The following is a 56,569-nucleotide window of genomic DNA, read 5'->3' as shown; positions in this document are numbered from 1 at the left end:
CCAGATCAGGTCCATCCGCGGATCAACTCCTCGGTGGTGGCGCTCACCGTACCGCCATCGAGCGTCGAACGGTGGTTGAACTGAATGTCGGTGAGCTCTTCCAGGATCGGCGCGGCGGGCGCGGCGGCACTGTCCGCGATCGCGTCGACCTGCATGTACTGGGCCTGCACTCCGGTCGCGGCGTGCAGGAAGGCGCGCAGTTCGGCACTCAGCGCCGAACCGGCGTCTGCCGCGGTGAGATCTCCGGCCCGGTAACGGTTTCCGATGTGCCGTACCGCGCGGGCCGACCGTCGGCGCAGCAGTTCGGCCCGGGCGGCTCCGAGGACGGGCAGCTCCCGCACCGATCGCCGCCGCGATGTCAGCACGAAAACCGCTCCGTACCAGGCGCACAGCAGCAGGGTCAGGCCGATCGCGATCCACAGCCACACCGATGAGTAGGGCGTCGGGCCGATCACATCCTGCAGCAGGTCATCCGGCACGGGCGTACACCCCAGTCATCGCGGTCAACGCCGCCCTGATCCGCACGCTCCCGGTCACCCGGGCATGAGGTATTCGCTGCACGGTCAGGAATTCGGAAAGTTGTTCGCGCCGTTGCGCTTCTGCCCGCCGATAGGCCTCGATGACATCTTGGTCCAGCCCGGTCAGGATGGGGCGCCCGTCGGCGACCTCGTAGCTGCGGCCGGCGTCGCGGCCTCCGCTCACCGCAGGCATGTCACTGACCAGGGCCCACAACACGTCGTGACGGGCGGTCAATGAACCAAGGACCTCGGCCAAGCGCTCACTCATCTCGGGTTCGTCGGAAACGACGAAGATCAGCAGCCGGTGACGGTAGTGGCGGGCCACCCACTCGAGCTGAACCAGGATGTCGCTCGGGCCGGGATGGTCGGTGGCGTGGTGGTGGAACCGGTGCAGCATGCTCTCGATGTGGGTCTCGCCGCGGCGCAGCCGGATGTCTACATTGCCGCGATGGTCGCCGAGCACCATCGCGATCTCGTCGGATCGGGGCAGCGTCATCAATCCGATCGCACCGATGAGGTGTTGGGCCACAATCCTTTTCACCTCGCCCGATGGTGCCATCGCGCAGCTGTTGCGCCCGGCGTCCGCGACCACCAGGACCTTGTGGTGCTTCTCGGAGACGAACCGCTTGATCAGGGTGTGCCCAGAGCGTGCGGTTGCCTTCCAGTCGATGTCGCGCACGTCATCACCGGGCACGTAGGGGCGCAGCTCGTCGAATTCCAGGCTGCGGGTGTGCACCAGCGCGTAACGGCCGCCTTCGAGCAGCCCGCCGATGTCGCGGCCGGCGTACGCCTTGGCGGAGTCCAGGTATCTGCCCATCGCGGCCTCACGGGACCTGCACCGCGCGCAGCACCGCATCGACGACAACGTCGGGGGTGATCCGGGCGGTGGCGGCTTCGAAGCCGAGGATCAGCCGGTGCCGCAGCACGCGATGGGCGAGCCGGGCGATGTCGTCGGGCACCACATGGTCGCGGCCACGCAGTACCGCCAGGGCGCGCGCCGTCCCGCAGAACGCGAGGGTGGCCCGCGGGCTGGCCCCGTACTCGATCACCCGGGCCAGATTGGCCGGCAGGTGGTGCCCGGGTTCGCGGGTGACGGCGACGAGCCGGCTGGCGTACTCGACCAGTGCGCGGTCCAGATACACCGCGCGCACGATGTCCTGGGCGCGATGCACGTCGTCGATGGTGACGACCGGGGCGGCACGGTGGCCCCGGTCATAGAGGCCGGCGTCCATCCGGGCGGCGATCTCGACCTCGTCCTCGATCGAGGGGTAGCCCACGATCTCCTTGAGCATGAACCGGTCGGTCTGGGCCTCCGACAGCGGATAGGTGCCTTCCTGATCGACGGGGTTCTGGGTGGCGATGACGAGAAAGGGTTCGGGGATGGGATATTCGACGCCGGCGATGGTGGTCTGGCGTTCCTCCATCGCCTCCAGCATCGCGCTCTGGGTCTTGGCGCTGGAGCGGTTGATCTCGTCGAGCAGCACGATGTTGGCGTGCACGGGGCCCAGCTGGGTGGCGAACGTGTTGCGGGCCGCCTCGTAGATCTGGGTGCCGATGATGTCGCTGGGCAGCAGGTCGGGCGTGCATTGGATACGCCGGAAGCTGCCGTCGATGGACTCGGCCACCACCCGTGCCGCCGTGGTCTTGGCCAGCCCGGGGACACTTTCGAGGAGCAGGTGCCCGCCGGCGAGGAGCGCGACCAACATGGATTCGCGCAGATGGTCCTGGCCGACCACCCGGGTGGCGAATGCCGAGCTCACCGCGGCCGCGATGCGCTGGGCTTCGGCGGCGTCGCGTTGGTCAACCTGCAATCGCGGTGCCGTCATGGATCCTCTCCGGTCGGTCGTCCCCCTTCCCCAGACCCAGTCGATGTACCCAGACTTCGCCGATCTCATGCCCCGCTGTCTGGGCCCGGCGTCGCAGGCACCCGACGCGGCCACCAGAACCAGCGTCCCAGCAGCACGGCGATCGGCGGGACCACAAAGGTTCGCACCACCAGGGTGTCGATCATCAGCCCGATGCCGATGGTGGAGCCAACCTGGGCGATCGTCACCACACTGGCGCCGAGCATCGCGAACATGGTCAGCCCGAACACGATCCCCGCGACGGTGACGACGCTGCCGGTTCCGGCGAATGCCCGGATCGTCGCGGTGCGCACTCCGGCCCGGGCCTCGTCGCGCAATCGCATCGCCAGCAGCAGGTTGTAATCCGCGCCGACGGCGACCAGGGCGATGAACGCCAGTGCGGGCACCGCCCAGTGCAGCGGTTGGCCGACCAGAAACTGCCAGATGGCGGCGCTGGCCCCGAGCGCCGATGCGTAGGAGATCGTGACGGTGGCCAGCACCACGATCCCGGCGACCGGGCTGCGCAGCATGCCGGCCACGATCACGAAGATCAAGATGAGCGTGACGATCACGAGCAGGGCGAAGTCGTGTTGCACATACTCGATGAGTTCCGCGGTCGCCGTTCCGACTCCCGTGAGGTCGACGACGCCGCTGACCGCCAGCGGGGTGTCCTTCAGTGCCTCGGCGGCGGCGACGCGGATCTCGGCAGACCGGTCCGCACCGTCACGCCCCCAGGATTCGCCGTCGCCGTAGACCAGAAGCCGGGTGGCGTGGCCGTCGGGCGAGAACATCATGTCCATCACCCGGCGGTACTCCGGATCGTCGAAAGTCCGTGGAGGCAGGTAGAACCCCCCTTCGGAGCTGCCGTCGAAGTCGGTGCTCAGCTGCGACAGGTAACCGGTCATCTGCTGCATCTGCGGCCCGACACTGCCCAGGCTGGAGCGCAAGGTGAAGGTGAGACCGCGTAGCTGGGTCAGCGCCGTGCGCATCGTCGCCACGCCCTTGGCCGCCCCACCGAGTGAGCTGGTGGCGCTGGCCGCGCCCTCCTCGAGCGCGCCCGCCCCGCCGGCGAGGGTGCCCGTCGCGCTGACCGCGTCATCGAGGGGTGTGACGATTTTCTGTACTGCCGCGCAGATCGGGTTGGCCGCACAGTCGGGGTTGCTGTTGACGAATTGGCGCAACGGATCGGCATAGCCGGACACCGACTGCAGGTTGGCCTGCAATCCCGACATACCCGTCCCGATGCCCTGTGAGCCGGCCCCGACCCGGTTCAGGCCGTCGACGGCGCCGCTCAAGCCGCGTTGCATACCGTCGAGTGCGCCGTCGAGTTGGCCGATGGTGGCCGTGACAGTGTCCACGGAGTTCATCCCGTCGAGCGCGGATTGCGCTGTGCCGTCGAGTTGTTCACCGATCTGGCCGGCTTGGTAGGTCAGCGTGCCCTGACGCACCGGGGTCCCGGCGGGGCGGCTGGCCGATTGCACGGTGCGCACCCCGCGCACCTCAAGGACCTTCCTGGTGACGCGCTCGATCGTGATCAGGCCGGCCGGGGTCCGCAGGTCCCGGTCGGCCTGGATCGAGACGATCTCGGGCAACAGCCGGTTGTCCGGGAATCGGCCGTGGACGGCCTGGTATCCGCGACTGGAGTCGGTGCTCGCCGGTTGTGCGGACAACTCCGCGAAGCTGATCTTGGCGCCGAGCAGCGGCACCGTACAGACGATCAGCACGCCCGCGGCCACTACCAGGATCGGCCCCGGCCAGCGGGCAACGGCAGTGCCGATCTTGCGCCACCGGCGGCTGATCCGTGCCGCCCGCGGCTCGACCCAACCGCGCCTGCTGAACAAGCCGATCAGAGCTGGCGCTAACGTCAGCGCACCCAGCATCGCCGCGAGAACGCCTATCCCACTGGGTATCCCGGCACTGCGCAGGAAATTCACCTTGGCGAAGGTCAGACAGAACAGCGCGGTGGCGATGGTCGCGGACGACCCGGCGATCACCGGCGCAACCCGGCGGTAGGCGTCGGCCAAGGCATCCGGCGGCGCCATGCCCGCCCGCCGGTTCTCGTGGTAGCGGCCGAGCAGGAAGATGCCGTAGTCGGTCCCGGCGCCCAGCACCATCGCCGACATCAATGCGACCGAGAACACCGATACCTCGATCACGCCGTGCTCGCCGAGCAGCGCGACCAACGGACGCGCGACCGCCAGGGACAGCCCCACCGAGGCCAGCGGGACGGCGGCCGCGATCGGCGATCGGTACACGAAGAGCAGAAGTGCGGCGATCATCCCGACCGTGAGCACCGTGATGCGCGCCAATTGTGCGTCCAGCGCATCGAATTCATCGACCAGGCTGGGCCCCGGTCCGGTGACGTGCGTGCGCAATCCCTCCGGCGCGCCGGCCGCGTCCACCGCTGCGCGCAGCGCGGCCACGGCATCGGTGGCGGTGCTGCTGCCCAGTTGACCGGAGAGCCGGGCCATCAGATAGGACGCCTTGTGGTCCTGGCTTTCGAAGACGGCGGCAGCCGCGGGGTCATCCCACAAATCCATGACCGATTCGACGCCGGGGGTGTTCTCGCGCAGCCGGTCGGCCAGCGCTCGGTAGTACCCGCGGTCGGAGTCCCCCAGTGTCCGGTCGGCTTCGAGCACGACGTAGGCGATGTTGTTGCTGTCGGAGTCCCCGAACAGGGTCCCCATCCGCTGTGCGGCCTCTGTCGCACCGGAGTCGGTCGGGAAGAAGGCCCGGGACTGTTCCTTCACAACGTGTTCGAGCTGGGGTACCGCGATGTTGCCGACGCCGGCCAGCAGCATCCATGCCGCCATCACCAGGACCGCGTACCTGCTCGCCCATCGCGCAATGCTCTCCAACACCGCTCCCCACCCCATCTATAACAATGTTATTGGCAGGTATAACATTGTTATGGCAACATGTCCAGGACGATGGGCACCATGGAAATTCGCGAGCGCCTGATCGAGGAGAGCCTGCAGGTCCTCGAGGAGAGCGGGCCTGAGGCACTCAGTGCGCGCATGCTGGCCAAGCGGATCGGCGCCTCGACGATGGCGGTCTACACCCACTTCGACGGCATGCCCGGCCTCTACGAGGCGCTCGTGCGGGAGTCATTTGTCCAGTTCGGGGGACACCTGCACCGGCGCCCGGACACCGACGATCCGGTGGCCGACCTACTCGCCTCCGGCCTCGCCTACCGCGAGTACGCACTGACCTACCCGCAGCGCTACCGGCTGATGTTCGGGATCACCTCGCCGTCCATCACGCTGCCGGTCGGCCGCGATCTCACCGTCGACGGCAACCCGGCTGCCCTCTCCGAGATCAACTCGGTCTTCGCACAGATCCCGGCATTCGTGGAGCGTTGCATGACCGCAGGCGCGATCGACGAGGGTGATCCGGTGGCCGTGGCCGCGCAGATCTGGACGATGATGCATGGCTACGTCCTGGCCGAGATCATCGGTGTCTTCGGCACCGGCGGCGTGGGAGTCTCGCGGGTGCTCGCACCCCACATCACCAATCTCCTGGTCGGCCTCGGCGGTGACCGCGAACGGATCCAGCTGTCGTTTCAGCGACTGGATCCGCCTGCGACACCACCGCGCCCGGCACCACCCCCGACCGCCACCGTCCGGCGCGGGCGCCGGACCCGCAACCCTTAGTCAGCCCACCCGCCGGGTCCGCTCCAAACAGGCACCGCTGTGGTGACAATGGTGTGGTGGCGCAGAGCTGGGAAGGCTTCGACGGATTGATCGAGCTCATCGATTACCCGATGTTCGTCGTGACGGCACAAGGCGAGGACGGGCCGGCGGGTTGTCTGGTCGGCTTCACCACTCAGGCCAGCATCGACCCGCCCCGGTTCCTGGCCGGAATCTCAAAGGCGAACCACACTTTCGCCGTCGCGGAAACCGCCACCCACTTGGGGGTGCACCTGCTCTCGCACGACGACCTCGACCTGGCCCGCTGGTTCGGCGGCCAGACCGGTGACGAGGTCGACAAGTTCGCCGAGTGCACGTGGCACGCCGGCCCGGCCGGAATACCAATCCTCGATGCCTCACCGGCCTGGTTTGTCGGCGCGGTCATCGACCGGTTCGACCTCGGCGACCATGTCGGCTACCTGTTGAATCCGGTTGACGGCGAAGCGCCCGGCGAGCCGCGGCCATGGGTCAGCCTCAGTGACGTGGCCGACCTCAAGCCTGGACACGACGCCTGAGCGTCACTTCCAGGCGAAAACCGGCTGCTCGAGTTCGTCGACCGGATCCGTGCGACCCTCCAGGGCCAGCCACCGCAACTGCAGCAGCACCGCGCCGGTCGGTGCGTGGATCAGGTCGTTGCCCAGCGGGATCTGCACCACCGGGCGCGGGCTCTCCGGGATCGTGACGAACCGCGGCGAATCCGCGCGCTGCAGCTGGTGCAGGCCCACGCGGTACGCCGCCACCACCTCGTCGGGAGACGGCCGTAGATCCAACCGGCCGCCGCCCCAGATCACCACCGGGGTGATGACGTAACCGGAGCGCGTCGGGTAGTCGTCGAGCAGTCCCAGCACCGATGAGTCCGACAGGCTCACCCCGACCTCTTCGTCCAGTTCCCGCAACGCGGCCTCGACCGCATTTTCACCCGGGTCCAGCCGACCGCCGGGCAGCGCCCACTGCGCGGCGTGCGACGACAACCGAGATGTCCTGCGGCACAACAGAAAAGCCGCCCCGCCCGATACGTCCACCATGCGGCCGTCCAGCCCGGGTTCCGGCATCGGCCGGCCGTCGATCCATTCGTCGACCGGGGCCGGGTCCACCCGGTCCTCACCGAGTTCGGAATCGACCAGCACCACCGCGACCGCCGCATGCCGCTTCGTCGGGTCGGTCACGGCGCGGCGCTCGTGCCCCGCCAGATGGGCCCCGATGCGTTCCCGCAGGGCTTCGTCATAGGCGATCGTCACCGCTCGACCATATGCGGGTACGCCGAAGACCCGACGCCGAGGTGACGCCCGCTACGGGTCCGGCTTGCGGGTCTGCTGATACAGCGCGAGCTTCCAGGCTCCGTCGACCCGGTGGTAGACGCTGGATATGGCGCCGACGAAGGCAGGCTCATCCCCGTCGCGATAGGCCGTACCGGTGTAGACCAGGGCGGCGGTGTCGTCGTCGAGCACGATGAGCCGCACCCCGCTGATCTCATAGGCACGCCACGGCGGCGACTCCGAGAGTGCGCTGACGACCGTGTTGCGGTCCATCACCATGCCGTTGGCGAGCACCATCACCGCATCGGGCAACATCAGATCGCCGTAGAAATCGGCGCCGGTCGACTCGCACAGCGAGTCCCACCCGGCACGTTCGATGTGCAGGAGTTCGTCGGAAACTTGGCTGGTCACTGCTCGGTGATACCCGTTACTCGGACCCGGTATGCCTGGGCAACACTGTTAAAACAGTGGTAGAAGTGACGTGTGGGTGTCCGTCAGGTATCGGCCATCGCGGGCATCGCAGCGGTGGCTGCGACCGCCGCGCTGGGCACGATCGCGACGCCCATCGCGATGCCCTCGGCCGCGGCCACTCCGGACTGTCCCGACATCGAGGTCGTCTTCGCCCGTGGCACCGATGAACCCGCCGGTATCGGCAACGTCGGCAAGGCGTTCGTCGACACGCTGCGCCCCATGGTCAAAGGCTCGACGGTCGGTACCTACGCGGTGGAGTACCCGGCATCCTGGGATTTCTGGAAAGCCGCTGCCGGAGCCACCGACATGAGCAAGCGCATCCAGGCCACCGCGTCACGGTGTCCCAAGACCAAGATCGTGATGGGCGGCTACTCGCAGGGCGCCGCCGTCGTCGACGTCGTGGCCACCTCGCCGGTCGCCGGCCTCGGCTACAGCGCGCCGCTGCCTGCCGCCGTCGTCCCGCGCGTCGCGTCGGTTGTTGTCTTCGGGAACCCGTCGGCGCGCCTCGGTCAGCCGTTGACCCGGATGAGCCCGGACTTCGGCGCCAGGACCGCGGACCTGTGCAACACCAACGACCCGATCTGTTCACTCGGCCGGGACTGGAATGCGCACATCACCTATCCGAGATCGGGCCTGATCAAGCTCGCCGCGCAATGGGTCACCCGTCACGTCCTGCCGCCGCCTCCAGCGCCGACTGCTCGGCGCTGAGCCAGTTCCCTGGTTCACCCGACGGCGATCGAGCCGGTCTCGAGCTCGCGCAACGCAGTTCGTAAACCTCGCCGCTTACCGGAGTGCGGATCCACACCGAAGCTCTCCCGCATGCCGGCCCGCACCCGAAACTTGAGCTCTGAATGGGTCTCCGGGGCATCGTCGGAGGTGGCCTTCAGCAACTTGTCGGGCAAAGCCAGCTTCAGGATGGTCCAGAACGACTGAAAGTACTGGCGTGGGAGGGAACCCGTTGTGTACGGCAGGTCGTACTTCTCGCACAGCGCCCGCACCTTTCGGCTGATCTCGGCGTAACGGTTGCTGGGCAGGTCCGGAAACAGGTGGTGCTCGATCTGATAGCACAGGTTGCCGCTCATGAACGCCATCAGCGGCCCGGCGTGGAAATTCGCCGAGGCTAGCATCTGCCGCAGATACCACTCCGCATGCGTCTCGTCCGCGAACTCTTCCTGGGTGAATTTCTCTGCGCCGTCGGGGAAGTGCCCGCAGAAGATCACCATGTAGGCCCAATAGTTGCGGATCAGATTGGCGATCACGTTGGCTCGCAGAGTGTGCTTCCAATTCGGTCCCGACAACGCCGGGTAGACCAGATAGTCCTTGCCCACCTGCTTGCCCACCTTCTTGCCGATCACCCTCAGGTCCCTGCGCACCTCGGCCATGGACTTCTCGCCTCTGCGGAACCTCGTCGTCTCCAGGCCATGGGCGGCCACGCCCCATTCGAACAAGGTGCCGAGCAGCAGGTTGTAGACCGGGTTGCCGATCATCCACCGCTCCCACCGTTGATCCCGGGTCAAACGCATGATGCCGTAGCCGATGTCGTCATCGAGCCCGACGACATTGGTGTACTTGTGATGAATGAAGTTGTGAGATTTCTTCCAGTGCACACTCGGTGCTGTGGTGTCCCACTCCCATTCGGTGGAGTGGATCTCCGGATCGTTCATCCAGTCCCATTGGCCGTGGATGATGTTGTGCCCGAGTTCCATGTTCTCGATGATCTTCGCGCTCGCCAGCATGGCGATGCCGGCGTATCTCGCGATTCGATTTCCACTGGCGAACAACGCGATTCGACCACCGGCAGCCAAGCCACGTTGAAGTTGGATCGCCCGCCGGATATAGCGGGCGTCCCGCTCTCCCCGGGATTCCTCGATCTCGACTCGGATCGCGTCGAGTTCGGCGGCGAGCGCCTCGACGTCCTCGGCGGTGAGATGCGCGTATTGCTTGATGTCGGCGATGGCCATGTCTCTCCTCGGCGGATCTCCTAGACGTTCAAAGTGCAATCCCCTGCGGCGGTCGAGATGCAGGTGTTGATGCGATCGCCCGCGCCGTGCTCCGCACCGGAGCGGAAGTCACGGACGTGCCCGGACTCCAGAGGCAGCACGCAGGTTTGGCAGATACCCATCCGGCAGCCGAACGGCATCTGTATCCCGACCTTCTCGCCGGCCTCCAGAAGGGAGGTGGCACCGTCGATCTCGACGGACTTGTCCGAGAAGGCAAAGGTGACCGTGCCGCCCTCTCCACCCTTGTCGGTTCGGGCGATGACGAAACGCTCGGTATGCAGATTCTCGGTACGCCCGGCGTCGTTCCAGATGGCTTCGATGGTGTCGAGCATCGCCGGCGGGCCGCACGCCCAGGTGGGGCGCTGTCTCCAGTCGGGAACGATGTCGTCGAGCGCCGCACCGAAGTCGAGGTGGCCCTGCTCATCGGTCAACTGCAAGTGCATGCGGTACCCGTGCAGCTCCTGGTCGAGGCCCTGCAGCTCGTCGTGAAAGATGACTCGGTCGGCACAAGGTGCGGAATGGATGTGCACGACGTCAGGGTCGTATCCACGGTGTTTCAGTGTTCGGAGCATCGCCATGATCGGGGTGACGCCGCTTCCGGCCGAGACCAGCAGGAGCCGGTCCGGCGGCGGATCGGGCAACGCAAATTCTCCCTGGGGAGAAGCCAGCCGAACGATCGTGCCTGGTTTCACACCGCCGACCAGGTGGCTCGACAAGAATCCCTCGGGAGTGGCCTTGACGGTGATCGAGATCAGGTCCGCCTGCCTCCGCGGGACTGATGTCAGCGAGTAGGAACGCCAGTGCCACCGTCCGTCGACGTGCAGACCGATGCCCACGTACTGGCCCGGCCGGTAATCGCCGGAGAACCCCCAGCCCGGTTTGATCGTGACCGTGGCCGAATCCTCGGTTTCCTTGCGGACCTCGACCACCTGCCCGCGTAGCTCACGCGCCGACCACAACGGATTGAGCAGCTTGAGATAGTCGTCGGGTAGCAGCGGCGTGGTGGCCCGCGCGAGCAATCCGCGCAGCACATTGACCTTAGGGGTGGAGGCGGTCTCGACGTCGCTCGCCGGCTTCTCACTCCAGCGGCTCAGCCGCCGCAACGTACGGGTCTTGGTGAACATACCTACGCTGACTACCCAGGCGGGTTTGAGTTCACACGTCGGATTTGGGCTCGACGCTCACCTGCCCCACGCTGACCGGGAAGAGCCGGTGAGCGCCAGGGAGTCCCTTCAGTTCCACCTCGCGGGCCGCGCCCAGCACGACGCCGTCGAGATGTTCGACCGCGTGCCCGACCGGCTCGCTGACCAGGATCTCGCCACCGTCGGCCTGTCCGGCGACCCGCGCCGCCATCGCCACATCGAGCCCGAACAGATCAGCGCCGCGGCGCACCGACGTGCCCATGTGTACGCCGATCCGCACCCGGATCGCCTGCCACCGCTGGGCGTTCTCCGCGAGCGCGCGCTGCACATCGGTCGCGAACCGCACCGCGTTCTCCGGGTCGGCGAACGCGATCATGAAACCGTCGCCCTGCGTCTTGACGACATGACCCCCGTGCTGGTCGACGCGGGCCTGGACCAGCTTGTTGTGCTTCTCCAGCAGCTTCACCCAGGCCCGGTCACCCATCGCCGCGTTGTATTCGGTAGAGCCTTCGATGTCGGAGAAGACGATGACGACACGTCCGTCAGCGGTCAGCCGGGCCAGGTCCGGGCGTTCCACCTGGGCCCAGCCGGCGAGATCCTCGATCGAGTTGCGGACCGTTGCGCCCAGCCCTTTGTTGATCAGCATGTCCGCGGTCTGAAACACCGTCTTGATGGCCAATGGCGCCACACCCCGACGACGCCGCTTACGGCGGTCCTCGTCCTCGAGCTTCATGCGCTCGATCTCACGCTGGGTGTTCGCCAGCTGCCGCCGGCTCACGAGGAACAACACCAGGAACGTGACGAACGCCGCGAACAGCACGACGACAACCACCAACAGGACGGATTCAAGGGTGGTCGGCATCGGCACCCGCTGATTATCGCCGCATGTCACATTCCGTCGAGTCGAGGTGTCTTGAGAGGTGCAGTCACCTTCAACCCAGGAGTGCACCATGGATGCTCGTTTGAACCTGTTCGAGAATCGAACCGCCGCCAAGATGCTCAAGCACGTCACCGCGGCGGGCAAGGCGATCACGGACTCGGCGCTCCCCGACACCACACAGCAATTGGTGGCACTGCGCGCCAGCCAGATCAACGGCTGCGCCTTCTGCACCGACATGCACACCAAGGACGCAGTGCTCGCCGGGGAGACCCAGCAGCGCCTCCACCTGGTCGCCGCGTGGCGGGAGGCAACGGTGTTCACCGAAGCCGAACGCGCGGCCCTGGAACTGACCGAACAGGGCACCCGGATCGCCGACGCGGCGGGCGGGGTCAGCGATGAGGTCTGGGCGAATGCCGTCAAGCACTACGACGAGAATCAACTGGCCGCGCTCGTGTGCCTGATCGCCTTCATGAACACCGTCAACCGCCTGAACGTGATCGTTCAGATGCCTGCCGGCGACTACCAGCCGGGCCAGTTCCGGTAACGGCGCGACCGGGACGATCGTCGGCAGGGGTGAACTGGCACGCTGGTTACCAACATGACCACTCCCCTGCTCGACGACCCGAGCGACCTGTCGGCGCTGCGCGCCAAGAGCGACGACGCCGACACCCTGTTCACCGACTTCGCCGGCTGGGCCGAGGCCAACGGCACCACGCTCTACCCCGCACAGGAGGAGGCGCTGATCGAACTGGTCAGCGGGGCGAACGTGATCCTCGCGACGCCGACCGGCTCGGGCAAGTCTCTGGTGGCCACCGGGGCGATCTTTGCGGCACTCGCCGCGGACCGTGTCAGTTTCTACACCGCCCCGATCAAGGCGCTGGTGAGCGAGAAGTTCTTCGCGCTGTGTGACGTGTTCGGGGCCGACAACGTCGGCATGCTCACCGGGGACGCCTCGGTGAACGCCGACGCCCCGATCATCGCGTGCACCGCCGAGATCCTGGCCAACCTGGCGCTACGCGAAGGAGCCGAGGCCGACATCGGCCTGGTGGTGATGGACGAGTTCCACTTCTACGGCGACCCGGACCGCGGCTGGGCGTGGCAGGTGCCCCTGCTCGAACTCCCCAGGGCCCAGTTCCTGCTGATGTCGGCGACGCTGGGCGACGTCGAATTCCTGCGCAAGGACCTGACCCGGCGCACCGGGCGAGAGACCGCACTGGTGGCCGGCGCCGAGCGTCCGGTGCCGTTGTTCTACTCGTATGCCACCACGGCGATGCACGAGACCATCGCCGAGTTGCTCGCCACCTTGCAGGCGCCGATCTACGTCGTGCACTTCACCCAGGCCTCGGCACTGGAACGCGCCCAGGCGTTGATGAGCGTCAACGTCTGCACCAAGGAGGAGAAGGCCGCGATCGCCGACATGATCGGCGGCTTCCGTTTCTCGACCACCTTCGGGACCACACTGTCGAGACTGGTGCGGCACGGCATCGGCGTCCACCACGCCGGCATGCTGCCCAAGTACCGGCGGCTGGTGGAACAACTGGCCCAGGCCGGTCTGCTCAAAGTGATCTGCGGCACCGACACCCTCGGGGTCGGCATCAACGTCCCGATCCGCACCGTCGTGTTCTCCGCCCTGTCCAAATACGACGGCACCCGGACGCGCTTGCTCAACGCCCGCGAGTTCCACCAGATCGCCGGGCGGGCCGGGCGCGCGGGATACGACACGGCAGGCACCGTCGTCGTGCAGGCACCCGACCACGAGGTGGAGAACCTCAAGCAGTTCGCCAAGGTGGCCGACGATCCCAAGAAGCGCCGGAAGCTGGTGCGGCGCAAGGCACCCGAAGGCATGGTGCCGTGGGGCGAGAACACCATGACGCGGCTGATCGACGCCGCACCCGAGGCATTGACCAGCAACATGCGGGTTTCCACGGCGATGATCCTCGATGTCGTGGACCGTCCCGGCGATCCGTTCGCCGCGATGCGTCGCCTGCTCACCGACAATCACGAACCGCGCAAGCGTCAGCTCAAGCACATCCGGGAGGCGGTCGGGATCGCCCGCTCGCTGCTGCAGGCCGGAGTGATCGAGCGCCTCGACACACCCGAAACCGATGGGCGCCGGTACCGGCTGACCGTCGACCTGCCGGACAACTTCGCGCTCAACCAGCCGCTGTCGACGTTCGCCCTGGCTGCGGTCGATGTGCTGGATGCCGAATCGGAAACCTATGCCCTGGACGTGGTTTCGGTGATCGAGGCCACGCTGGAAGATCCTCGCCAGATCCTGGCCGCGCAGCTGAACAAGGCCAGGGGCGAGGCAGTCGCCCAGATGAAGGCCGACGGTATCGAGTACGACGAGCGCATCGAGCTGCTCGACGAGGTCACCTATCCCAAGCCACTGGCCGAACTGCTGGGACACACCTACGAGGTGTACCGGCAGACCAACCCGTGGGCGGCCGACGGGCACCTGTCCCCCAAATCGGTGGTGCGCGAAATGTGGGAGCGGGCCCTGACGTTCCGCGAGTACGTCAGCGTCTACGGGCTGACCCGCTCCGAAGGCGCCGTGCTGCGCTACCTGTCCGACGCGTTCAAGGCGCTGCGCTCGGGTGTACCGACGGCCGCCCGCACCGAGGCGCTGGCCGACATCGTCGAGTGGCTCGGCGAGTTGGTGCGCCAGGTCGATTCCAGCCTGCTCGATGAATGGGAACAGCTGACCAGCCCGGACCAGCCGCACGATGTCCCGGTGGCGGTACCGGCCCGGCCACGCCCACTGACGGGCAACGAACGGGCGTTCACCGCGATGGTGCGCAATGCGTTGTTCCGACGGGTGGAGTTGTTCGCCCGAGCCCGCTGGGACGAGCTCGGCGCGTTGGACGCCTCGTCCGGGTGGACAGCCCAGCGTTGGGCCGACGTCGGCGACGAATACTTCGACGAGCATGCCGAAGTCGGCACCGGAGCCGACGCGCGTGGGCCGGCGTTGCTGATCTTCGACCGGCAGCCGCAGGTGTGGCGCGTGCGACAAATCCTCGAAGACCCGGCCGGAGATCACGATTGGGGCTTCGACGTGGAAGTGGACCTGGCCGCCAGCGACGAAGAGGGCGCCGCCGTGCTGCGTATCGTGGATGCGGGCCGGATGGGGTGAGCGATTGCTGACCCCGATGTCATCGCGCGCAATCGCCGGCCGAACCCAACCACGGATAAGCGAGGTAACTGTGGGGAACGTGCCGACTGACGAGCACGACACCGAAGTACAGGCCGAACAGACCTATGTCGACGGGCTCTACACCCGCCTGGACGCCGAGCGTGCCCGGGTACGTGACCGGTACCGCGTCGCGCTGCGCGAGCACGGCGGCTCCGCGGTGGAACGCGACGCCGAAGTACTGGCGCTGGCCAAGGAAGGCAACCGGCTCGACGTGGCCGACAACGGCCTGTGCTTCGGCCGGCTGGAAACCCTTGCCGGGGAACATCTCTACGTCGGGCGCCTGGGCATCTTCGACCGCGAGGACGACTACGAACCGCTGCTCCTGGACTGGCGGGCACCATTGGCCCGGCCGTTCTACACCGCGACCGGGGCCAACCCGGAGAACATGCGCAATCGGCGCCAGTTCCGCACGCTGGGGCGCCGCGTGCTCGATTTCACCGACGAGATGCTGGGCCGGCCCACCGAGGGTGCCGAAGGAGATGCGGCCCTGCTGGCCGCGGTGAACGCGCCGCGCGGCGAGGGCATGCGCGACATCGTCGCCACGATCCAGGCCGAACAGGACGAGGTCATCCGCAGCGAGCACACCGGCGTACTCGTGGTCGAGGGTGGCCCGGGCACCGGTAAGACGGTGGTGGCGCTGCACCGGGTGGCCTACCTGCTCTACACGCACCGCGAGCGGATCGAACGTCACGGCGTGCTGGTGGTCGGGCCCAACGAGGCGTTCCTGCACCACATCGGCCGGGTGCTGCCCTCGCTGGGTGAGTCCGATGCGGTATTCATGACGCCCGGGGACCTGGTGCCCGGTCTCCGGGTCACCGCCGAAGATGCGCCAGAGGTGGCCGCCATCAAGGGATCGCTCACGATCCTCGACGTGCTGGCCGCCGCGGTGGCCGACCGCCAGGGGGTCCCCGACGAGCCGATCCTGATCGAGCTGCCCGACGTCACCGTGCGCATCGACGCCGAAACCGCACAGTGGGCGATCGAGGAAGCCCGCGAAACCGGGCTCCCGCACAACGAGGCCCGCCCGACGTTCCGCGACATCGTCACCTACGTCCTCACCGAGCGTGCCGTCGCCCGCATCGGCAAGGGCTGGCTGAGCCGTGAGGACAAGGCGGCGTGGGAGGAACTGCGGGCCAGCGTGGTCAGCGAGCTCGACGACAACGCCGCGTTCTCCGCGGCGCTCGACCGGTTGTGGCCGATTCTCACCCCCGAGACCCTGCTGGCCCCGCTGTATTCGTCGGCGGATCGGCTCAAGGCGGCCGGCGCCGACCCCCGGTTGTTCCGTTCCGACGGCGACGCCTGGACCGTCTCGGACGTGCCCCTGCTCGACGAACTGGTCGACCTGCTGGGCCGCGACAAGGCGGGTAAGGAGGCCGCAGAACGCGAGCGCAGAGAAGAAGCCGCCTACGCCGCCGGGGTGCTCGACCTGATGATCGCCCGCGAGGATCTGATGGACGACGAAGACCACCTGCTGGCCAGCGACCTGATCGACGCCGAGGACCTCGCCGACCGGTTCCTCGAACGCGATACCCGGGAACTGGCCGAACGCGCTGCAGCCGACCGGGATTGGACCTACGGTCATGTTGTGGTCGACGAAGCCCAGGAACTGTCCGAGATGGACTGGCGGGTACTGATGCGCCGTTGCCCACGCCGGTCCTTCACGGTGGTCGGCGATCTGGCCCAGCGCCGCTCGGCCGCCGGTGCCCGATCCTGGGATGCGATGCTCGAGCCCTATGTGCCCGGCAGATGGATCTACCGGACACTGTCGGTCAACTACCGGACGCCGGCCGAGATCATGGCGGTGGCCGGAGCGCTGCTGGCGGAGTTCGCGCCCGGGGTCCAACCGCCTGAGTCGGTGCGGTCCTGCGGCGTACAGCCCTGGTCACGTCGGCTGGCTGCCGATGAAATTGCCTTGGCTGTAGAGGAATTCGTACGGGATGAGGCCACCCGCGACGGCACCTGCGTGGTCATCGGTCCACCCGAGGTGCCCGGTGCGGTGCCACCGTCGGAAACCAAGGGCCTGGAGTTCGACGCCGTGCTCGTGGTAGAGCCCGCACACATCCTGGCCGACGGCGACCGCGGTGCCGCCGAGTTGTACGTCGCGCTCACCCGCGCGACGCAGCGTCTCGGCGTTCTGCACACCGAACCCCTTCCCGACACGCTGAAGGGACTCGCACATGCCTGACACCAGCTGCGCGATCGTGGGCGGCGGGCCCGCCGGGATGATGCTCGGCCTGATCCTGGCCCGGTGCGGGGTGGCGGTCACCGTGATGGAGAAGCACGCCGACTTCCTGCGCGACTTCCGCGGTGACACCGTGCATCCCAGCACCATGCGCATGCTCGACGAGCTCGGACTGTTCGCCGAGTTCAGCAAGATCGGCTACAGCAAGGTGGAGAAGGCCGAGTTCCCGGTCGACGGTGAACCGGTGACGTTCATCGACTTCCGACGGCTGCGCCAGCCGCATCCGTACGTGGCGATGGTGCCGCAGTGGGATTTCCTCGATCTGCTGGCCGATGCGGGGCGCAACGAACCCAACTTCGCCCTGCGCATGCGGACCGAGGTGACCGGGCTGCTGCGGGAGGGCGACCGGATCACCGGAGTGCGTTACACCAGCCCCGAGGGGGACGGTGAACTACGCGCCGAGCTCACCGTGGCCTGCGACGGGCGTACGTCCGTAGTGAGGCGGGAGGCCGGGCTGAAGACCCGGGACTACCCGGTGCCCTTCGATGTCTGGTGGTTCCGCCTGCCGCGCACCGAGGACGGCCAGTACTCGCTGATCCCGCGCACCGGCCCCGGACGCGCACTGATCATGATTCCCCGCACCGGTTACTTCCAGGTCGCCTACCTGATCCCGAAGGGCAGCGACGCCGGGCTGCGGGCCCGTGGGCTGGATGCGTTCCACGCCGAACTCGCCGAACTGATCCCCGAGGCCGATACGGACGCCCTCGCCTCCTGGGACGACATCAAGCATCTCGATGTCCAGCTCAACCGGCTGGAGCGGTGGCACCGCGACGGCCTGCTGTGCATCGGCGATGCCGCGCACGCCATGTCGCCCGCGGGCGGGGTCGGAATCAACGTCGCGATCCAGGACGCCGCGGCGGCCGCGCGCCTGCTCCATGAGCCGCTGCGCGAGCATCGGGTCACCGAATCAGACCTGGCCGCGGTGCAGCGCCAACGCACCCTGCCTACCGTCATAACCCAAAGCGTGCAACGGATCCTGCATCGTCAGGTGCTGGCACCGGTGATGGCGGGCGCCGAGGTCACTCCGCCCGGAATCCTGGTGAACATCGTGCGCAGGTTCCCCCAACTCACCGCGGTCCCCGCGTACGTGGTGGGCACCGGAGTGCGTCCGGAACACGTGCCCGAGCCGGCCCGCCGTTAGGTCCAGCGTGGGAGGCAAACAGAACCCCGAACAACGTCGGCGCGAATTGTGTGATGCGGCAATCACTCTGCTGGCCCGTGAAGGCATCAAGGGGGTCACCCATCTGAAGGTCGACCGCAGGGCCGGGGTTGCCGACGGCACCACGTCGTTCTACTTCCGCACCAGCGCGGCGTTGATCCAGGCGGCGGCCAACCGCATCGCCGATCTCGACCTGGCCGATCTCACCGTTGCCACCGGCTCGGGCAGCCACGGCGATGCGCGCGGCCTGGCCCGCCTGGTCATCCGGTCCGGCAGCGGGGCGCGTCTCGTCCGCAGCAAGGCCCGCTACGAGCTGGTCATGCCCGCAAGCCGCGACGCCGGCCTGGCCGAGGCGTTCAGCCACAATCAGCAACGGTTCTTCGACCTGCACCGCAGCGTTGTGGCGGGGCTCTGCCCGGCCGATACCGATCCGGAACTGGTCGATGAAAAGGCCTATGTACTGGTGACTTTCATCAGCGGTCTGATGCTGGCCCTGGCCCGCGGCGACCGCACGATCAACTCCGACGAGGAGCTCCACGACATCATCACCGCGATCGTCGCCGCGGCTCCGGCCATCTCACATCGCGAATGAGTAGCCGCCGTTGACCGGTAGCGTCTGGCCGGTGATCCAGGAGCCGTGGTCACTGGCCAGCAGCACCGTCAGATAGGCGACATCCTCGGGCAGGCCGGGCCTGCGGATCGGATAGCGCGACAGGATCGCCTTGGCCTGCGGGGAGTCGGCCATTTCGGCCCACAATGGTTCGGTGAGCGGGGTACGCATAGTCCCCAGCGCGATGTTGTTGGCGGTGATGCCGTAACGGCCGTTCTCCAGCGCGATCGACCGCGTCAGGCCCGCGGCACCGGCTTTTGCCGCCGCATAGACCGCACCGCTGGCGTCCCCGGTCCGGCCCGCATCCGAGACGATCGTCACGACCCGGCCCCAGTGTCGTTCCACCATCGTCGGCAGCACCGCACGCGTGCAATGCAGTACGCCATACAGATTCACCTGCAGGAACGGGTCCCAGTCGGCAGGGGCGGTGTCCGCGAACGGCATCCGGGCGGCGAATCCGTCGGCCCCGGCGTTGCCCGCGTTGTTGACCAGGATGTCGGCGGGCCCGGCCTTCGTGATCGCCTGCGTGACCGCTTCGTAGTCGGTGACGTCGAACGGCACCGCCAGCGCATCGCCGCCCGCGTCCCGCAGCTCTGTGGCCACAGCCTCGGCCCGCTCGCCTCGGAGGTCATTGACCAGCACAGTGGCACCGGCCGCGGCGAAAGCATCGGCAAGTCCCCGGCCGACACCCTGTCCGGCACCGGTGATCAACACCCGGCGGTTCGACAGATCGAATTGCAGCGTCATCGTTTGGCGAGGTCTCCCGTGGTTGGCCTGATCTGGAACAACCTACCCCACACAGTCTCTACATATGTAGAGTCCTGCACATCGGCCCCGGCAAGACGGAACGGAGACCAGGTGAAATTCATCTTCAACCTGCCGCACACACTGCGACTCAAGGCGACGATGCAGCCATGGGAGGCCGAAGTCACCGGCGCCGATCAGACCCGCATGGCGAAGCGGGCCGACGAGCTGGGCTACGACATGATCGCCGTGCCCGAACATTTCGCCATCCCGCGCGAACACGTCGAGTTGTCCGGACCGCACTATCTGCAGTCCACCGCCGCGCAGGCCTACCTCGCGGGTGCCACCTCACGGATACGGCTCAACTCCTGCATCACGGTGCTGCCACTCCAGCATCCGCTCGTCCTCGCCAAGTCACTGGCAACCGCCGACTGGATGAGCAGTGGGCGGATGATGGTCACTTTCGGAGTCGGTTGGCTGCAGCGGGAATTCGAACTACTCGGCGTTCCTTTTCACGAACGGGGACGGATTGCCGACGAGTACCTGGCTGCCATCATCGAACTCTGGACCAGCGAAACCCCACGGTTCGAAGGCCGATACGTGGCCTTCGACGACATCGCTTTCGAGCCCAAACCGATTCAGAAACCGCACCTTCCGGTGTGGATCGGGGGGGACGCCGACGGGGCGCTACGGCGCGCCGCGAAGCATGCCACCGGATGGTGGTCGTTTCTCACCCCTCCGGAACAACTGGCCGAGCGGATCGAGTTCATCAAGTCCCAACCGGATTACGACGGACGGGACTTCGACGTCGTACACGGGATGGCGACCAGGCGCGTCGGCGAGGGGCATGCCGTACGCGAGGACCCCGATGCCCGGTCCGGGATGAGCGCGCAGGAAATCGTCGACCGGTTGTGTTGGCTCGGGGAACAGGGAGTCACGGTCAGCGCCGTGCCGCTGCCCGCCGTCAGCGGTGTCGCCGAATATCTCGACTATGCCCAGTGGGTGATAGAGGAGATCAAACCGAAGGTTCCGTAGAACTGGTAGTGGTCAAGGGACCCGGATGGACCAAAGACTCTATGTTCGCACCCGGGCAGCCCCTAACCTGAAATCGTTCAGCCATAGGAGGGCACTGATGAGCGACCACGACGTGCGGATGATCATTCTCTCGACCGACGACCTGGATGAGTCGATCCGCTTCTACACCGAGACGCTGGGAATGCCGCTGAAGTTCCGCGATGGCGCCCACTTCGCCGCGCTCGACGGTGGATCGCTGACTCTCGCTCTGGCCACTTCGGTGGATCACCCGATCCCCGGGCAGGTCGTCGTCGGGATCAAGACCGCCGATGTGGACGGTGCGGCCAAGGCCATCGAGGAGAGCGGCGGCGGAATCATCAAGCACCCGTACGACGATGCCCACGAGCGCCGGGCCGTGGTCTACGACAACAAGGGCAACGGCCTGGTGTTCTACAGCCCGCTGGCCCGTTAGCCGGACACGGAAGCCGCGGCGTCGAGCAGGGTTTCGGCCAGCCGCGCCGCGGCCGGTGTCATCCGCTCGACCGGCGGCGCGGCGAGATAGACCTGCCATACCGGCGGGTCGCGCAGCACAACGGTCCCCAGATCGCCGTAGCGGCGCGCCTCGGACGCCGGCATGAAGGCGGTGCCCAGTCCGTTGCCGACCAGTTCGGCGATCGCGGCGAACCCGGCCGGAACCTCGTACTGCGTCTGCGGTTGCACACCGGCACGGTGAAACGCCTCGTCCATCAGGCGTCGCAGCCCGAACTCCGGTGGGAAGCCGACGAGCTCCTCGCCGGCCAGGTCCCCCAGCTCCAGACGGCGACGACGCGCCAGGGCGTGGTCGTCGCGGCAGACGAACACCATCGGCTCCTCGAACAGCAGCTTCATGTCCAGCTGCGCCGGGAACCGGTTGGGCAGCGAGACCAGGGCCAGATCCAGCGAGCCCTCCAGGAGTGCTGCCAGATAGGCTGAGGCACCCGATTGGCTCAGCCTCAACCGCAGCCTGACGAACGGGTGGGCACGGTGGAAGTCGCCGAGGGCACCGCCGACATCGACCGGCCCATACGAGATCAACGAGCCGAATTCGACTGTGCCCATGAGAGACCCGCGGAACTGACCGGCAGATTCGGCCGCCGCACGGGCCGCGTGCAGCACCTCGTAGGCATGCGACCGGAAGGCCTCCCCCGCGGCGGTCAGGCTGATCCGTTGCCGCGACCGGTCGAACAGCTCCACGCCGAGTTCACGTTCCAGCTTCGCGATCGAGGTCGACAACGCCGACTGCACGACATGCGCCCGCTCGGCGGCGCGGGTGAAACTCATCTCGCCGGCCACGGCGATGAAGTGTTCGATCTGTCGTAACTCCACGGTGTCAGCCTATCTATCCTGTCGATGGGCCTCATCACATTCAATCGTTGGACTTGATGTGTCCGGACGGGTGAGATGGACACCGAGACCCCGCGAGAAGGAGCAGCAACGGTGAATGGTTTGAGCAGAAGGAACTTCGGCTTCCTCACGGCGGCCGCCGCCGGGGCGGCCACGCTCGCCGCCTGCGGCACCTCACCCGCGCCGTCGCCGGGGCCGCCGACTGGGGCCCCATCGAAGCCGTCGCACACCATGAACCCGGTCAAGCAGATCGACGCCGGCGAACTCAACGTCGGCTACACCGAGGCCGGTCCGGCGGACGGACAGCCGGTGATCCTGCTGCACGGCTGGCCCTACGACATCCACAGCTATGCCGACGCCTCGGCTCTGCTCGCCGATCGGGGCTTCCGCGTCATCGTGCCCCACCTGCGCGGCTTCGGGTCCACCCGGTTCCGCTCCGCCGATACCGTGCGCAACGGGCAGCAGGCCGCACTGGCGCACGACGTCATCGCGCTGATGGACACCCTGAACATCCCCGAGGCGGTGCTCGGTGGATACGACTGGGGCGGACGCACCGCCAACAACGTCGCCGCCCTGTGGCCGCAGCGCTGCGCGGGACTGGTCGCGGTCAGCGGCTACATCACCGTCAACCTGGCCGCCAACTTGAAGCCGCTGGCGCCGGAGGCCGAGTTGGGTTGGTGGTACCAGTACTACTTCGCCACCCGGCGCGGTGAACTCGGCTACCGCGAGAACACCAAGGAGTTCAACCGGTTGATCTGGACGAAGGCCTCACCGCTGTGGCACTTCGACGACGCCGCCTATGACCTGTCCGCCGCTGCGTTCGACAACCCCGATCACGTCGCCATCGTCGTGCACAACTACCGGTGGCGGCTCAGCCTGGCCCCCGGTGAAGCCCGCTTCGACGCCGACGAGGCACGGCTGGCCGCCAAGCCGCCCGTCACCGTGCCGACCATCACGATCGGGTCCGACTTCGACGGCGCGGCCAAGGACGGCGCCGGCTACCGCGCGCTCTACACCGGGCCCTACGAACACCGCATCCTCAACGGCATCGGACACAACGTGCCCCAGGAGGCGCCCGAGCAGTTCGTCGCCGCGATCACCGACGTCAGCCGGATGGGTGGCCGCTGACCTCAGGCTCAGGTGGTGTACATCGCCAGGTGCACGTACACCTCATCCGGTAACCGCTCGTCGACGATGATCTCGCGGTGGACCTTGCGGCCCGCCTTGGTCGTGACCCGGTCCTGGGCGTACAGGGGATTCGGCGCGGTGGACAACTCCGGCCCGGCGATCACCGGCGTGGTGCGCGGAATCTGCGAGGGCTGCGGTTGTGCGGTGAACTGCGACACCAATGCCGGCAAGTGGGCATCCGTGGTCCGCAACGCCAATCGGTACCGGGTGTCGATACCCGAATCCGAGTCGACCGCCAGCACCTCGACCCCCGGTGGGACAACCACGTCGCCGAATTGCGCTGCGGTATCCGGTGAGACCTGCGTGCCCGGCCTGCTCTCTCCCGGACCACACCCGGTCGTGAACAGCAGGATTGCGGCCAGCAACCACAGCGCCGGCGCACGGCGTTTCTCACCCGTCATGAACAGTCCCGTCGTCAGGGATACGGCCGTCCGGTCAGCTCCCGGATCGTGCGGATCTCACCGTCCCGGTACGGCCGGCCATCGGCATGGAACAGGTCGTGGAACCACACCGCCGGCGGCGCCTTGTACGGGCGCTCCCACGAATCCCACGGCAGATAGGTCTGCGTCTTCCCCGCCACCAGGCCCCAGCTGTAGGCACCGACGTTGTGCCGTTTGGCAATCGGCAACACACCCTCGACCGTGCTGCCCTCACCTCGCGCCAGGAATTCGGTGCACAGGATCGGACGTCCCATCGGTGCCAGCTCACCGATCCGCGCCTCGAATCCGGCCGGGTCGTCATAGCTGTGGAAGGTCAGCACATCGGAGAGGTCGAGCTGCAGCGTCGCCATCCGGCTGCGTGCCAACGGGTCAGCCCACGGGCCGTCCCAGACACCGCTGGTCAACGGCTGCACGGGGTTGACCGTACGGGCCCAGGTGAACACCTGCGGCAGCAACTCTTCGATGAGCGCCACCTTGTCTCGCCGTTCCACCTCGCGGTAGGTGGCCGCCGGATTGTCCGGCTCGTTCCACAGATCCCAGCCCAATACCCGCTCGTCATCACGGAATTGGCTGATCACGCCGACGACATATTCGCGCAGCGTTCGTCGGTAGCGGTGATTGTCGAGGTTGGGTGCGCCCGGGCTCTGCACCCACACCGAGTTGTGTATTCCGGCACGCGGCCGGCGTTGACGCCCCAATCTAGGCAACGGATCCCAGCAGGAATCGAACAGCACGAACAGCGGTTTGATGCCGTGGCTGGCGGCCAGAGCAACGAATTGGGCCAGCCGGTTCTGAAAGCCCAAGTGGCCCTGCGCCCACAGCTGGTCGTGCAGGAACACCCGCACCGTGTTGAATCCGGCCAACCGGGCGATACGCAACTCGTTGTCGATCTGCTGCGGGTCATAGGTTTCCGGCTGGAACATCTCCAGCTGATTACCCGCGTTCGACGGGATGAAGTTGGCCCCGACCAGCCAACCCTGTGCGGCGTACCAGCGGTGCGCCCGCTCGGGCGACCAGCGGGACCCGTGTCCGTCGATCTGCGCGTGGGCTTCCGGCGCCCTGGCCACCGACAGGCCCGCGGTGACCAGCAGCGAGAGCTTGAACGCGGTACGACGGCCCATACCGGCGCCGTCGTCTTTCCTGTTGACCTGCATCACTTTACGAATAAAATGCATCTCCTTGTGCGATCACTGACGGCACCACAGAGGTACCCGTCGCACACGCGATCCCAACTCCACAGCGAGTTGTCGACTACGCGTCCGCAGGCACTGGCCCGACAGGTTCGACGCCAGTCCCCCGACCGGCGTTCGGAATCCGAAACTGCTGACGCGCTACAAGCGGGCCACTCAGGCCCGACACCCCCATGCTGCCATCAATGATCCCACGGGCGTCCAGCCGGTGGGCGGCTGACTAGCCGTCGGCAGTCGCCAACCGGGCGCGTTCCCGCATCGAGGCGACGACGCCACCGTCGTTGAGGATGTCCGTCCCGGTGAGGTAACCCGCCCGCTCGCTGGCGCAGTAGGCCAGCAGATCAGCCATCTCCTCGGCCTTGCCCCACCGCGGTACGGCGGCGTCGGCCACCATCGCACCGGCGCCCGCCTGCTCCTCCAACCGGCCCATCTCGGTGTCGATGGAGCCCGGGGAAACCGAGACGATCCGGATGCCACGACCGTTGAACCGCTCGGCCTGCGACGAGCTGTACCACTTCACGAAGGCCTTGCTGATGGCGTAGGACAAGCCCGATCTCATGTCCTCGGGGGCCACGCTGCACGCCGCCAACAGTTCGTCGAGGAATCGGTCCTGATCCTGCAGGGCCAGCGGGAACTGCCCGACAGGGATGATTTCCTCGGGCAGCAGGTGCGCCGCCATCGAGGCCACGTTGACGATCGCCGCGCCCTCGGCTGCGGTGGCGAAAAAGGCCTCGTTCACGTTCAGCGTGCCCAGCGCATTGGTCTTCATCACGTACTCGGCATCACCCATGCTGGGGCTGACCCCGGCCGTGTGAATGACCGCGCTGACGGTTCCGAGGCCGGCGGCGGCCTCCAACAATCGGTCGACGGCGGCTCGGTCGGTGACGTCGGCGTTGACGATCCTGGTGGCGATTCCCAGGTCGCCCAGGGCAGTAGCGGCAGCGTCGAGGCGGTCCTGCCGGACATCGCACAGCATCACCGTCTGCTCTCGACCGACGACCTTGGCCGTGGCCAGCCCCATGCCACCTGCACCGCCCGTGATCACCGTCACCCGTGTCATGGCTTGCACGGTATACAGACAGATCCGCAGCCCTGCGTCGGGGTTCGTACGACTGCTCAGCAGCGGCACGATCCGCTGGGTCTGTCTCTGCATTTCTGACGCCAATATCAGCGGCCCGCTGTGTAACCGGACCGACCGGCATATAACGGGTATTGATGACAGATGGCCCAACGATGACACCGACGAACCGTCATCGCTTGCCGGTGGTGGATCGTCCGCTGTGACCTGCCCGTATTGCGGATCACCCCTGGCCTCCGCCGACATCTGCAGCCGCTGCGGCCAGATCCACGAGTCCGCGTCGACCGGGTGGCGCCCCGACCCCTCCGCGCGCCACGAAGGCCGCTACTTCGTCACCGGGCATCCGACGAATCGGGTGCGCGACGGCAGACGTGCGTCGACCGACCCGGATGGTGGGCGGATGCTGCCCGACTACCTGGAACTGAAGACGTCGGGCATCAGGGCGACCTGGCTGGGGACCACCGCCGCAGCGGCGATCATCGTGATGACCGCCGCCGTGGTCTGGGTTTTGTTGGTGGCGGGCCGGAGGCCGCCACCTGCGCCGGAAGCCGGTTACCTCAACGCTCTGAAGGATGCCGGGGTCAGCGACCAGTTCAATTCAGACGCCAACGCCATCGCCCACGGACGGCAGGTCTGCCGCCGACTGGAAGACGGTGAACCGCAGCAGGGCCTGCTCGCCGACAAGATCGCGGTCGACGCCTTCTGCACGCAATTCTCTCAAGGCTTCCACATCCTCGAAAAGGCCGATTTCACAGGCACTTTCGTACTCACCGATACTTCCGGGGCGGAAGGCATCGCCTTCGACGGAGCCCAATGCCAGGGCGCAAACGGATATTTCGACGTCAATCCCGGCACTCCCGTCACCGTCAAGAACGGCAAGGGTGAGGTCCTGGCCACCACCGCGCTGGGACCGGGCAAGAGTGGGAGCGCCAACTGCACCTTCACCTTCACCGTGCCGCTGACCGAAGGTCAGGATCGCTACGTGCTGTCGGTCGGACGTCGCGGCGAATTCAGTTACAGCTTCGAACAGCTTGCGGCCAAAGGCATTCTGATGCAGCTCGGCCAGTGATGTTTGCGAGAATCCCATCCTGACGCAGCGTTACCTGTCGATACCCAGTCCTTTATCACGACGGACGCCGGCAGTTGGAAACGGTGCGATCACGAGTACAGCTCGCTCGCGTGTCAACCCGGCAACCATCTGAGAACTTGTGTGGACACCGTTTTCGGGTAGCTCTACGGTTCAGCTGACACAACTGTCATCGATGTAATTTCCGCACGAACAAGGGAGGCGGTTGAGGGATGACCACCTTTGCCCACACCTCGGTCCGAGCCGTTGTCAGCGCCGGATTCTGCCTGACCGCAGTAGCGGCCGCAGTGGCCCTGAGCCCGCACGCCGCGGCGCAGCCACTCAAGACCGGCGGATACAAGTGCGTCGACGCGGCCGCCGCGGCGCCCGGCGCACCGGTATGCGCCGCGCCGGCCGTAGAAGCCGCGGGAATTGCCCCCGCGGCCGCAGCTGTTCCACCGGTACCCCTGGCGCCGCCACCGGTGGTTCCGCCTGTGCCGCTGGCACCACCGCCGGTACCCATGGCACCACCGCCGGTGCCCCTCGCGCCGCCACCGGTGCCGGTGGTACCCGCAGCCGCTCCGGTCCCCGCGGCACCGGCGCCCATCGCCGCTCCGGTGGCGACAGCGGCGGGCGCTGCGTCCGGCAAGGGTGTACCGACCGTCTCGCCCGGAGGAGGACCGGTCGCCGGCACGCCGACGCTGCCGGGTCCCACCGGCTGATCCTCCCCAGCACAGAAAAGGCGCCTGGCTTGCGAGCCAGGCGCCTTTTCTGTGCCTTCGGGCGTGAGGGTGTGCGTTGTCCTGCCTCACAGCAGAATTGGCTACTCCTGGACGATCACCGGGTCGCCGATCTGCACCGTGTTGAAGTACCACTCCGCGGCAGCGGGAATCAGGCTGATGCAGCCGTGGCTGGTGTTCTCCAGCCCCATCGACGGCACGGCCCACGGTGCCGAGTGCACGAACAGGCCCCGCTGGGTGAAGCGGACCGCGTACTCCACGTCGAGGAGATAGCCGTCGGGGGCATCGACGGGAATGCCGACGCTGCTCGAATCCATCTTCACGGTGCGGTCTTTCCCCAGAACGGCATAGGTCCCGACCGGAGTCGCATATTCCGGACGCCCCAAGGAGGCCAGCAGCACACCCGCTTCCCCGGCGTGCGGCAGGTGGTGCGGAGCCGGTAGATCGATCGGCGGATCTTCACCGAGCCCGTCGATCGTCACGGTGAAGGTGTGGTCGGAGATGTCCGCGACACCGATAACCGCGGGGCCCGTTTGAAATTCGGTCCGCATGCCGCCCACTGACAGCATCACGGTGCTGTGCGCCGGCCAGAACTCGGCCGGCTTCCACGACACGACATTGGCGTCGAGCCACTCGTAGCTGCCCGCACGAGCCGGCGTCGACTTGAGCCCAAGGGCGCGTTCGACCACCGAGCGGTTGGTGACCGGGTTCTTGAACGTCACCACCACCGGATGCGCCACACCGACGACCGCGCCTTCGGACGGCGCGATCGATTCGATGGTCGACGTCAGCGGAAGATTCACCGCCGCCGTGTCGACGCGGTTGTTACCGCCGGAGAAGTAGGTCATGGTGACCACGACCAGTACGAGAACACCCTGAAAAACCGCGCGCATCAAACCGATCCCTCTGCGATGCCCCCATGATCTTGAACGATGTCATGGTATTGGCCCGCAGCGGCCCGAATGTGTAGTCACACGAAGACAATTCGGTCAAGTGTTCGTCACGGTTCGGCCACGGCGCCCCGGCCACGGCAAGCGGCGACGCAGATCTTCCGCCTCAGTCGGCGACAGCCTCGCCGCGGGGGCCGTGCAAGCTCAGGACCCTTGCGCAGGCCAGCGGGGTCACCAGGGCGCTGGTCCGCAGTCCCGACTGCGAAGACCGTTGAGATTCCGCTTCGGGCGTGTCGCCCTCGTCGTCGAACCGATAGGACGAGGGGTGCCTGCGCTTGGCCGCGGCAAGCTCACGGGCGTACCGCTGCGACGAACACCACAACGGGTGCGTCGCCAGCTCGATAACCGTCGAGCCGGCAGCTTTTGTCGCCATGTTCAATGACCTCCAGCGGAGCTTCACGACACTTCACACTCAATGCCAAGAGTGCTCGGCCAAGCTGAGGCGATGCAACGGGTTGGCCGTGGACTTGTTAAGAATCCCTCTTAGGCGCCGAATATGCACCCAATGCGGTTCAACAGAGACGTAATTCACACTTCTGAATTTGACAAAACCAGCCCTGCTGTCCTCGCTGCGGACCGGCCGCTACGCCGCAGCTAATGCCTGGTAACACCCAGTTCTCGTCGCCGAGCAGGCACCACTACGACTCACCGGGACGGCACTGGCAACCGACGTCGCCAACCGCCTTACCCACCGGTGCGCCGGCAGGCTCGGCCGCCTTCGGCGAGTCGGGCAAAGCGCCTCGATGACATCGGCCGATGTCATACATTTACCCGTCATGTGTTCGCGGCGACCGGCATTCCCGTCACCGGCAGGTGCGCACATCATCGGAAAATGTCAAGGGAGACATCGATAGTGGTGCACAGTTCGCGCTGCCCGCAAAACACCCAACGGATGCCGCTCCGCTACGGCCTGTCGATCATGGCGGTCGGTATCGGTGTCGGGATCGCAGGAACCAGCGGTCATGCCGTGGCATGGGCAGACCCCGGCGGCTCCGGGTCCTCAGGCCAATCCTCGAGCCAATCGAGCGCCGGAACCGGCCACGGAGCCAAGAAGCCGGTCACCCGGCGGCAGGCCACCCGTCCGAAACGGCCGTCGTCGCTCACGAAGACCGACTCCCAGAGAACCGTCGACACAGCCGCCCCCGACATCACGCGCTCGGGCGACGAGACACCGACCACAAAGCCGAATTCGACTACACCGCAGCCCGAGTCGGAGTCGAAATCCGAGTCGATCGCCGGCATCGTCCGCGAGAAACTCCGGGCCATCAAGCCGGATGGCCCGCTCCGGTCCGACGGCACGCGACCGGCCAGGTCGGATTTCTCGGCCCGCCTCACGGCAAAGCGCCGTGCGGCGATGATCCCGTCCGCCCTGTCTGACGCGGAGACGTCCCCGGCGCGGGCCCTGATCGCACAGACGCCGACGCCGGCGACCACGGGCGCACCGCCGGATCTCACGGCGATCGTTGGAACTGTCCCCGACATCACCGCGAAGACCATCCCGCTGACCACCAAGGTCGCTGCCGTCAGCGCCACAACCAAGACGACACCCCAGCCCCCGGAGCCGTTGTCGCCGATCGCCAAGATCGCCGAGCTGCCGGGTCGCATCGTCAACACGGTGCTGCAGGTGCTGGACATCACCGTCTCCGCCAACGGCCCGAAGAGTCCGATCGACTTCTCACCGATCAGCAATGCGCTGTTCGCGGCGTTCCGTGAGATCGAAACTCAGCTAGGGCTGACGAAAACTCCTGCCGCACAACCGGTGCCGCCGACGATGGTCTACGACGGACCCACCACGGGCAAGACCCCCACGGTGTCCCAGTTCCTCAACGCGGCGACCACCGCCTACGTGTGGGGCGGCGCCCCCGGCGACCTGAAACCGTTCGTGGTCAACGGCAAACAGATGGAATCCACCAACATACTGACCGGGATGTCCGCCAAGACCTGGGTGACACCTGATGGCCAGATCATCATCGCCTACCAGGGCACGACGGGCGGAACGAACCTGCTGCACAACCCGCTGATCGCGGTGTCGCAGGTGGTGACCGACCTGCAGGTGGTCTTCACCGACACCACACCGCAGGCATTCATCGACGCGGTGGCCTTTCAGCAGCAGGTCGAGGCCGCGGCGATCGCGCAGGGCTACCGCAAGGAAGACATCTTCGTCACCGGCCACTCACTGGGCGCCTGGGAAGCGCAGTACGTTGCGCAACAAACGGGTGTCGGCGGTATCGGTTTCGAGGGCCCCGGCCTCAACTCCACGGTCCCGGGCAACGGCGCCGACTCCGGGTTCGTCAACGTCCTGACCTACGGCGACACCGCGGGCTACTTCTCCACCGATCTGCCCGGACTCCAGCCGTTCGTGCCGGAATACGTGCCCGGCGGAGGAAGCAAGCCGCACTACGGATCGATCGTGATGATCGGCAATCCCGACGCCGCCATTCCGCTGATGAACTCGGCCGCGCTGTTGCACACCGGACCGATCGGGGGCCTGATCTTCGTCGTCGACGTCTTCGTCAACTTCCTGCAGTACCACCTGCCCGGCGTTCAGGCCTACCACCTGGGCGTCACCCCGGACCCCGGTGTGGTGCCGTGGTTGGGGAATGCGTCGGGGCCGGTGAACGCCGACTATGCCGACATGACGATTCCGGAATTGCAGAAGGCGGCTTCGGATGCGGGGACGCTGATCAGGCCGTAACGCCGATCAAGCAACAGCGGCGAGCCGCTAATCAAGCAGTGGCGGACTCTCGCTGAATCTGTTCTGCCGCTTCCTGTGTGATCTGGTCGAACTGCGCAGCCATCGCCTCGGACAGCGCGGTCGCACCGGACAGCGGCCGAACCATCACCATGAAATCGTCGATCTTGCCGTCGTCATCGTGGTGCAGGAAGTCGCATCCGGTGATCTTCTTGCCGTTGACGGTGGCCTCGAATACGAGGGCATGGTCATGTCCTGACGCATCGGCGATCTCCCGGACGTACCGGAAGTCCTCGAAGACCCGCATGACCCCGCGCAGGATCGCAGCGGTGATCGGCTTGCCCGGATACGGCTTGAAAGCCACCGGGCTGGTGAAGACCACATTGTCGGCCAGCAGCGCCTCGATCGCGGCCTCGTCGCGAGCCTCCACTGCCTCACGGAACGGATGCATCTGACACCTCCATACCCAATTCATCGACTAGCCGCGATGTTACGCCCGACCCTTTTCAATAATCAACATATTGATTAATCACTTTGCTGCTAGCATCGGCTCATGGCGTTGCGCGACGCAGTCCTGGCCGCCCTGCTCGACGGCGAGGCATCCGGCTACGACCTGGCGAAAGGGTTCGACGCGTCGGTCGCCAACTTCTGGATGGCCACTCCCCAGCAGCTCTACCGCGAGCTGGACCGGATGGCCGCCGAGGGGCTGATCGAAGCGAGGCTCGTCGAGCAGGACCGGCGGCCGAACAAGCGCCTGTACTCGCTGACCGACGCTGGACGGCAGGCGTTGCTCGAGTTCACCGAGGTGGCGCCGAAACCCGGGGCGATTCGGGAAGACCTCCTGGTACAGGTCCAAGCGGTCGATACCGGCAACATCGGGGCCGTCCGCGATGCGCTCACTGAACGACTGGAATGGGCGACCGCCAAGCTCGCGCGTTACCGGCGCGGCCAGGAGCACTTGCTGGCCGGGCGCACCGAGGATGCGTACCTCGCCGAGGCCGACCGCATCGGCCCCTACCTGACCTTGCTGCGGGGAATCCGGTTCGAAGAAGAGAACATCGAATGGGCGGGCCGGGCGCTGACGGTCATCGAACAGCGACTGGCCGCGGGGGACAGACCCCACCTGTCACTGTCTGATGGTGAGTGAGCCCGGACGGCTGGCCCAGATTCTCGTCGAGCGTTGCCGGTTGTACGCCTAACGCCGCACAGACGTTAGTGTGCTTTCGTCGGCTTCAGCGAACAAGCCGATAGAAAAGTTGAGCACATTCATGACCGCACCAGACGCATCGGCGCTCGAAGCCCGGCTCGGCCACTACTACGAGGCCGATGGCCCGTATTTGGTCGGCCGCGAGAAGGTACGCGAGTACGCCCGTGCCGTGCAGGACTACCACCCCGCCCACTGGGACGTCGACGCCGCCGCGAAGCTGGGGTATTCCGGGCTGGTCGCGCCGCTGACCTTCACGTCGACTCCGGCCATGGCCTGCAATCGGCGCATGTTCGAATCGGTGGTCGTCGGGTACGACACCTACCTGCAGACCGAGGAAGTCTTCGAGCAGCACCGGCCGATCGTGGCCGGCGACGAGCTGAAGATCGACATCGAGTTGACGGCGGTCCGCAGGATCGCCGGCCGCGACTTGATCACCGTCACCAACACCTTCACCGACACTGCCGGCGAGCGGGTCCACACGCTGCACACCACCGTCGTCGGCGTCACCGCCGACGACATCAATCCGGCGACGATGACCGCCGTCCAGAACGCGATGATGCACGACGTGGACTTCTCCGGAATCGGCGCATCCGATGCCGATTACCAGAAGACCGTCCGCCCCGAAGGTGAGGTGCGGATCTCCTCCGAAGGCGTCACCCGCACGCCGGGAACACTGTCCTTCGATGACCTGAAGGTCGGCGACCAGCTCGGCGTGCACCACACCCGACTGTCCCGCGGCGACCTGGTGAACTACGCCGGCGTGGCAGGCGATGCCAACCCCATTCACTGGGACGAGGAGATCGCCAAGCTCGCCGGACTGCCCGATGTGATCGCCCACGGCATGCTGACCATGGGACTGGGTGCCGGGTTCGTCTCCGCATGGTCGGGCGACCCCGGTGCCGTTACCCGCTACGCGGTGCGGTTGTCCCAGCCGGCGATCGTGTCGGCCAAGGAGGGCTGCGATATCGAGTTCAGCGGAAAGATCAAGTCGTTGGACCCCGAGACCCGTACCGGCGTCATCCTGGTCGCGGCGAAGTCCGAGGGCAAGAAGATCTTCGGCCTGGCCACGTTGAACATCTGCTTCAGCTGACGGCCGGACGCTACACCGGTCCGGACACGCACCGGCGCCACGTGATCGGACCGACTATGCCGTCGGTATCGAAACCCTGGCCGAGCTGAAACTCTCGAACGGCCTGCTCGGTGCGGGGCCCGAAGTCTCCGTCGACAGCGATCGGCGGCGCCTGACGCAGATTCATCCGAACCTGCACACCCTTGACGACCTCGCCCTTACTGCCGCGGCGGACGGTGATGAACGTGGTGGCAAGTCAAACGGCGGAGCCCCGGAAAGTCGTGAGTACCGGACTACCTGTGTTCGAAGTTCACCGCAGCCGCGACTGCAGGACGGGCAGACCGGGACCCGACAGACGGCCGAATGCGACGGTGCGCCCGCACACCGCCAGCATGACCGCGACGCCAGGACCGGCGATGGCCGCGCCCTCACCCCACGTCCGCCCGGTGTCCTCGTCGTGCAACTCGATGCCGCGCAGACGGCGGTGCGGGAAGAATCCGAGTTGCGTTCGGCTGGTGAGGAAATCGAGAACCCGCGCGACGTGTTGCGGATCGGGCTGATATGGAAGTCCCAGAGGTATCCGAATGTCAGCGCCGTGCACCAACACGTCCGTCAGGCCCGACAACGGACCGGTGACCGGCGGGCTGAGTCGATGATCGGCCCCATGCCGGAGCATCTCGGCGATCTCGGTGGCTGAAGCCATCGCCCGGCGGCGGGCCAGCGCGTCGATGCCGCGGTCGATGTTGCCATGGCGGGCACCGCTGGCCAGAAACCCCCAGAACCCGTCGGTGAAATCGCTGACCAGATGAGCCGCAACGGTCTTGACATCCCAGCCGGCGCACAGGCTCGGTGTGGCCAACTGGTCTGCATCGAGTCCCTCGACCAGCGCGGCGATCGACCGGCGCTCGTCGGCCACCAGCACGAACACCCGCTCACGTTCCTCCCGACTCAACCGCACGGACGGTCTGTTCAGCCTGGGACGGCGGCCTTGAACGCGGCCAGCGCGTCGGTGCTCAGCCGGGCAAGTTCCGCTAGCTCGGCCGGATCGATTGCGGCATCGAGGATCTCAACCATCCGCCGGTTGGTCACCTGCTCGATGTCGGCGTACCGGTCCTTCTTGCCTTCGCCGTCGGCGAAGGGTTCTGGCCAACCGAACATCGCGGTGTACTGCGGCCCCTTGTTGAGCATGTGCGCCTCCACCGGGGCGATACCCGAGATCGTGAGGGCATTGAAATGCACACCCGCACGCAGTTCACGGAGCACGAACATCACCTGCAGTGCCCGCGCCGGGGCATCGTCGGCCAACGGCATCGCGCGCCACCCGGCGAACAGCGGAAGCCCCGCGATCGGCGTCGCAGCGATGATCTTCTCGCCCAACTCCGAGATGCGGTCCAGCCCCTGGGCGCCGGCCAGGTACTTGCGTCCGAACTCCGCGGCCTGCCCCCAATACTGTTGTGCCGCACCGACAGCGCCGCGCACCGCGACACCTTCGTCCCACATCGCGGCGAGGCCGGTGGGTTCGAACACCGCGAAGACAGCGCTGACGGTCGCGCCGGTGGCCTCACCCAGAACGCCACCACGGCCGGCGACATACCCCGCCAACGGGTTTTGGTAGCCGGCGGCGATGCTGGCAGCGAAGTTCTCCGGGTGCAGCATGAAGATCGCGACCGCCTGCTCCATCGCGGTACCGGTGGCGGCGACAGCTTCCAGCATGTCGGTGTCGGTCATGACAGTGATTCCTCCAGGTGCATTATCGGGCGAGATCCCATTGGCCGTAATCGGCTGCGAGAACGTCGTTCACGTCTACATGAATACCGTCGATCACGAAACCCGGGTCGGACGCGGTCACGACTTCCCGTTGGAATAGCACGGCCGCCGGTTCACGCTCACCCCTCGACCATGCCTTCGTCTGCCAGGCCCACCGGTGGCCGGGCGTGCTGGAGGCGCCGACCACACCGTCGGCGATCGCCCAGCCACATTGACGGCGGCCGCCGTAGATTCCGGTGCGGGCTACCCCCAGGACCGAGTTGATCCCCCGAAACCATTGGACCGCCAGGCTTTTCCAGGTTGCGGCGTCGATATCCTCATCGACGCTGAAGAAGATGGGCGCGGATGCCGGACCGCCGGCCGCGGTATGAAGCCCCAACGCCGTCTGGGCATCCGCCACGCCGCCGTCGTAGCCGCGGGTGAAGTCCGACGGCGTCGGCCACCCGGGCTTACCGAACTGGTAGCAGCTGACTACCTGCAACCCGGCGGCACGGAGTCGGTCCGCGTAGTCGCGGGTGACAGGTTTGAAATCGAACGTGGCGCCGGGCCGCAATTCGGATACGTACACCAGCGCTCCACCGAACCCCGCGGACTTGATCTGTTCGGGCTGGACGAGCAGGTGGGTGAAATCGACGAGTTGCAGACCCTCGGCGGAGGCCGTGGGGGTGCCGGCTGATGCCGCCAACACACCCGGGACGGCCAGCGCAGGGGCGAGCACAGCGGCATACCTGAGGAGTTCACGCCGTGAAGCGGTGGGCGTCACGAGAGGAAGCCTATCCCCTGTCGCTTTGGGTGAGTGTCAAACGGTTGGGGCCAGAACTGCTCCGCACCGGGGCCGGATGCACCACAATATGGTCACTCAGTTGGTAGCCGAGCGAACAGACGATCGACTGGCAGGACCACCGTGGTACGTGACGTGATCGATTTCGACACGAGGCTGGATCACCCATGTCCGGATATCTGGGAGATCCTGCAGTCACCCGACCGTTATCCGCGGTTTTTTCGCGGACTCGGGTCGTGTGAGCAGATCTCCGACCACGCGCAGCAGTTCGAGGTCCGGTTCTGCACTCCCCGGGGCACTGTCGTGGTTCACCAGCTGCACCTGACGGTTCGCCGAGCGGGTAGAGAAATGTTGCTCAGCGCCGCCCACATGCCCGACAGTTGCGTGTCGATTCGGCTGAACCCGGGGGCGAACGACACCCGGATCGCCGTGACCGCGTTCTCGGTCGGCCGACTCCACCCTGACCTGGCCAAGATCGACGACAGCACCGTCGAGAACTGGGTCCGAGACGGCCTGCAGCGAATTGCGGACTATTTAGCCGGCAAGCAATCGTCGCTACTGGTGAACACGGGCGACATGCGTTCACTGCAACTCAGCGTCGCCAAGACGATGGTGGTCAGCGGTGTCGTGCGGGCATCCCGGCCGGATCGCGCGCTGCGACAACTCAACTCCCTGGCCAAGTGGGGGTTCACCCTGGCCGGCGGCCTGACCGCCGCCGCCGTGCGATCGCCCCGCAACATCGCGGTGATCGACAACCTCGGACAGTCGACGTACGCCGATGTCGCTGAGCGCACCACCCGCATCGCCTCCGGCCTCACCACCGTCGGCTTCACCGCAAACAGCAAGCTCGCGCTCCTCGCCCGCAACCATTCGGCGATGGTGGAGTGCATGGTGGCGGCCAGCAAGCTGGGTGCCGACCTGGTGCTGCTCAACACCGGCCTGGCCGCGCACCCGATCGAAGAGATCGTCCGCCGCCACGCGGTCGACGCCATCTTCGTCGATGACGAATTCGAGCAGCAGGTGCGTTATCTACCGGCCGAAATTCCACGCATCGCGACGCGCCCCGCTCCGGCTGTACCGCAGCGGCGTTCGATCGACGATTTGATCGCGGCCGGCACCGACAACGGGCCGCTGACACCGCCGAAGCAGCCGGGCAAGCTGGTGGTGCTCACCTCGGGCACGACCGGCACACCGAAGGGTGCGCGCCGGCCCACACCACAAGGCTTCGGCACGATCGCCGCGATGTTGTCGCGGATGCCGCTGCGTCACGACGAGGTGATGTTGGTGGCCGCACCCCTGTTTCACTCGTGGGGCCTGGCCGCGCTCCAGGTGAGTGCCCCGCTGCGGGCGACGGTAGTGCTGATGGAACGGTTCGACGCCGAAGAATGTCTGAAAACCATTGCGCAGCACCGCTGTACCGTCTTGATCGCCGTCCCCGTCATGCTGCAACGCATACTCGAGTTGCCGGCCACGGTGACCAATCGATACGACACGTCGTCGCTGAGAGTGGTCGCCAGCAGTGGGTCACCGATCCCCGGAGCCTCCGCCATCAAGTTCATGGATACCTTCGGCGACATCCTGTACAACTTCTACGGCTCGACCGAAGTGTCATGGGCAACGATCGCCGATCCGACCGACCTGCGAGCTGCCCCGACAACCGCAGGTCGACCACCGCTGGGTACCCGCGTCGCCATCCTCGATCAAGCGGGTGACCCCGTACCCGTCGGCGCTGTCGGCCGCATCTTCGTGGGGAACGACATGCTGTTCGACGGCTACACCAACGCCGCATCGCCCGCCGTCAAAGACCGACTGATGGACACCGGCGACGTCGGCTACCTCGACGCCGGCGGGCGCCTCTTCGTCGCCGGACGCGACGACGAGATGATCATCTCCGGCGGCGAGAACGTTTTCCCGCGGCCCGTCGAAGAAGCACTCTCGCTGCTACCGCAGATCTCCGAAGTGGCGGTGATCGGCGTTCCCGATCCGGTGTTCGGCCAACGTCTCGCCGCGTTCGTCGTCGTTGCCGACGGGGCCTCGCTGGACCAGGACATGGTCAAGAACTACATCCGAAACCGCCTGAGCCGCTTCTCGATTCCACGTGACGTCACATTCGTCGGCCAGCTTCCCCGCACCGCCACGGGAAAGGTATTGAAACGTCAACTGATCGAGAGCCAGTCTCAGCTGGAGACGGGCTGGCCGGGCGAGGTGTAGTTCCCGGCCCGGGCTGACCGATGGCGGACCTCGCGTCCGCGCGATCTGCGGAGAAAGCCGGTGCTGAGCACCTGAACCACGGTGGCAACCAATTCACGCGCTTGAGTGTCGTTGGCGCGGAGTCGGTCCGCCCGCTGACGCAGGGCCACGCGAGCAAGCTAACTTTGTTCCTTAGCCCATATGATCCCGGGTGTCGGTTCCCGCGCCCGGGCGAACCTGAGGGAGGCAACACCCATGACCGAGCGACTTGATGTGCGATTCCCGTCTGGGGGTGTCGAGTGCAGTGGCTGGTTGTATCTACCCGCGGGCGGCCCGGCACCGGTGATCGTGATGGCGCACGGTCTCGGCGCGGTGCGCGGCATGCGTCTGGACGCCTACGCCGAGCGCTTCTGCGCCGCCGGCTATGCCTGCCTGGTTTTTGACTACCGGCACTTCGGCGACAGCGACGGACAGCCTCGCCAACTTCTCGATATCGGCCGTCAGCTCGACGATTGGGCGGCTGCGATCGCCTATGCCCGGTCGCTGAAGGAAGTGGATTCCAGCCGGGTAGTGTTGTGGGGCAGTTCATTTGGAGGCGGTCACGTCATTGCCGCCGCAGCCCGCGACGGCAATATCACCGCTGTTGTCTCCCAGTGCCCGTTCACCGACGGGCCGGCCTCGGTGCTCGCGATGCCGCCGTTGGCCTCGGCAAAGGTCACCGCTCTGGCGTTGCGGGACGCGATCGGCGCCAGATTCGGTCAGGCCCCGGTGATGGTTGCCACCGCGGGCCCCCCAGGATCGACCGCGCTGATGTCCGCCCCCGATGCCGAGCCCGGCTACCTGGCACTCGTGCCCGCGACAGCGCCGTTCAGTAACGAGGTCGCGGCCCGGATCGCGTTGGGCATCACCTTCTACATTCCCGGCCGCAAAGCCGCCCAAGTGGCCTGCCCGATTCTGTTCTGCATCTGCGAAAGCGACAGCGTCGCCCCTGCGAAGGCGGCCTTGCGCCACGCCCGCAAGGCCCCCCGCGGGGAGATCAAGCTCTATCCCGAAGGCCATTTCGACATCTACGTCGGGGACGCCTTCGAACGCATCATCGCCGACCAGATCCAATTCTTGAACACCCACGTAGCACCCAGCTAGACGTCGGTGCCGCCGCCGGCAGTCGACTCCCAGATCGTCCGGGGGGCCGGTTAGGCTTGGGACAACCGGCGGGCGCAGAGTCCATCCCAGCTGCCCTGGCTATGGATCATTTGGAGGAGTTATATGCGGAGGCGGCTGGCCGAACCGGTGCTGACTGGCGTCGCATTCGTCACTGTGGCGATGCTCGTCAACGGTTGTGGGGCACAGGCCTCGGGCATTCCCCCGGTCGAGAACATCGCCCAGGCACCCGTCATCGCCCCGCAGGCCCCGCAGGCGTCATTCGACGGACTCGATGCCCGGACGCGTCAAGCCACCGCCGATGCGGCCAAGTCCGGAGCTGATCTCGAGATCGTGGTGCTGGACCGCGATACCGGCCAGATCGTCTCCAACGGCGCCAACCAACCCTTCCCGATCGCCTCGGTGGTCAAGCTGTTCATCGCCGATGACCTGCTGCTGCAGGAATCGAAAGGCGAGACGAAACTGACTGCTGCCGACCACAAGTCGCTCGACATCATGCTGAGCTCCTCCGATGACGGCGCAGCCCAGACGTTCTGGGATCGCAGCGGAGGCAACGCTGTCATCTCGCGCATCGTGGCCCGGTACGGGTTGTCCGGCACCACCGCGCCCTACAACGGGCACTGGGACGTCACGCAGAGCACCGCAACCGACCTGGTCCGCTATTACGACAAGCTGTTGGACGGCAGTGGCGGCCTGCCGCCTGAACAGGTCAACGTGATCATGACCGCCCTCGCACAATCCACACCGACGGGAACCGACGGATACCCTCAGCGCTTCGGCATCCCGGACGGGCTCTACGCCGAGCCGGTCGCGGTCAAGCAGGGATGGTTCTGCTGCTGGAACGGCGCCAATCAGTTACACGTCTCCACCGGAGCGATCGGGCCCGAACGCCGCTATGTGCTGGCTATCAGCTCCCTGGAACCCGGCGACGCCGCCGACGCGCGCAACACCCTCACCGAAGCCGTCAAGACGATGTTCCCCGGCGGACGGATCTAGGCGATCGAAAGCCGCGAACTGCTCGGGTCTCAGGAGACCGTGACGTGGACGTGGTCGAAGTGAGCTGCCACCCGCCACATCGTGTAATCGATACCGAAGCGTGCCGCCTGACTCTTGAGGTCGGCGTTGATGGCATCGCCCAGCGCCATGTCTGAGCCGATCATGATGTCCAGGGCCCGCCCGCTCGGGTGATCCGGAAGCGAGTCCGCACGCACGCCGCCGATCGACTTCACACCGGGGTAGGTGGCCTGGATGTAGTCCAGGATCACCCTCGACTTGGGGACCAGACCGCCCATCCCGACCGTGGGGATGGGCCCGACCGGGCCCACCGCCGCCACGGCCTTCGCCGATGGAGGGGTCACCATCGCCTGCTGCGCAGGGGGAAGCATGGCATAGCTCGCGTTGACCGCGGCCAACTTTGCCCGCAGTTGGGTCTGCTGGTTCTGCAGGTCGGCTCGCAGGGCCACCGCAGCGTCGACGGCCGACTTGGCGTCGGCTGCCGACTTTGCCGAGGCCGCCTCGATGTCCTGCGCCTCCTGGTTGACCCGGCGCAAACTCTGCATCTGCCCGGAAATCTGGGTGCCCATCGCCCGCTGAACGACCAGCTTGTCGATCATGCTGGTCGGCGAGCCGGCGGTCAGCATGGCGCTGAAGCCGTCAGTTCGCCCGCCCATGTACACCGCGGCGACCATCTTGTCGGCGGTACGCTGGTAGGTGGCCAGCTGCGCACTGGTCGCATCGAGGGCGGCCAGATCGTCGGTGTACTTCTGGTCCGCCGCGCTGAGCAGCTTCCGCTTCTTGTCGAGATCCGGCTGCGCGTTGAGGATGGTCTCCGACAACTGTTCGGCCTGGCGCGCCATCTCGTTGACGTTTGCCACCCGGTCCTGGTCAGTTTCGGCGTACGCCGCGCCGCCCCACACCACACTGAGCGCCGCGAATCCGACGATCACACCGACCACCGGCTTGTAGGCAACAGATTTCGGCACAAACGGGGACTGAAACTTCACGACTGCGCATCCTTTGACTGCTGTCGGCATCGTCCCAGTCGAACTGCCTGTCCACGTGCCTTAGATCACGAAAAGGTTACGGAAGCGGCATCGGCCTTGTCCAACCCGTGGGACTGAGTGGTCTGACACGGAAGCCGACACCGTAGCAGATCGAGGGAGGTTCCTACACCTTCTGTGGCTTCGGCGGCTGCCACTGGCCGTCCAGGGCCTCCGGTCTGGGCAGATACATCCGCAGGACGGCCACGAACGGGCCCTCCGGTGCGGGCAGCCAATTGGCTTCCTTCTCCGCGCCGGGAGACTCGCGCTGGAGGTACAGCGTCACACCGCCGTCGGGATCTTTGACCAGGTTGGGAAGCATCGAGGAGTTGATCAGGTACCGGTCGATCGGATTGGCCACGAGCAGGTTTTGCGGCACGTTGTACATGGTCAACGACCAGAACGCATCGACCGGCGGCAGCTGTCCCGGAGCGAACCGGTAGGTGTAGCGATTGCTGCCGTCAAGGGGTGCCCCGGTGGAATCGAAGAAGGCCGCGGGGTAGAGCGCCTCGGCCGCGGTGTTGCCGTAGATGCCCAGGACCGCCCCGGCCATCCGGTACAGGTAGTTGCCGTTCAGATCGGCTCGGGTACCGAAGAACTGGGCGGAGCCCACCTTGCCGGTGTCGACCTGGTTCTTCTTGAAGGCATCAAACTCTGCGAGGGCATCGGCCATGCCGTCCCGGATCGCCTGCTGGTCCTCCGCGCTCCGGGTGGCGAAGTCGAACTTCTTGCCGGCTTCGATGCCGACCGAGGCGAATCGGTCCCGCATCTCCTGTTCGTCCGGTAGCATCGGCGCAAACTGCAGGGCAAAGTTCAGCATGTCGAAGAACTCCGGCGAGGTGCGCTGGTCTGCGGCCGACAGCGGGGCCGGGAAGTCGATGACCGGGGCGGCCGGCGGTGCCGGCTGGTCCTGGAACCCCGACAACGGTTCGATCCCGAAACCCGCCTGGATCTTCTTGACGTTGTCGATGTCCGCCGGGTCGAACAACTGGGTGCGGTAGAGCACCAACCCCAACTCGGTGTCCGAGCGCAACACCTCGTCGACCCCGGCGGGCTTCTCGCCCTGCCAGTTCGGGCCGGCCAGCAGGTACTTCCCGCCGGCGTTACCGGTGGTGCGGGTGCCGACGTAGGCGAAGTTCGTGGTGTAGAGGTCGATGAACTGCAGCGAGAGGTAGCGGCTGTCCTCGACCGGCGGGACCGTCAGCACCAGCGGTTCGTTGCGCAGATCCACGCCCAGCCAGGAGTACGGGGTGTCGGAGTTGGGTGTCTGCACCGCCGTGTCTGAAGGGGTGTACACCCGCGCGATGTTGTGGATCTGGTTCCAGTCGCCTTTGTACTCCGGGTTGTCCTTGTCAACGAAGTACGCGTGCATGACGCGGTAGTTGTCCACCATCGGAAAGCCGTAGACATAGGCCTCCTTGACCGTCGACCTGAGATCGGCGGTGGGAGCCGCGTGGGTCGTCGTGGGGGTCGGAGGTTCGCCGGCGTCCTCGGATGTGCAGGCGGCGAGTAGCAATCCGATCAGCATGATCCCGAGCAATCTCAACCGCTTCTACCTCTCCTGGAGATGGCGGCGCCATCCTGTCGTGGCATGGAATCAATGTAGCGGCCTGGTGCACTATGCACTGCATATCACCCATTTTGTTGTGGATTGCCCTATTGGTCCGATGCTCCCGGACGCGACGATTAACCCATCGACTTCGCCCCACCACCGAGGAGTAGCCATGGAGCGCACCCCCACCCACGTCCAGCAGGTTGACGTCCTGATCGTCGGGGCCGGCATCTCCGGCATCGGCGCCGCGTACTACCTGCAGCAGTCGCACCCGGACCGGACCTACGCCATCCTGGAGGCGCGCGGCGCCACCGGCGGCACCTGGGACCTGTTCCGCTACCCGGGCATCCGGTCGGACTCCGACCTGCACACCTTCGGCTACGAGTTCAAGCCGTGGCGCGACGAGCACGCCATCGCCACCGCCGACAAGATCCTGGCCTACCTGCGCCAGACCGCCTCGGAGAACGGCATCGACGAGAAGATCCGGTTCCACCACAAGGTGCTCGGCGCGGCCTGGTCGAGTGCCGACGCGCGCTGGACCGTCGACGTGGAGAACAGCGAAACCCAGGAACTGGTGCAATTCAGCGCGAACTGGATCTTCATGGCCGGTGGCTACTACCGCTACGACCGCGGTTTCACACCCGAGTTCGAAGGCCGCGACCGCTTCGCCGGCCAGATCGTGCACCCGCAGCAGTGGCCCGAGGATCTGGACTACACCGGCAAGAAGGTCGTCGTCATCGGCAGCGGCGCCACCGCGGTGACCCTGATCCCCGCCATGGCAGGCACCGCCGCACACGTCACCATGTTGCAGCGCTCGCCCACCTACGTCATGTCGGTGCCGAGCAAGGACGTCTTCGCCAACACCGCCAAGAAGGTGCTCGGCGACAAGCGCGGCTACGCGCTATCGCGCCGCAAGAACATCCTCAAGCAGCGCGGTGTCTACACGTTCTGCCAGACCTTCCCCACCGCGGCCAAGAAGCTGATCCGTCATCTCAACGCCAAGGATCTGCCCGAGGGCTACCCGGTGGATGAGCACTTCAACCCCGACTACAACCCGTGGGATCAGCGACTGTGCGCGGTCCCCGACGGCGACCTGTTCAAGGTCCTCGGTACCGGCAAGGCATCAGTGGTGACCGATCGCATCGCGACATTCACCGAGTCCGGGATCCAGCTCGAGTCCGGCAAGCACCTGGACACCGACATCATCGTCACCGCAACGGGTTTGGACCTGCAGATGTTCGGCGGGGTGTCGCTCAGCGTGGACGGCTCACCGGTGGACATCGCAGACACGTTCGCGTTCAAGGGCATGATGCTCTCGGGCGTGCCGAACTTCGCCTTCGCCGTCGGCTACACCAACTCGTCCTGGACGCTGAAGATCGGCCTGCTGTGCGAGCACTTCTGCCGACTGCTGACCCACATGGACACCCACGGGTACGACACGGTGGCGCCCGAGGTGTCCGGGCCTGCCATGGAAGCCCGTCCGCTGCTGGACTTCTCGGCCGGCTACGTGCAGCGTGCCCTGCACCTGCTGCCCAAGCAGGGCGACGGTGGCCCCTGGACCATGTCGATGAGCTACGAGTCCGACGTCAAGGCACTGCGCAAAGGACCGGTGACCGACCCGCATCTGCGGTTCGCTTCCTCCGCCGTCCGGACCGGTCGGCGCGCGCTGGCGGGAGTGTCGGCATGAGCGACCAGTTCTGCGCCGCCGGCGCGGGTCGGCAGGTGTGCTACCGGACCGACGGAGATCCATCCGGTGCACCGCTGCTCCTCATCGCCGGGCTGACTCTGGATCTGACCTCGTGGCCGCAAAACATGATCGACGGCCTTGTCGCACAGGGTTTCTACGTCATCCGCTTTGACAACCGCGACGTCGGCCGGACCACCCCGTCCGACGATCCGGCACCGAGCCTGCTGCGCCGGGCGTGCAAGCGTCCACTACGAGGCGGCTATGACCTGGCCGATATGAGCGCCGACGCCGTCGCGGTGCTCGACCACCTCCGGCTGGACCGCAGCCACGTGGTCGGCATGTCGATGGGCGGAATGATCGCCCAGACGATCGCGGCCCGCTATCCGGACCGGACGATCTCGCTGACATCGATCTTCTCCACCACCGGCTCGAAGAAGGTCGGCCAGTCGGCGGTCTCCACGCTGCTGAAGCTGGCCAACCCCGGATCACGCACCCGAGCCGAGGCGGTGCGCCAGCATCTGCGGCTGATGCGGCACCTGCAGGGCACCGGCTTTCAGCTCGACGAAGCCGGCGCGGCGGAATACGCCGCCCGCGCCTGGGACCGGGGCCTGAAGGAGGGCTCCGGGAATGGGATCGCCAGGCAGATGAACGCCATCTTCGCCTCCGGCGATCGCACCGCCGAACTACACCGAATCAGCGCTCCCACGTTGGTGATTCATGGTGATCGTGACCGCATCGTGGCGCCCAGCGGCGGTCGGGCGACCGCAGCGGCCATCCGCGGGTCCCGACACGTCACGATCGACGGTATGGGGCACGACATCGCGCCGGGCGTGGTCGACCGCATCGTGGACCTGATCGCGCAGAACGCCACACACTCCGAACCTCCCACCACACGAAAGACGTTGCCATGACGTTCATCCCCCCACTCGATGCGATGTTCCTGACCTCCGAAACCCGTGAGCACCCCATGCATATCGGTGCACTGCACGTCTTCAAGCTGCCCGAGGGCGCTCCGGAGGACTACGTGCAGAGCCTGCACCGACGGTTGCTCGAATGCACCGAGCTCTCCCCGCTGTACCGCCGCAAGCCGGCCTGGCCGGGACCGATGACCGGCGCCCTGCGCTGGGTCGAGGAGCGCAACGACGAAGTCGACCTGGAATACCACGTGCGGTTGTCGGCGCTGCCCAGGCCCGGACGGGTGCGTGAGCTACTGGCTCTGGTGGCCGGACTGCACAGCACCCTGCTGGATCGGCACCGGCCGCTGTGGGAGTTCCACCTCATCGAGGGCTTGGAGGACAACAGGTTTGCGGTCTACTCGAAGATGCACCACGCCCTGACTGACGGGATCAACGGGGTCCGTTCGACGATGCGGATCATGTCCGAGGAGCCGAGCACCGTCTTGACGCCCTTCTGGACACCGAATCTCGACAAGCACCCCACCGATCCCGCGCCGTCGACGCTGAGTCGAGCAGCTGAGATCGCCCGCAGCGTGATCGGCATCGGCCCGACTGTCACCGACGTCGCGGTGAAGGGTGTGTGGGACGCGGACGCCGCGCTCCCCTTCACCGCACCGCGATCAGCGCTCAACCGGCCACTGACCGGGGCGCGACGGTTCGCCGCACAGTCCTGGCCGATCGCGCGGATCTCATCCGTCGCCAAGGCTCACGGCGCCACCTTCAACGATGTCATCTTGGCGATGTGTGCGGGCGCCCTGCGCGAATACCTCAATGCCAGTGAGGAACTGCCCAAGAAGTCACTGGTTTCCGCAGTACCCGTAGGGCTACCGCGGGCCAGCGGCAGCGAGGGCAACGCGGTCACCATGGTGCTGTGCCGGCTGGCCACCGACATTGCCGACCCGGCCGAACGATTGGCCCGCATCCGGGCATCGATGCTCACCGCCAAGGAGACCATGCGGGGCCGCAGCGCCCTGCAGTTGTCGACCATCGGCATGCTGACCTCGATCGGGCCGAGTGCACTCAACGCCATCCCCGGCTTCGCGGCAACCGCACCACCGCCCTACAACGTGGTGATCTCCAATGTGCCGGGGCCGCGCAATCGGCTCTACTGGGGCGACGCCGAGATGGAGGGCTGGTACCCGGTGTCGATGCCGATCGAGGGTCAGTCGTTGAACATCACGGTGATCAGCTATGCCGACACCATCGGATTCGGCCTCATCGGGTGCCGGCGCAACGTGGCGCACCTGCAGCGACTGCTCGGCCATCTCGAAGATGCGTTGTGCGAGTTGGAGATGGCCGGGGCGGTGAGTGTGCCTGCGTGAGGCGCGGTTCGGCCACTGACCGCAATCGGTCCCTCCCATGCTGATTGGCTGCGTATCGTGACGACGATGGACACGCAGCCGAGCCGTGGATCCGGAACACGGCTTGACGCCCTGAGCCGTCGACGGATGCTGCAGCTCAGCGGCAGCCTCGGATTGGCCGCGACACTTGGCGCCTGTGCCGACAACGCCCCACCGCTGTCGACGTCCACCGCAGCGCCGACGAGCGCCGCGCCAGGCATACCTCCACAGCCCGTCGCGGTCAGTCCGCTCCCGGTCGAACCGGCTCTACCTGTCACGCCGATGGCAAGCGGGCAGCCGATGGTCGAGATCTGCAGGCAGGCGTGGGGTGCGGCGCCGGCGCGGCCAGGTGGTCGTCCGCACACCATCAGCCGAATGACACTGCACCACACCGCAGTTGTTCTCGGCGACAATCGGCTTGCTCCCAGCCGGTTACGTCAGCACCAGCGCTTCCACCAGAACGACCGGGGCTGGATCGACATCGCCTACCACGTCGGCGTCGACCGAAACGGCAACATGTACGAGTTGCGCAGCCCGGATATCGCCGGCGACACCGCGACCAACTACGACCCGGCCGGCCACTTCCTGGTTCTGTGTGAGGGCGACTTCGACCAGGAAACCGTCTCCGAAAATCAACTCAACGGTGCTGCAACAGCATTCGCCTGGGCCGCCCAACAATTCCACCTCGCCAGCGGCACCCTCGGCGGACACCGCGACTTCGCCGACACCTCATGCCCCGGCACCGACCTCTACGCCCATCTCACCTCAGGGGACCTGCACACACGTATCGATGCCCTGCTCGCCGCCGGGCCTGTCGACCTGCAACGCCTCTGCGGAGAAGAAGCGGCCGTAAAGGTTGTGGCTATCGAGGCCGGTCAGTGACAGAGCGGGACGGGTGCCGCGACCAACCCGATCAGGTGCTCAGTTCGGCCCTCATCTCGTCAGCGAGATCCCAGACGTCGGCAAGCAGTTCGCGATCGGCGGTGAGCCCGAAGTCACGGATGTTGGGACATGCACCACGTCAAATCACCCAGAAAATACCCAGGACGATCACACCCACCAGCACCGCCGCGGCCACGACCGCCGCGACCGCGGTCCCGCGGTTGGCCCGAATCCAGATCCGTACCGACGGCACAGTGATGTAAATGTGCGGTTCCGCGCTGATCATCGACGCTCCTCATGGTGCCGTCACCGGGGACGGCGACGGTCGAGACCCACCGTAGCCTTCGACCAGACGGACATGCCCGAGTCCACTCAAGGGGTAGTGCGACGCGCTAATCCCCACCCCTCATCGCCGCGTCGGCGGTGACCATGCACAGTGTTGGCCATGGACATTGTCGTGACCTACCTGGCGGTCGTATTCGGCCTCGGGCTGGCCGCCCGGTTGGTCAAGATGCCACCGCTGGTCGGGTTCCTCGCCGCGGGGTTCGCCCTCAATGCGATGGGCGTCCCCCAGATTGAAGAGCTTTCGCTGATGTCGGACATCGGTGTGACGCTGATGCTCTTCGCGATCGGCCTGCGCCTCGACCTGCGCACTCTCCTCGGAAAGGCCGTCTGGCTGACTGCCGGGGCCCACATGCTTTTGATGACGGTGATCGGCGCGGCCTTCCTCGCGGCGATGAGTGCGCTGGGCGCGTTCGGGCCCGAGGAACTCCACATCCTCGCGGTCCTCGCCCTTGTGCTCTCATTCTCGAGCACCATCTTCGTCGTCAAGATCCTGCAGGACCGCGGCGACGAGCAGGCGCTCTACGGCAACATCTGCATCGGGGTGCTGATCCTGCAGGACATCGCCGCCGTCGCGGTGATCTCCGTGTCGCGGGGCGAGGCGCCCAGCATCTTGACGCTGGGATTGATCGTGGTGATCCCCGTCCTGGCCTGGGTGACCAAGGACTGGTACCGCCTCGGGCAGGGCGAGATGGGAGCGCTGTTCGGGATCGCGATGGCGCTGATCCCCGGCTACGCGCTCTTCGAATGGCTCGGCCTCTCGGGCAGCCTCGGGGCGCTGGTCATGGGGCTGATCCTGGCGCCCCGGCCCGGCTCGGACCAGCTGTCAACCACCCTGTTCACGGTGAAGGAACTGCTGCTGGTCGGCTTCTTCGTCAGCATCGGGTTCCAGGGGCTGCCGACCCTGCAGAACGTCACGGTCGGCCTGCTGCTCCTGCTGCTCCTTCCGCTCCAGGCGATCTTCTACTGGGTGGTGCTGTGGCTCATCGGGATGCGCAACCGCACGAGTGTCCTGGCGAGCCTGCTGTTGTCGAACTACTCGGAGTTCGCACTCATCGTCGCCGCGATAGGGACCGAAGCCGGGTGGCTCTCGCCCCACTGGTTGCTCTCGCTCGTGATCGCTGTATCGGCCGGGTTCATCGTGTCGTCGGTGGTCAACCCGAGAACCGTGTCCTGGGCGTCACGGATTGCGCAGCGGTTGCCGGCCCGGCCGCCGGACAAGATCCACCCCGAGGACCGACCCGTCGAGGTCGGGGACGCGACCGCCATCGTCTTGGGCATGGGACGAGTCGGCCGGGCGACCTGCGCCCAGCTCGAGGAGGAGCACGGCTACAAGGTGCTCGGCGTCGAACACGACCCGCAGCGCGTCCACGCCCTACAGGAGCAGGGAGTCAACATCGTCGAGGGCGATGCCACGGACTACGACTTCTGGACTCGCGTCGTGCGCACCGGGCTGATCGAGATCATCGTGCTGGCCATGCCCTCGCAACACGCCAACATCGATGCGCTCCGGGAGCTGCGCCGCATCGGCTACCACAAGGCCACGGTGGCCGCGGTCGCGCTCTACCGCGAAGATGTGGAGGAATTGGAGGAGCTTGGCGTGGATATCGTCGTACACCTGTACGCGGGAGCCGGCGAGGCCCTGGCCGACCGAGCCGCCGAGGCCCGGGAGTCACAGGGCGCGAAGGAAGCCTGAGGACGATGATGCAGGGCGTAGGCAGCTGATTTCACTTCTACCTTGACATCGCCGATCTCGAGGTCGTACTGGTCCCATTCGATGCGATTCGTGTGGCGAATGCCGAGGGCTTTGGCCACGATGTACTCAGCCAGCACGCCGCGGGTAATGTTCGCGCGCAGGTCGTCGTACGCCCACTCCCAGAATCCCTGTTTGTTCGGGTGAGTCATCGCCGAGCCTTCATCGCATGTGCGGTTCCCTTGCCCAGTACGGTCGTCACTTTGTGCCGGTCGATGTCGTCGAGAGTCAGCACCGCTTCGGGTCGGGTAATCCGCTTTATGTCCCCGGCGGTCGGCTGTGGCACCAGCAGTGCCAGTTCGCGTGCCTCATAAACGTCGATGTTCGTGTGAATCCACTGGCTCTGTTCGGTGAGCGCGTGGTCGACACTGACGAACCAGTTCGCCATGAATTCCTGCAGGTACGGGATCAGTGTCCACACCTTGCGCCGGGCTAGTGCCGACCGCGCATCTGGCCGGGTGAATGCGAGCCAGGCCAGCGCTCCACTGTCGGCGTCGGTGAGCTTCCAGAACGCCCGGCCGTTGTGCGCCAGGACATTCGGCGGCCGGGTGGCGGCGATCTCCTGTCCGATTTCGCGGGCCAATCTCCTATAGTCCGGAAGAGTGTCGGTGTAGTCGGGAACACTTTCGAAGTAGTCGTGGGGCCTCGGCGCTCCCCGCCGCTCGCCACGAATGCCGACCATCAATCGCATCCCCTTACTCCGGCGGAACCACTGCGCCGGTCGTGTCGACCGTCGTCGAGTCGCCTGGCGCCGCGAACTCACCGCCCAGGAATCATGCCGGGCCGGTACGACAGCCCTCCCGTACACGCCCGCCCGAAGGACGGAGCTGTGTTGGACGCCGCAAGTCAACTTATCTCACGCCGATGTCCAAAATGGCAGACAACAGATGGCATCACGGTCGAGAAAAAGACAGCCGTCGTGAGAATCGACAGGCGCTGTCGAGATGCAGCCAAGATTCACAAGACACGCCTGCCTACTTTGACAAAATTCGGGCGTGTCGCAGTGGCTTGTTAATCTAGCTTGCATAACGCCTGGTCAGCGCCTGATGGACGATCGGCAAGGTTCGTACGTGTCGCGAGGGCTGGTTAATTTACTTGGATAGTGCCAGTTCGGCCGACCCTTGCTTCGCCTCAATTCTCGCGGTGCCGATCGGACAATGCTCGGCAGTGAGACCGTCGATACTGCGGAGGCGAACGCATCATCGTGGGCGGCAATGCATACCTGGGCAAAGGCCTACGCCGGCGATCGGCGCAGGACGCTGTATCTGCACCGCGACTGAACGGCTACTGCGCTTCGCAGCAGCGGTCGCCCCAAGGTCGTCGTGTAATCAACGGGCGGCGTCCAGCACCTTGATCCCGTGAGAGGGCAGTCCATGCCCAGGTAGTACATGTTCCACGTGTAGGGAGCACAGGTGCGCTGCGGTGCAGGCGCTGGCCGCTGCATCAATGGTGTCTGGTGCGAACCGCGGGCGGCCATACATGGTGATGACCGCATCCCCTGACAGTAGTGTCCGAGAGTCTGTGTGCCAGAACGCAATTCCGTCATCGGTGTGACCGGGCACAGCGATCACCGTCCACGCCGAGGCGCCGGGCAGTCGGTCGCCGTCGTTGAGGGCGAGAGTGGGCTCTGGTCCCGGCCACAGCATGCCGCGCGTAGTGCCGAATCCGACCGTTGCCGACGCCGCGACGAAACCGGCTGCGGCCTTGGTGTCGAAGGGTTGGCCGAACAGGACCGGCCAAGTTCGGGCGAGCTTGGCGACGCTCGGTGTGCGGGGTGTGGCACTACCGTTGATGTAGGAGACCGTCTCGGCCGCCAGGTGAATACCGGCTCCGTACCGGTCGGCGATCGCCGGTGCGCCGCTGAGGTGATCGGGATGGCCATGGGTGGCGGTCACCGCGACGGGCCGGCGGTCGCCCAGCAACGGGGCGAGGTCGGCCACCAGTTTCGGCATAAAGGCATCGACCACAACGACATTCCCGTCGTCACCGTCGATCAGATAGCAGTTGAAGCACCATCGGGACACCCGCGTCACGGGTGAGTCCGCAAACCGTTCTACTTTCACACCCATCTGTCCCCCTCCGCCGCAGTCAGGCTACCGACGAAACGATGGACTGTTTGGGCGACGGTCTTCGGTACGGGTTGGTCGTCGTTGCGGGAACCGAAGTGCCCGAACCGCGATGTGCGGGGTTGGTGCGGGTGGCCAGTCCCGCGCGGCGATCTGTCGACATCAGTGGGTATTGCAGGCGAAGGGGGACGCGGTCGTGCTCGGTCGGCACTGAACCGTTCGCGGGTGTAATCCCAGGACTGCTCGAGATCGGCCGGCCGGGCGGGAGCGCTTAGTGGCTCCGAGCGTTCAGTCGACCAGATATGTCCGACTCGCAGCGGAGGACGCGGTCTCGGAGCGCCGACCGATTCGGAACTCTCGTTCGTCCAATCATGCCGTCCTGTGCGAACGTCTACGACCTGGCTCTGATCAGGGATCGCCTTCTCCGCCGCTGTCATAGGGCTGGGCGTCTCCGGTGATGGGGAAGCGGATTCCGCCGTTGGTCTGCTGTAGCCACATCACTCCGTGGATGTGTAGCGCGATTTCTTGTGGCGCATGGTCTGATGAGGTTGCGTCGAGGACCGCCTCGCCGAGGACGCAGGGTTTTCCTGCTTGGCGTAGCTGTCGGTCGATGGCTTCTACTACCCAAACGAATCGTGGTAGGCGAGCCAAGCGATATTCGGTTTGGATCGGCGAGGCTATCGCCCTGGCACCGAGGTTGGCTTTGAAGTCGTTAGAACGGATCGCGTAGGTACGCAGGGCGAGCTGCCTGCCATTGATGAGATCTTGAAGAGGGGTGAACGGGAGTGGATCATCTGCGGCGCTTGCTATTACGTTTGAGGCGTTAAGTAGGAACTGCCCGCCCTTTCGCTCGGCAGCCTCGGGAGCCAGCCAAAGCTTGTCTGGCACAGGCACGTGCATGGTGCGCCACGGCCCGTAAACCTTGCCCGTACGTTGGTCGATGTCGTTGAGGACATTGTGGACAACGAGGTATGGGCCGGCCTGGTCGTCGTGCCGAATGAACTCGATCCAGCCGGGCCGTGGTTGGTTGGATCGGCGATAGCCACACAGGATGAACGCGTGATTGTGCGTGCCGACCAAGATGGGGTTTCCGGAGTTCAGGTGCCGGCATGCGACAGCGACGATCCGATGATCGGGTCTGCTGCACGATCAGGTGACAGTTTCGGTCACGCGGCCTGACTGGCCGGTGTGGTCATGATTGCTTCGTATTCGATCGGGGTCAACCGCCCGAGGCCGGTCTGTCGTCGGCGACGATGGTAGGTCCGCTCGATCCAGGTGACGATCGCGATCCGCAGTTCCTCGCGCGTAGCCCAATAGCGACGGTCCAAGACGTTCTTCTGCAGCAGGCTGAAGAAACTCTCCATGGCCGCATTGTCGCCGGCCGCTCCGACACGGCCCATCGACCCAACCATATCGTAGCGGCCCAGAGTACGGACGAATCTTCTTGACCTGAACTGAGATCCACGATCGGAATGCAGAATGCAGCCGGCCACCTCGCCACGGCGTGCCACCGCACTACTGAGCGCGGCGGTGGCCAATCTGGACTTCATCCGCGAGTCGATGCTGTAGCCCACGATCCGGTTGGAGAACACGTCCTTGACCGCACACAGGTAGAGCTTCCCCTCGCCGGTGCGATGTTCAGTGATATCGGTGAGCCACAGCTGATTTGGTGCATCAGCAGTGAAGTCCCGCTCGACAAGGTCGTCATGCACCGGTGGCCCGACCTTGCCGTTCTTACCGCGTTTCTTACCGAACACACTCCACCACCGGTTCTGGGTGCAGATTCGCCAACCAGTGCGCTGCGCCATCGGCTCGCCGGCATCGGATGCCTCTTCGACCAGGTAGCGGTATCCGAACTCCGGGTCATCGCGATGAGCGTCGAACAGGGCGTTGGCGCGGTAGGCCTCGACGATCTCGGCATCGGTCACCGGTTTGGCCAGCCAGCGGTAATAGGGCTGGCGGGTGAGCTTGAGTACCCGGCACGTCACCGCGACGGGGATCCCGTCGGCGGCGAGCTCAGCTACGAGCGGGTAGAGCCTTTTCCCGGCAGATTGGCCTGCGACAGATAGGCCGCAGCCCGGCGCAGGACCTCGTTCTCCTGCTCGAGGAGCTTGATCCGACGCCGCGCATCCCGCAGCTCACCGGACTCGCCGGTACTTCTGCCGGGTTTGGCGCCCTCGTCGATATCGGCTTGGCGTAGCCATTTGTGCAGCGTCATCGGGTGGACCCCGAAATCGGTGGCGATCGCCTCGATCGTCACACCGTCGTCGCGGTTGCGAGCGACCCGGACGACATCGTCACGGAACTCGCGAGGGTAGGGCTTGGGCACAGGAACATCCTTCCAGCCCACCCGCCACGGGCAAGCCAACTCAGATGTCACCTGATCGTGCAGCAGACCCATCCCAAGTTCCAGCCAACTCAGGCCGACCGGTGGGATCGGGTGCCTGCCAGGGCAATTGCGGGCTGGGCAAATCGCCCACGAGGTAGTACATGGCTGGAATTTCGAATGTGCGAAATAGTTCGCTGAGTTGGGTCACTGTGAGTCCGCCGCTCGGGAGGGCGCGGTTCGGTTGCAAGCTGGCGTCGGCCTTCAATGAGAAGTCGGCTTTCGTACGCCTGGCCGTATCGCCTCGCAGAAACGCAGTGAAGTGGCACATCCATGCGGCTGCTTGCGCGCACGCGCCAAGTTGGGCGTCTTGTTGTGCAAACGGCACTCCACGAACCGGCAGTTGCTGTCCGAAGAAGTTCACGTTTTCGGTCACCGACGTGCGGACCGCTGACTCAAGGTCCGGTGGGGGCGGAAGGAGGGCCCGAGAGACCAAGCCGGTCGCTGCCGGGCGCACGACCACGTATCCGATGTAGCCGTGTTCGGCGTCGAGTTGCCACAGCGATTGCGGTTCGAGGTGTTTGCCGAAGAAATGCAAGCGATGGGCAGAATCGGGGACATCAGCGAACTGGCGTGAATAGTAAGCCGAGAATTCGCTGCGGTAGTCGATGTCCAAATATCTGGTCTCGATCACGAGGGTTGCGGCTCCATGGGAGCGTGCGACCTCGACGCAGCGCATTAGTGGTGCGTCATTGAGCGATTCCAGGTAGCGCGACAGCGCCGCATACCATTCGGCATCTGTAGTCGGGTGATAGACCTCGGCTGGATCGGGGTCGTTCCAGCCAGGCAGCTGCACGGTTCGCCTTCGATCAGGCTAGTCGCAAACTTGCCGAAGCGGTTTCGGCGTCGCGCCGAAGGTCGGCGAGCTTCGCGAGATCCTCGGTGAGCTTGTGTTTCTCGCTGGCGCTGAGTAGATCGTTCGGATTGGAGGGCAGCTGAGCGGTCGTTTTGTCAGTGGACAGTTGCGGTAGCACTGCGTTAGACATCGGATTATCCTTCTCCGGCTTGCGTTGTTGGAACTTACGGCATGTAAGCACGTCGGGCTGACATCTTTGTGGCTATGGGAGAGCGCCGCCGCGGTGAGCTGCACTCGACTGGACTGACCGGGCGGTGCATGACGCCGCCATCTCAGCCCACCACGAGACGCGGCCGAGCTCGGTGGCGCGCGATGAACGATTCCTTGGTGGGCAACCACAGCAGCACAAATACTCGGTAGGTATTGGATAGCGACTGAACCTTCACTGTTGTCATCGCGGCATTGCGGTCGTGCAGGCCCCAAGAGAGGTTGATGTCAGTCGACCCCGGTAACCCCAACGGGGCTAAAAAGCCATGCCGACTCGAATCCAACCGGGCAGGAAACCGGTTGGGCCCGTAGCGTTGCGTCCACGACTCCGATTCCACCAGTTCGTAGCGGCGGTATGTCGGCGGAATATCGATCAAAGGTTTGGGATCGATCACTAGCCCGCATACGGGACTGGCATTGCTCTCGACCCAGCGCCGAAAAGTCGCGTGGATCGAGGCACCAAACAAGGCGGACAATTGCACCGGTGTCGAGATGTCGATCGGATAATCCCGCGCCATCCGTGTCAGCAGATCGAGCTGAAACAGCAGTTCAGCGCCTCCCTGGTTGGCTTCGCGTTCGAACACAAGCTCAACGTCGGGCGCCAGCGTGCGAGCGGTATCACCAAGGACCAGGAGATCCCGTTGCCAGGGAAGGGCGTCATGCATGGCCTCGTGGCACCGCACGAACTGCCGCTGCGCTGGATGATCAATCGACGGGCTCACGTGTAGCACTCGCTCGCGGCGGTCGAGCGCGCCGCGGATCTTCCGTCCCGCGCTGCGCAATAGTTTGCGCAGTTCACGCGGCGCCTGCGCGATCTTGCTATCGGAGAACACGTAGTC

General features: G+C 65.9%; 56 protein-coding genes (2 of these 56 cut by a window edge). 24 read left to right on the top strand and 32 right to left on the bottom strand.

Annotated elements, in window-relative coordinates; genetic code table 11:
* From G6N44_RS18200 to G6N44_RS18180, 5 genes are all read right to left on the bottom strand, one after another.
* Window positions 1-15 carry the beginning of a hypothetical protein gene (locus tag G6N44_RS18200; protein WP_163666280.1) on the bottom strand. Its footprint begins 945 nt before the window's first position, so the window shows 15 of its 960 coding nt (coding positions 1-15); the start codon lies at window positions 13-15; its stop codon lies off the left edge, out of view.
* A complete protein-coding gene (locus G6N44_RS18195; protein ID WP_163666278.1) occupies window positions 6-479 on the bottom strand; it encodes a hypothetical protein in 474 nt (157 codons plus the stop codon). Before G6N44_RS18195 ends, G6N44_RS18200 begins: the two co-directional genes overlap by 10 nt.
* Entirely contained in the window at window positions 469-1,335 is an 867-nt protein-coding gene (locus G6N44_RS18190; protein WP_163666276.1) for a DUF58 domain-containing protein, read from the bottom strand. Before G6N44_RS18190 ends, G6N44_RS18195 begins: the two co-directional genes overlap by 11 nt.
* A gap of 7 nt (window positions 1,336-1,342) precedes the next feature.
* On the bottom strand, window positions 1,343-2,344 hold the full coding sequence (locus G6N44_RS18185) for an AAA family ATPase (protein WP_163666274.1): 1,002 nt from the start codon (window positions 2,342-2,344) through the stop codon (window positions 1,343-1,345).
* Window positions 2,345-2,409: 65 nt separating this feature from the next.
* A complete protein-coding gene (locus G6N44_RS18180; RefSeq protein WP_235682796.1) occupies window positions 2,410-5,238 on the bottom strand; it encodes an MMPL/RND family transporter in 2,829 nt (942 codons plus the stop codon).
* A gap of 42 nt (window positions 5,239-5,280) precedes the next feature.
* Here G6N44_RS18180 and G6N44_RS18175 point away from each other — a divergent pair, with 42 nt between their 5' ends.
* Both G6N44_RS18175 and G6N44_RS18170 read left to right on the top strand, forming a co-directional pair.
* Complete coding sequence (locus G6N44_RS18175; RefSeq protein ID WP_163666272.1) at window positions 5,281-6,015, top strand: TetR/AcrR family transcriptional regulator; 735 nt, start codon at window positions 5,281-5,283, stop codon at window positions 6,013-6,015.
* Window positions 6,016-6,125: 110 nt separating this feature from the next.
* Window positions 6,126-6,566: a flavin reductase family protein gene (locus tag G6N44_RS18170; RefSeq protein WP_163670107.1), complete on the top strand. Its 441-nt coding sequence runs from the start codon at window positions 6,126-6,128 to the stop codon at window positions 6,564-6,566.
* 3 nt (window positions 6,567-6,569) lie between these two features.
* On the opposite strand, the gene G6N44_RS18165 is transcribed toward G6N44_RS18170, so the two are convergent.
* Both G6N44_RS18165 and G6N44_RS18160 read right to left on the bottom strand, forming a co-directional pair.
* Entirely contained in the window at window positions 6,570-7,289 is a 720-nt protein-coding gene (locus G6N44_RS18165; protein WP_163666270.1) for an NUDIX hydrolase, read from the bottom strand.
* 51 nt (window positions 7,290-7,340) lie between these two features.
* Window positions 7,341-7,718, bottom strand: a complete 378-nt coding sequence (locus G6N44_RS18160; protein WP_163666267.1) for a nuclear transport factor 2 family protein — start codon at window positions 7,716-7,718, stop codon at window positions 7,341-7,343.
* Window positions 7,719-7,790: 72 nt separating this feature from the next.
* On the opposite strand from G6N44_RS18160, the gene G6N44_RS18155 reads away from it, so the two are divergent.
* Entirely contained in the window at window positions 7,791-8,486 is a 696-nt protein-coding gene (locus G6N44_RS18155; RefSeq protein WP_163666265.1) for a cutinase family protein, read from the top strand.
* Window positions 8,487-8,500: 14 nt separating this feature from the next.
* Here the strand turns inward: G6N44_RS18155 and G6N44_RS18150 are convergent, their stop codons facing one another.
* From G6N44_RS18150 to G6N44_RS18140, 3 genes are read right to left on the bottom strand one after another with little or no spacing between them, the layout of a single operon-like run.
* A complete protein-coding gene (locus G6N44_RS18150; RefSeq protein ID WP_163666263.1) occupies window positions 8,501-9,739 on the bottom strand; it encodes a fatty acid desaturase family protein in 1,239 nt (412 codons plus the stop codon).
* Between the two features lie 20 nt (window positions 9,740-9,759).
* The gene (locus G6N44_RS18145) at window positions 9,760-10,902 is read right to left on the bottom strand and encodes a ferredoxin reductase (protein ID WP_163666261.1); all 1,143 of its coding nucleotides are present in this window, start codon (window positions 10,900-10,902) and stop codon (window positions 9,760-9,762) included.
* Window positions 10,903-10,933: 31 nt separating this feature from the next.
* Window positions 10,934-11,782: an adenylate/guanylate cyclase domain-containing protein gene (locus G6N44_RS18140; RefSeq protein ID WP_163666259.1), complete on the bottom strand. Its 849-nt coding sequence runs from the start codon at window positions 11,780-11,782 to the stop codon at window positions 10,934-10,936.
* 88 nt (window positions 11,783-11,870) lie between these two features.
* On the opposite strand from G6N44_RS18140, the gene G6N44_RS18135 reads away from it, so the two are divergent.
* The 5 genes from G6N44_RS18135 to G6N44_RS18115 all read left to right on the top strand — a co-directional run bounded on the left by G6N44_RS18135 (window position 11,871) and on the right by G6N44_RS18115 (window position 18,986).
* Window positions 11,871-12,344, top strand: a complete 474-nt coding sequence (locus G6N44_RS18135; RefSeq protein ID WP_163666257.1) for a carboxymuconolactone decarboxylase family protein — start codon at window positions 11,871-11,873, stop codon at window positions 12,342-12,344.
* A 54-nt stretch (window positions 12,345-12,398) separates the two neighbouring features.
* Window positions 12,399-14,933 carry a DEAD/DEAH box helicase gene (locus G6N44_RS18130; RefSeq protein ID WP_163666255.1) on the top strand — a complete coding sequence of 845 codons (2,535 nt, stop codon included), beginning with the start codon at window positions 12,399-12,401 and terminating at the stop codon, window positions 14,931-14,933.
* 79 nt (window positions 14,934-15,012) lie between these two features.
* Window positions 15,013-17,178 (top strand): RNA polymerase recycling motor ATPase HelR, encoded by a 2,166-nt coding sequence (gene helR, locus G6N44_RS18125; RefSeq protein ID WP_163666253.1) that lies wholly within the window; start codon window positions 15,013-15,015, stop codon window positions 17,176-17,178.
* The gene (locus tag G6N44_RS18120) at window positions 17,171-18,376 is read left to right on the top strand and encodes an FAD-dependent oxidoreductase (RefSeq protein ID WP_163666251.1); all 1,206 of its coding nucleotides are present in this window, start codon (window positions 17,171-17,173) and stop codon (window positions 18,374-18,376) included. The genes helR and G6N44_RS18120 overlap by 8 nt, the downstream gene beginning before the upstream one ends.
* A 7-nt stretch (window positions 18,377-18,383) precedes the next feature.
* A complete protein-coding gene (locus tag G6N44_RS18115; protein ID WP_163666249.1) occupies window positions 18,384-18,986 on the top strand; it encodes a TetR/AcrR family transcriptional regulator in 603 nt (200 codons plus the stop codon).
* Here the strand turns inward: G6N44_RS18115 and G6N44_RS18110 are convergent.
* Window positions 18,972-19,751: an SDR family NAD(P)-dependent oxidoreductase gene (locus G6N44_RS18110; protein WP_163666247.1), complete on the bottom strand. Its 780-nt coding sequence runs from the start codon at window positions 19,749-19,751 to the stop codon at window positions 18,972-18,974. The two genes, G6N44_RS18115 and G6N44_RS18110, sit on opposite strands and share 15 nt — an antisense overlap.
* Window positions 19,752-19,862: 111 nt before the next feature.
* Here G6N44_RS18110 and G6N44_RS18105 point away from each other — a divergent pair, with 111 nt between their 5' ends.
* Together G6N44_RS18105 and G6N44_RS18100 are read left to right on the top strand one after the other, a co-directional pair.
* Window positions 19,863-20,783 carry a TIGR03619 family F420-dependent LLM class oxidoreductase gene (locus G6N44_RS18105; protein WP_163666245.1) on the top strand — a complete coding sequence of 307 codons (921 nt, stop codon included), beginning with the start codon at window positions 19,863-19,865 and terminating at the stop codon, window positions 20,781-20,783.
* 97 nt (window positions 20,784-20,880) lie between these two features.
* Complete coding sequence (locus G6N44_RS18100; protein ID WP_036443520.1) at window positions 20,881-21,234, top strand: VOC family protein; 354 nt, start codon at window positions 20,881-20,883, stop codon at window positions 21,232-21,234.
* On the opposite strand, the gene G6N44_RS18095 is transcribed toward G6N44_RS18100, so the two are convergent.
* Complete coding sequence (locus G6N44_RS18095; protein WP_090429569.1) at window positions 21,231-22,127, bottom strand: LysR family transcriptional regulator; 897 nt, start codon at window positions 22,125-22,127, stop codon at window positions 21,231-21,233. The genes G6N44_RS18100 and G6N44_RS18095 overlap by 4 nt on opposite strands.
* 111 nt (window positions 22,128-22,238) lie before the next feature.
* Here G6N44_RS18095 and G6N44_RS18090 point away from each other — a divergent pair, with 111 nt between their 5' ends.
* Window positions 22,239-23,273 (top strand): alpha/beta fold hydrolase, encoded by a 1,035-nt coding sequence (locus G6N44_RS18090; protein ID WP_235682789.1) that lies wholly within the window; start codon window positions 22,239-22,241, stop codon window positions 23,271-23,273.
* A gap of 8 nt (window positions 23,274-23,281) precedes the next feature.
* Here G6N44_RS18090 and G6N44_RS18085 read toward each other — a convergent pair whose 3' ends face one another.
* From G6N44_RS18085 to G6N44_RS18075, 3 genes are all read right to left on the bottom strand, one after another.
* Entirely contained in the window at window positions 23,282-23,734 is a 453-nt protein-coding gene (locus G6N44_RS18085; protein WP_163666241.1) for a hypothetical protein, read from the bottom strand.
* A gap of 14 nt (window positions 23,735-23,748) precedes the next feature.
* Complete coding sequence (locus tag G6N44_RS18080) at window positions 23,749-24,894, bottom strand: glycoside hydrolase 5 family protein (RefSeq protein ID WP_163670106.1); 1,146 nt, start codon at window positions 24,892-24,894, stop codon at window positions 23,749-23,751.
* A gap of 289 nt (window positions 24,895-25,183) precedes the next feature.
* Window positions 25,184-26,023 carry an SDR family oxidoreductase gene (locus G6N44_RS18075; protein ID WP_163666239.1) on the bottom strand — a complete coding sequence of 280 codons (840 nt, stop codon included), beginning with the start codon at window positions 26,021-26,023 and terminating at the stop codon, window positions 25,184-25,186.
* A gap of 220 nt (window positions 26,024-26,243) precedes the next feature.
* On the opposite strand from G6N44_RS18075, the gene G6N44_RS18070 reads away from it, so the two are divergent.
* Together G6N44_RS18070 and G6N44_RS18065 are read left to right on the top strand one after the other, a co-directional pair.
* Window positions 26,244-27,110 carry a DUF732 domain-containing protein gene (locus tag G6N44_RS18070; protein WP_235682783.1) on the top strand — a complete coding sequence of 289 codons (867 nt, stop codon included), beginning with the start codon at window positions 26,244-26,246 and terminating at the stop codon, window positions 27,108-27,110.
* A 230-nt stretch (window positions 27,111-27,340) separates the two neighbouring features.
* Window positions 27,341-27,829: a hypothetical protein gene (locus G6N44_RS18065; RefSeq protein ID WP_163666235.1), complete on the top strand. Its 489-nt coding sequence runs from the start codon at window positions 27,341-27,343 to the stop codon at window positions 27,827-27,829.
* 101 nt (window positions 27,830-27,930) lie between these two features.
* Here G6N44_RS18065 and G6N44_RS18060 read toward each other — a convergent pair whose 3' ends face one another.
* Together G6N44_RS18060 and G6N44_RS18055 are read right to left on the bottom strand one after the other, a co-directional pair.
* Complete coding sequence (locus G6N44_RS18060; RefSeq protein WP_372508137.1) at window positions 27,931-28,695, bottom strand: L,D-transpeptidase; 765 nt, start codon at window positions 28,693-28,695, stop codon at window positions 27,931-27,933.
* A 208-nt stretch (window positions 28,696-28,903) separates the two neighbouring features.
* Complete coding sequence (locus G6N44_RS18055) at window positions 28,904-29,170, bottom strand: hypothetical protein (RefSeq protein WP_163666231.1); 267 nt, start codon at window positions 29,168-29,170, stop codon at window positions 28,904-28,906.
* Window positions 29,171-29,629: 459 nt separating this feature from the next.
* On the opposite strand from G6N44_RS18055, the gene G6N44_RS18050 reads away from it, so the two are divergent.
* The gene (locus G6N44_RS18050) at window positions 29,630-31,492 is read left to right on the top strand and encodes a hypothetical protein (protein WP_235682780.1); all 1,863 of its coding nucleotides are present in this window, start codon (window positions 29,630-29,632) and stop codon (window positions 31,490-31,492) included.
* A 31-nt stretch (window positions 31,493-31,523) separates the two neighbouring features.
* Here G6N44_RS18050 and G6N44_RS18045 read toward each other — a convergent pair whose 3' ends face one another.
* Window positions 31,524-31,940: a nuclear transport factor 2 family protein gene (locus tag G6N44_RS18045; RefSeq protein WP_163666229.1), complete on the bottom strand. Its 417-nt coding sequence runs from the start codon at window positions 31,938-31,940 to the stop codon at window positions 31,524-31,526.
* 102 nt (window positions 31,941-32,042) lie between these two features.
* Between G6N44_RS18045 and G6N44_RS18040 the strand changes: the two genes are divergently transcribed.
* On the top strand, window positions 32,043-32,636 hold the full coding sequence (locus G6N44_RS18040; RefSeq protein ID WP_163666227.1) for a PadR family transcriptional regulator: 594 nt from the start codon (window positions 32,043-32,045) through the stop codon (window positions 32,634-32,636).
* Window positions 32,637-32,757: 121 nt separating this feature from the next.
* Window positions 32,758-33,786 (top strand): fused (3R)-hydroxyacyl-ACP dehydratase subunits HadA/HadB, encoded by a 1,029-nt coding sequence (locus tag G6N44_RS18035; RefSeq protein ID WP_163666225.1) that lies wholly within the window; start codon window positions 32,758-32,760, stop codon window positions 33,784-33,786.
* A 10-nt stretch (window positions 33,787-33,796) separates the two neighbouring features.
* Here the strand turns inward: G6N44_RS18035 and G6N44_RS18030 are convergent, their stop codons facing one another.
* The 4 genes from G6N44_RS18030 to G6N44_RS18015 all read right to left on the bottom strand — a co-directional run bounded on the left by G6N44_RS18030 (window position 33,797) and on the right by G6N44_RS18015 (window position 36,295).
* Window positions 33,797-33,952 carry a peptidoglycan-binding domain-containing protein gene (locus G6N44_RS18030; protein WP_235682775.1) on the bottom strand — a complete coding sequence of 52 codons (156 nt, stop codon included), beginning with the start codon at window positions 33,950-33,952 and terminating at the stop codon, window positions 33,797-33,799.
* Window positions 33,953-34,075: 123 nt separating this feature from the next.
* Window positions 34,076-34,723, bottom strand: coding sequence for a maleylpyruvate isomerase family mycothiol-dependent enzyme (locus G6N44_RS18025; RefSeq protein WP_163666223.1), 648 nt, complete (start codon window positions 34,721-34,723; stop codon window positions 34,076-34,078).
* A gap of 11 nt (window positions 34,724-34,734) precedes the next feature.
* Window positions 34,735-35,493, bottom strand: coding sequence for an SCO6745 family protein (locus G6N44_RS18020; protein WP_163666221.1), 759 nt, complete (start codon window positions 35,491-35,493; stop codon window positions 34,735-34,737).
* A gap of 22 nt (window positions 35,494-35,515) precedes the next feature.
* The gene (locus G6N44_RS18015; RefSeq protein ID WP_163666220.1) at window positions 35,516-36,295 is read right to left on the bottom strand and encodes a DUF1906 domain-containing protein; all 780 of its coding nucleotides are present in this window, start codon (window positions 36,293-36,295) and stop codon (window positions 35,516-35,518) included.
* 141 nt (window positions 36,296-36,436) lie between these two features.
* Between G6N44_RS18015 and G6N44_RS18010 the strand changes: the two genes are divergently transcribed.
* From G6N44_RS18010 to G6N44_RS18000, 3 genes are all read left to right on the top strand, one after another.
* Entirely contained in the window at window positions 36,437-38,524 is a 2,088-nt protein-coding gene (locus G6N44_RS18010) for an AMP-binding protein (protein WP_163666217.1), read from the top strand.
* Window positions 38,525-38,758: 234 nt separating this feature from the next.
* Complete coding sequence (locus G6N44_RS18005) at window positions 38,759-39,646, top strand: alpha/beta hydrolase (protein WP_163666215.1); 888 nt, start codon at window positions 38,759-38,761, stop codon at window positions 39,644-39,646.
* A gap of 123 nt (window positions 39,647-39,769) precedes the next feature.
* The gene (locus G6N44_RS18000) at window positions 39,770-40,660 is read left to right on the top strand and encodes a serine hydrolase (RefSeq protein WP_163666213.1); all 891 of its coding nucleotides are present in this window, start codon (window positions 39,770-39,772) and stop codon (window positions 40,658-40,660) included.
* Between the two features lie 29 nt (window positions 40,661-40,689).
* Here G6N44_RS18000 and G6N44_RS17995 read toward each other — a convergent pair whose 3' ends face one another.
* Together G6N44_RS17995 and G6N44_RS17990 are read right to left on the bottom strand one after the other, a co-directional pair.
* Window positions 40,690-41,667 carry a coiled-coil domain-containing protein gene (locus G6N44_RS17995; protein ID WP_163666211.1) on the bottom strand — a complete coding sequence of 326 codons (978 nt, stop codon included), beginning with the start codon at window positions 41,665-41,667 and terminating at the stop codon, window positions 40,690-40,692.
* Between the two features lie 163 nt (window positions 41,668-41,830).
* On the bottom strand, window positions 41,831-43,231 hold the full coding sequence (locus G6N44_RS17990) for a DUF1254 domain-containing protein (RefSeq protein ID WP_163670104.1): 1,401 nt from the start codon (window positions 43,229-43,231) through the stop codon (window positions 41,831-41,833).
* 196 nt (window positions 43,232-43,427) lie between these two features.
* Between G6N44_RS17990 and G6N44_RS17985 the strand changes: the two genes are divergently transcribed.
* The 4 genes from G6N44_RS17985 (at window position 43,428) to G6N44_RS29085 (ending at window position 48,120) form a co-directional block, all read left to right on the top strand.
* Window positions 43,428-44,942, top strand: a complete 1,515-nt coding sequence (locus G6N44_RS17985) for a flavin-containing monooxygenase (RefSeq protein WP_163666210.1) — start codon at window positions 43,428-43,430, stop codon at window positions 44,940-44,942.
* Window positions 44,939-45,853 (top strand): alpha/beta fold hydrolase, encoded by a 915-nt coding sequence (locus tag G6N44_RS17980; protein ID WP_163666208.1) that lies wholly within the window; start codon window positions 44,939-44,941, stop codon window positions 45,851-45,853. Before G6N44_RS17985 ends, G6N44_RS17980 begins: the two co-directional genes overlap by 4 nt.
* Entirely contained in the window at window positions 45,850-47,220 is a 1,371-nt protein-coding gene (locus G6N44_RS17975; protein WP_163666206.1) for a WS/DGAT/MGAT family O-acyltransferase, read from the top strand. Before G6N44_RS17980 ends, G6N44_RS17975 begins: the two co-directional genes overlap by 4 nt.
* Before the next feature lie 66 nt (window positions 47,221-47,286).
* Window positions 47,287-48,120 carry an N-acetylmuramoyl-L-alanine amidase gene (locus G6N44_RS29085; RefSeq protein WP_170309406.1) on the top strand — a complete coding sequence of 278 codons (834 nt, stop codon included), beginning with the start codon at window positions 47,287-47,289 and terminating at the stop codon, window positions 48,118-48,120.
* A 139-nt stretch (window positions 48,121-48,259) separates the two neighbouring features.
* Here G6N44_RS29085 and G6N44_RS17960 read toward each other — a convergent pair whose 3' ends face one another.
* Window positions 48,260-48,406 (bottom strand): hypothetical protein, encoded by a 147-nt coding sequence (locus tag G6N44_RS17960; RefSeq protein WP_163666204.1) that lies wholly within the window; start codon window positions 48,404-48,406, stop codon window positions 48,260-48,262.
* A gap of 159 nt (window positions 48,407-48,565) precedes the next feature.
* Here G6N44_RS17960 and G6N44_RS17955 point away from each other — a divergent pair, with 159 nt between their 5' ends.
* Entirely contained in the window at window positions 48,566-50,158 is a 1,593-nt protein-coding gene (locus tag G6N44_RS17955) for a cation:proton antiporter domain-containing protein (protein ID WP_163666202.1), read from the top strand.
* Between the two features lie 205 nt (window positions 50,159-50,363).
* Here G6N44_RS17955 and G6N44_RS17950 read toward each other — a convergent pair whose 3' ends face one another.
* The 7 genes from G6N44_RS17950 to G6N44_RS17920 form a co-directional block, all read right to left on the bottom strand.
* Window positions 50,364-50,897 carry a hypothetical protein gene (locus tag G6N44_RS17950; RefSeq protein ID WP_179964402.1) on the bottom strand — a complete coding sequence of 178 codons (534 nt, stop codon included), beginning with the start codon at window positions 50,895-50,897 and terminating at the stop codon, window positions 50,364-50,366.
* Between the two features lie 646 nt (window positions 50,898-51,543).
* Window positions 51,544-52,284 (bottom strand): MBL fold metallo-hydrolase, encoded by a 741-nt coding sequence (locus G6N44_RS17945; RefSeq protein ID WP_163666200.1) that lies wholly within the window; start codon window positions 52,282-52,284, stop codon window positions 51,544-51,546.
* A gap of 405 nt (window positions 52,285-52,689) precedes the next feature.
* Complete coding sequence (locus G6N44_RS17940) at window positions 52,690-53,361, bottom strand: hypothetical protein (protein ID WP_163666198.1); 672 nt, start codon at window positions 53,359-53,361, stop codon at window positions 52,690-52,692.
* An 86-nt stretch (window positions 53,362-53,447) separates the two neighbouring features.
* Window positions 53,448-54,610 (bottom strand): IS3 family transposase gene (locus tag G6N44_RS17935; RefSeq protein ID WP_163660260.1). Its coding sequence is split into 2 segments (ribosomal slippage): window positions 53,448-54,323 and window positions 54,326-54,610, totalling 1,161 coding nucleotides; the frame shifts between segments, so codons are not numbered across the junction.
* 40 nt (window positions 54,611-54,650) lie between these two features.
* On the bottom strand, window positions 54,651-55,463 hold the full coding sequence (locus G6N44_RS17930; protein ID WP_163666196.1) for a hypothetical protein: 813 nt from the start codon (window positions 55,461-55,463) through the stop codon (window positions 54,651-54,653).
* A gap of 13 nt (window positions 55,464-55,476) precedes the next feature.
* Entirely contained in the window at window positions 55,477-55,653 is a 177-nt protein-coding gene (locus G6N44_RS17925) for a hypothetical protein (protein WP_163666194.1), read from the bottom strand.
* A 142-nt stretch (window positions 55,654-55,795) separates the two neighbouring features.
* Window positions 55,796-56,569, bottom strand: partial view of a M78 family metallopeptidase domain-containing protein gene (locus tag G6N44_RS17920; protein WP_163666192.1) — the 3' portion only. 135 nt of this gene lie beyond the right edge of the window; the window shows 774 of its 909 coding nt (coding positions 136-909); the start codon falls outside the window, past its right edge; its stop codon occupies window positions 55,796-55,798.

Origin of the sequence: Mycolicibacterium alvei, assembly GCF_010727325.1 — a bacterium.
GTDB lineage: Bacteria > Actinomycetota > Actinomycetes > Mycobacteriales > Mycobacteriaceae > Mycobacterium > Mycobacterium alvei.
This window is presented reverse-complemented; position numbering and strand designations above follow the sequence as displayed.

What these genes read in the sequence shown, in the direction of transcription:
- G6N44_RS18085 (WP_163666241.1), bottom strand. Translation starts at nt 23,734, where the DNA reads ATGACGGGTGAGAAACGCCGTGCGCCGGCGCTGTGGTTGCTGGCCGCA.
- G6N44_RS17990 (WP_163670104.1), bottom strand. Translation starts at nt 43,231, where the DNA reads ATGCTGATCGGATTGCTACTCGCCGCCTGCACATCCGAGGACGCCGGC.
- G6N44_RS18185 (WP_163666274.1), bottom strand. Translation starts at nt 2,344, where the DNA reads ATGACGGCACCGCGATTGCAGGTTGACCAACGCGACGCCGCCGAAGCC.
- G6N44_RS18050 (WP_235682780.1), top strand. Translation starts at nt 29,630, where the DNA reads ATGTCAAGGGAGACATCGATAGTGGTGCACAGTTCGCGCTGCCCGCAA.
- G6N44_RS18075 (WP_163666239.1), bottom strand. Translation starts at nt 26,023, where the DNA reads ATGACACGGGTGACGGTGATCACGGGCGGTGCAGGTGGCATGGGGCTG.
- G6N44_RS18080 (WP_163670106.1), bottom strand. Translation starts at nt 24,894, where the DNA reads ATGGGCCGTCGTACCGCGTTCAAGCTCTCGCTGCTGGTCACCGCGGGC.
- G6N44_RS18120 (WP_163666251.1), top strand. Translation starts at nt 17,171, where the DNA reads ATGCCTGACACCAGCTGCGCGATCGTGGGCGGCGGGCCCGCCGGGATG.
- G6N44_RS18170 (WP_163670107.1), top strand. Translation starts at nt 6,126, where the DNA reads ATGTTCGTCGTGACGGCACAAGGCGAGGACGGGCCGGCGGGTTGTCTG.
- G6N44_RS17955 (WP_163666202.1), top strand. Translation starts at nt 48,566, where the DNA reads ATGGACATTGTCGTGACCTACCTGGCGGTCGTATTCGGCCTCGGGCTG.
- G6N44_RS17945 (WP_163666200.1), bottom strand. Translation starts at nt 52,284, where the DNA reads ATGGGTGTGAAAGTAGAACGGTTTGCGGACTCACCCGTGACGCGGGTG.
- G6N44_RS18000 (WP_163666213.1), top strand. Translation starts at nt 39,770, where the DNA reads ATGCGGAGGCGGCTGGCCGAACCGGTGCTGACTGGCGTCGCATTCGTC.
- G6N44_RS18045 (WP_163666229.1), bottom strand. Translation starts at nt 31,940, where the DNA reads ATGCATCCGTTCCGTGAGGCAGTGGAGGCTCGCGACGAGGCCGCGATC.
- G6N44_RS18060 (WP_372508137.1), bottom strand. Translation starts at nt 28,695, where the DNA reads ATGACCTACTTCTCCGGCGGTAACAACCGCGTCGACACGGCGGCGGTG.
- G6N44_RS18040 (WP_163666227.1), top strand. Translation starts at nt 32,043, where the DNA reads ATGGCGTTGCGCGACGCAGTCCTGGCCGCCCTGCTCGACGGCGAGGCA.
- G6N44_RS18100 (WP_036443520.1), top strand. Translation starts at nt 20,881, where the DNA reads ATGAGCGACCACGACGTGCGGATGATCATTCTCTCGACCGACGACCTG.
- G6N44_RS18020 (WP_163666221.1), bottom strand. Translation starts at nt 35,493, where the DNA reads ATGACCGACACCGACATGCTGGAAGCTGTCGCCGCCACCGGTACCGCG.
- G6N44_RS17980 (WP_163666208.1), top strand. Translation starts at nt 44,939, where the DNA reads ATGAGCGACCAGTTCTGCGCCGCCGGCGCGGGTCGGCAGGTGTGCTAC.
- G6N44_RS18190 (WP_163666276.1), bottom strand. Translation starts at nt 1,335, where the DNA reads ATGGGCAGATACCTGGACTCCGCCAAGGCGTACGCCGGCCGCGACATC.
- G6N44_RS18110 (WP_163666247.1), bottom strand. Translation starts at nt 19,751, where the DNA reads ATGACGCTGCAATTCGATCTGTCGAACCGCCGGGTGTTGATCACCGGT.
- G6N44_RS18175 (WP_163666272.1), top strand. Translation starts at nt 5,281, where the DNA reads ATGTCCAGGACGATGGGCACCATGGAAATTCGCGAGCGCCTGATCGAG.
- G6N44_RS17925 (WP_163666194.1), bottom strand. Translation starts at nt 55,653, where the DNA reads ATGTCTAACGCAGTGCTACCGCAACTGTCCACTGACAAAACGACCGCT.
- G6N44_RS18145 (WP_163666261.1), bottom strand. Translation starts at nt 10,902, where the DNA reads ATGTTCACCAAGACCCGTACGTTGCGGCGGCTGAGCCGCTGGAGTGAG.
- G6N44_RS18180 (WP_235682796.1), bottom strand. Translation starts at nt 5,238, where the DNA reads ATGGGGTGGGGAGCGGTGTTGGAGAGCATTGCGCGATGGGCGAGCAGG.
- G6N44_RS18150 (WP_163666263.1), bottom strand. Translation starts at nt 9,739, where the DNA reads ATGGCCATCGCCGACATCAAGCAATACGCGCATCTCACCGCCGAGGAC.
- G6N44_RS18130 (WP_163666255.1), top strand. Translation starts at nt 12,399, where the DNA reads ATGACCACTCCCCTGCTCGACGACCCGAGCGACCTGTCGGCGCTGCGC.
- G6N44_RS18135 (WP_163666257.1), top strand. Translation starts at nt 11,871, where the DNA reads ATGGATGCTCGTTTGAACCTGTTCGAGAATCGAACCGCCGCCAAGATG.
- G6N44_RS29085 (WP_170309406.1), top strand. Translation starts at nt 47,287, where the DNA reads ATGGACACGCAGCCGAGCCGTGGATCCGGAACACGGCTTGACGCCCTG.
- G6N44_RS18005 (WP_163666215.1), top strand. Translation starts at nt 38,759, where the DNA reads ATGACCGAGCGACTTGATGTGCGATTCCCGTCTGGGGGTGTCGAGTGC.
- G6N44_RS18030 (WP_235682775.1), bottom strand. Translation starts at nt 33,952, where the DNA reads ATGAATCTGCGTCAGGCGCCGCCGATCGCTGTCGACGGAGACTTCGGG.
- G6N44_RS17960 (WP_163666204.1), bottom strand. Translation starts at nt 48,406, where the DNA reads ATGATCAGCGCGGAACCGCACATTTACATCACTGTGCCGTCGGTACGG.
- G6N44_RS18140 (WP_163666259.1), bottom strand. Translation starts at nt 11,782, where the DNA reads ATGCCGACCACCCTTGAATCCGTCCTGTTGGTGGTTGTCGTCGTGCTG.
- G6N44_RS17975 (WP_163666206.1), top strand. Translation starts at nt 45,850, where the DNA reads ATGACGTTCATCCCCCCACTCGATGCGATGTTCCTGACCTCCGAAACC.
- G6N44_RS17985 (WP_163666210.1), top strand. Translation starts at nt 43,428, where the DNA reads ATGGAGCGCACCCCCACCCACGTCCAGCAGGTTGACGTCCTGATCGTC.
- G6N44_RS18065 (WP_163666235.1), top strand. Translation starts at nt 27,341, where the DNA reads ATGACCACCTTTGCCCACACCTCGGTCCGAGCCGTTGTCAGCGCCGGA.
- G6N44_RS18055 (WP_163666231.1), bottom strand. Translation starts at nt 29,170, where the DNA reads ATGGCGACAAAAGCTGCCGGCTCGACGGTTATCGAGCTGGCGACGCAC.
- G6N44_RS17950 (WP_179964402.1), bottom strand. Translation starts at nt 50,897, where the DNA reads ATGGTCGGCATTCGTGGCGAGCGGCGGGGAGCGCCGAGGCCCCACGAC.
- G6N44_RS18035 (WP_163666225.1), top strand. Translation starts at nt 32,758, where the DNA reads ATGACCGCACCAGACGCATCGGCGCTCGAAGCCCGGCTCGGCCACTAC.